General features: G+C 64.0%; 52 protein-coding genes (2 of these 52 running past the window's edge). 23 read left to right on the forward strand and 29 right to left on the reverse strand.

Translation table 11 applies throughout. The features are described from left to right. From gspD to pilM, 14 genes are all read right to left on the reverse strand, one after another. A protein-coding gene (gspD, locus tag QME24_RS07495) for a type II secretion system secretin GspD (protein WP_280091492.1) crosses the window boundary here: on the reverse strand, positions 1-306 show its 5' portion. 1,536 nt of this gene lie to the left of the window's left edge; the window shows 306 of its 1,842 coding nt (coding positions 1-306); its start codon is at positions 304-306; its stop codon lies off the left edge, out of view. Next, positions 303-797 carry a type II secretion system protein N gene (locus QME24_RS07500; RefSeq protein ID WP_235768187.1) on the reverse strand — a complete coding sequence of 165 codons (495 nt, stop codon included), beginning with the start codon at positions 795-797 and terminating at the stop codon, positions 303-305. Before QME24_RS07500 ends, gspD begins: the two co-directional genes overlap by 4 nt. A gap of 5 nt (positions 798-802) precedes the next feature. Further along, complete coding sequence (locus tag QME24_RS07505) at positions 803-1,315, reverse strand: cytochrome b/b6 domain-containing protein (protein ID WP_280091491.1); 513 nt, start codon at positions 1,313-1,315, stop codon at positions 803-805. 51 nt (positions 1,316-1,366) lie between these two features. Further along, positions 1,367-2,830, reverse strand: a complete 1,464-nt coding sequence (gene gbpA, locus QME24_RS07510) for an N-acetylglucosamine-binding protein GbpA (protein WP_225624728.1) — start codon at positions 2,828-2,830, stop codon at positions 1,367-1,369. A 197-nt stretch (positions 2,831-3,027) separates the two neighbouring features. Beyond that, positions 3,028-4,092 (reverse strand): uroporphyrinogen decarboxylase, encoded by a 1,065-nt coding sequence (hemE, locus tag QME24_RS07515; protein WP_054904621.1) that lies wholly within the window; start codon positions 4,090-4,092, stop codon positions 3,028-3,030. Positions 4,093-4,286: 194 nt separating this feature from the next. Continuing rightward, positions 4,287-5,705, reverse strand: a complete 1,419-nt coding sequence (locus tag QME24_RS07520; protein WP_009684959.1) for an FAD-dependent oxidoreductase — start codon at positions 5,703-5,705, stop codon at positions 4,287-4,289. A 123-nt stretch (positions 5,706-5,828) separates the two neighbouring features. Then, positions 5,829-10,274 carry a glutamate synthase large subunit gene (gene gltB / locus QME24_RS07525; RefSeq protein ID WP_280091303.1) on the reverse strand — a complete coding sequence of 1,482 codons (4,446 nt, stop codon included), beginning with the start codon at positions 10,272-10,274 and terminating at the stop codon, positions 5,829-5,831. Positions 10,275-10,647: 373 nt separating this feature from the next. Next, positions 10,648-12,237, reverse strand: a complete 1,590-nt coding sequence (locus QME24_RS07530) for an AAA family ATPase (protein ID WP_054904623.1) — start codon at positions 12,235-12,237, stop codon at positions 10,648-10,650. Between the two features lie 15 nt (positions 12,238-12,252). Continuing rightward, a complete protein-coding gene (aroB, locus tag QME24_RS07535; protein WP_054904624.1) occupies positions 12,253-13,350 on the reverse strand; it encodes a 3-dehydroquinate synthase in 1,098 nt (365 codons plus the stop codon). Positions 13,351-13,447: 97 nt separating this feature from the next. After that, positions 13,448-13,966, reverse strand: a complete 519-nt coding sequence (gene aroK / locus QME24_RS07540) for a shikimate kinase AroK (protein WP_009684951.1) — start codon at positions 13,964-13,966, stop codon at positions 13,448-13,450. 4 nt (positions 13,967-13,970) lie between these two features. Next, entirely contained in the window at positions 13,971-15,239 is a 1,269-nt protein-coding gene (locus QME24_RS07545) for a type IV pilus secretin PilQ family protein (protein WP_235768192.1), read from the reverse strand. Next, positions 15,163-16,161 (reverse strand): pilus assembly protein PilP, encoded by a 999-nt coding sequence (locus QME24_RS07550; protein ID WP_054904648.1) that lies wholly within the window; start codon positions 16,159-16,161, stop codon positions 15,163-15,165. The genes QME24_RS07545 and QME24_RS07550 overlap by 77 nt, the downstream gene beginning before the upstream one ends. Before the next feature lie 11 nt (positions 16,162-16,172). Next, entirely contained in the window at positions 16,173-16,709 is a 537-nt protein-coding gene (locus QME24_RS07555; RefSeq protein WP_232892345.1) for a PilN domain-containing protein, read from the reverse strand. After that, the gene (gene pilM / locus QME24_RS07560; protein WP_232892346.1) at positions 16,706-17,587 is read right to left on the reverse strand and encodes a pilus assembly protein PilM; all 882 of its coding nucleotides are present in this window, start codon (positions 17,585-17,587) and stop codon (positions 16,706-16,708) included. Before pilM ends, QME24_RS07555 begins: the two co-directional genes overlap by 4 nt. 178 nt (positions 17,588-17,765) lie before the next feature. On the opposite strand from pilM, the gene QME24_RS07565 reads away from it, so the two are divergent. Next, positions 17,766-20,219, forward strand: a complete 2,454-nt coding sequence (locus tag QME24_RS07565) for a penicillin-binding protein 1A (protein ID WP_054904628.1) — start codon at positions 17,766-17,768, stop codon at positions 20,217-20,219. Between the two features lie 164 nt (positions 20,220-20,383). Here QME24_RS07565 and QME24_RS07570 read toward each other — a convergent pair whose 3' ends face one another. From QME24_RS07570 to rpmE, 3 genes are all read right to left on the reverse strand, one after another. Further along, positions 20,384-21,652, reverse strand: coding sequence for a malic enzyme-like NAD(P)-binding protein (locus QME24_RS07570; RefSeq protein ID WP_009684943.1), 1,269 nt, complete (start codon positions 21,650-21,652; stop codon positions 20,384-20,386). A 178-nt stretch (positions 21,653-21,830) separates the two neighbouring features. After that, complete coding sequence (locus QME24_RS07575) at positions 21,831-22,652, reverse strand: thermonuclease family protein (RefSeq protein ID WP_054904629.1); 822 nt, start codon at positions 22,650-22,652, stop codon at positions 21,831-21,833. Positions 22,653-22,654: 2 nt separating this feature from the next. Beyond that, positions 22,655-22,870: a 50S ribosomal protein L31 gene (rpmE, locus tag QME24_RS07580; RefSeq protein WP_009684941.1), complete on the reverse strand. Its 216-nt coding sequence runs from the start codon at positions 22,868-22,870 to the stop codon at positions 22,655-22,657. A 167-nt stretch (positions 22,871-23,037) separates the two neighbouring features. On the opposite strand from rpmE, the gene QME24_RS07585 reads away from it, so the two are divergent. From QME24_RS07585 to QME24_RS07595, 3 genes are all read left to right on the forward strand, one after another. Beyond that, positions 23,038-25,257 (forward strand): primosomal protein N', encoded by a 2,220-nt coding sequence (locus QME24_RS07585; protein WP_009684940.1) that lies wholly within the window; start codon positions 23,038-23,040, stop codon positions 25,255-25,257. A 274-nt stretch (positions 25,258-25,531) separates the two neighbouring features. Further along, positions 25,532-27,268 (forward strand): arginine--tRNA ligase, encoded by a 1,737-nt coding sequence (gene argS, locus QME24_RS07590; RefSeq protein ID WP_280091304.1) that lies wholly within the window; start codon positions 25,532-25,534, stop codon positions 27,266-27,268. A 1-nt stretch (position 27,269) separates the two neighbouring features. Beyond that, complete coding sequence (locus QME24_RS07595) at positions 27,270-27,968, forward strand: SPOR domain-containing protein (protein ID WP_192441223.1); 699 nt, start codon at positions 27,270-27,272, stop codon at positions 27,966-27,968. A gap of 96 nt (positions 27,969-28,064) precedes the next feature. Here the strand turns inward: QME24_RS07595 and QME24_RS07600 are convergent, their stop codons facing one another. Next, a complete protein-coding gene (locus QME24_RS07600; RefSeq protein WP_009684937.1) occupies positions 28,065-28,484 on the reverse strand; it encodes an NINE protein in 420 nt (139 codons plus the stop codon). A 166-nt stretch (positions 28,485-28,650) separates the two neighbouring features. Here QME24_RS07600 and QME24_RS07605 point away from each other — a divergent pair, with 166 nt between their 5' ends. Next, on the forward strand, positions 28,651-29,274 hold the full coding sequence (locus QME24_RS07605; RefSeq protein ID WP_054904631.1) for a C40 family peptidase: 624 nt from the start codon (positions 28,651-28,653) through the stop codon (positions 29,272-29,274). 309 nt (positions 29,275-29,583) lie between these two features. On the opposite strand, the gene QME24_RS07610 is transcribed toward QME24_RS07605, so the two are convergent. Continuing rightward, positions 29,584-30,579 (reverse strand): PilT/PilU family type 4a pilus ATPase, encoded by a 996-nt coding sequence (locus tag QME24_RS07610; protein WP_192441224.1) that lies wholly within the window; start codon positions 30,577-30,579, stop codon positions 29,584-29,586. Positions 30,580-30,644: 65 nt separating this feature from the next. Here QME24_RS07610 and QME24_RS07615 point away from each other — a divergent pair, with 65 nt between their 5' ends. The 8 genes from QME24_RS07615 (at position 30,645) to QME24_RS07650 (ending at position 36,885) form a co-directional block, all read left to right on the forward strand. After that, on the forward strand, positions 30,645-31,340 hold the full coding sequence (locus tag QME24_RS07615; protein ID WP_232892348.1) for a YggS family pyridoxal phosphate-dependent enzyme: 696 nt from the start codon (positions 30,645-30,647) through the stop codon (positions 31,338-31,340). A 38-nt stretch (positions 31,341-31,378) separates the two neighbouring features. After that, positions 31,379-32,197 carry a pyrroline-5-carboxylate reductase gene (gene proC, locus QME24_RS07620; RefSeq protein ID WP_029886159.1) on the forward strand — a complete coding sequence of 273 codons (819 nt, stop codon included), beginning with the start codon at positions 31,379-31,381 and terminating at the stop codon, positions 32,195-32,197. A 10-nt stretch (positions 32,198-32,207) separates the two neighbouring features. Then, positions 32,208-32,798: a YggT family protein gene (locus QME24_RS07625; RefSeq protein ID WP_009684930.1), complete on the forward strand. Its 591-nt coding sequence runs from the start codon at positions 32,208-32,210 to the stop codon at positions 32,796-32,798. A gap of 88 nt (positions 32,799-32,886) precedes the next feature. Further along, positions 32,887-34,026 (forward strand): homoserine O-acetyltransferase, encoded by a 1,140-nt coding sequence (locus QME24_RS07630; RefSeq protein ID WP_232892349.1) that lies wholly within the window; start codon positions 32,887-32,889, stop codon positions 34,024-34,026. Between the two features lie 7 nt (positions 34,027-34,033). Beyond that, positions 34,034-34,654, forward strand: coding sequence for a methionine biosynthesis protein MetW (gene metW / locus QME24_RS07635; protein WP_054904635.1), 621 nt, complete (start codon positions 34,034-34,036; stop codon positions 34,652-34,654). Positions 34,655-34,780: 126 nt separating this feature from the next. Next, positions 34,781-35,377 (forward strand): RdgB/HAM1 family non-canonical purine NTP pyrophosphatase, encoded by a 597-nt coding sequence (gene rdgB, locus QME24_RS07640; protein WP_280091305.1) that lies wholly within the window; start codon positions 34,781-34,783, stop codon positions 35,375-35,377. Further along, positions 35,374-36,549 (forward strand): radical SAM family heme chaperone HemW, encoded by a 1,176-nt coding sequence (gene hemW, locus QME24_RS07645; RefSeq protein ID WP_054904636.1) that lies wholly within the window; start codon positions 35,374-35,376, stop codon positions 36,547-36,549. The genes rdgB and hemW overlap by 4 nt, the downstream gene beginning before the upstream one ends. Positions 36,550-36,558: 9 nt before the next feature. After that, positions 36,559-36,885, forward strand: a complete 327-nt coding sequence (locus QME24_RS07650) for a DUF3392 family protein (RefSeq protein ID WP_009684924.1) — start codon at positions 36,559-36,561, stop codon at positions 36,883-36,885. 347 nt (positions 36,886-37,232) lie between these two features. Here the strand turns inward: QME24_RS07650 and trmB are convergent, their stop codons facing one another. From trmB to QME24_RS07670, 4 genes are all read right to left on the reverse strand, one after another. After that, positions 37,233-37,955, reverse strand: coding sequence for a tRNA (guanosine(46)-N7)-methyltransferase TrmB (gene trmB / locus QME24_RS07655; RefSeq protein WP_154211595.1), 723 nt, complete (start codon positions 37,953-37,955; stop codon positions 37,233-37,235). A 9-nt stretch (positions 37,956-37,964) separates the two neighbouring features. Further along, a complete protein-coding gene (locus tag QME24_RS07660) occupies positions 37,965-38,777 on the reverse strand; it encodes a thiazole synthase (protein ID WP_009684921.1) in 813 nt (270 codons plus the stop codon). A gap of 54 nt (positions 38,778-38,831) precedes the next feature. After that, on the reverse strand, positions 38,832-39,032 hold the full coding sequence (gene thiS / locus QME24_RS07665; protein WP_054904650.1) for a sulfur carrier protein ThiS: 201 nt from the start codon (positions 39,030-39,032) through the stop codon (positions 38,832-38,834). Between the two features lie 102 nt (positions 39,033-39,134). Beyond that, positions 39,135-39,506: a DUF423 domain-containing protein gene (locus tag QME24_RS07670; RefSeq protein ID WP_009684919.1), complete on the reverse strand. Its 372-nt coding sequence runs from the start codon at positions 39,504-39,506 to the stop codon at positions 39,135-39,137. Positions 39,507-39,570: 64 nt separating this feature from the next. Between QME24_RS07670 and mtgA the strand changes: the two genes are divergently transcribed. Further along, entirely contained in the window at positions 39,571-40,281 is a 711-nt protein-coding gene (gene mtgA, locus QME24_RS07675) for a monofunctional biosynthetic peptidoglycan transglycosylase (RefSeq protein WP_054904638.1), read from the forward strand. 75 nt (positions 40,282-40,356) lie between these two features. Here mtgA and rpoH read toward each other — a convergent pair whose 3' ends face one another. From rpoH to ftsY, 4 genes are all read right to left on the reverse strand, one after another. Next, positions 40,357-41,211, reverse strand: a complete 855-nt coding sequence (rpoH, locus tag QME24_RS07680) for an RNA polymerase sigma factor RpoH (RefSeq protein ID WP_009684917.1) — start codon at positions 41,209-41,211, stop codon at positions 40,357-40,359. A 111-nt stretch (positions 41,212-41,322) separates the two neighbouring features. After that, positions 41,323-42,348, reverse strand: coding sequence for a permease-like cell division protein FtsX (gene ftsX, locus QME24_RS07685; RefSeq protein ID WP_029886166.1), 1,026 nt, complete (start codon positions 42,346-42,348; stop codon positions 41,323-41,325). After that, the gene (gene ftsE / locus QME24_RS07690) at positions 42,345-43,016 is read right to left on the reverse strand and encodes a cell division ATP-binding protein FtsE (RefSeq protein ID WP_009684915.1); all 672 of its coding nucleotides are present in this window, start codon (positions 43,014-43,016) and stop codon (positions 42,345-42,347) included. The genes ftsX and ftsE overlap by 4 nt, the downstream gene beginning before the upstream one ends. A gap of 2 nt (positions 43,017-43,018) precedes the next feature. Beyond that, positions 43,019-44,491 carry a signal recognition particle-docking protein FtsY gene (gene ftsY, locus QME24_RS07695; protein WP_280091306.1) on the reverse strand — a complete coding sequence of 491 codons (1,473 nt, stop codon included), beginning with the start codon at positions 44,489-44,491 and terminating at the stop codon, positions 43,019-43,021. Positions 44,492-44,722: 231 nt separating this feature from the next. On the opposite strand from ftsY, the gene QME24_RS07700 reads away from it, so the two are divergent. From QME24_RS07700 to QME24_RS07725, 6 genes are all read left to right on the forward strand, one after another. After that, on the forward strand, positions 44,723-46,078 hold the full coding sequence (locus tag QME24_RS07700) for a pitrilysin family protein (protein ID WP_029886168.1): 1,356 nt from the start codon (positions 44,723-44,725) through the stop codon (positions 46,076-46,078). Continuing rightward, positions 46,071-47,561, forward strand: a complete 1,491-nt coding sequence (locus tag QME24_RS07705; protein WP_280091307.1) for a pitrilysin family protein — start codon at positions 46,071-46,073, stop codon at positions 47,559-47,561. The genes QME24_RS07700 and QME24_RS07705 overlap by 8 nt, the downstream gene beginning before the upstream one ends. After that, positions 47,561-48,163 (forward strand): 16S rRNA (guanine(966)-N(2))-methyltransferase RsmD, encoded by a 603-nt coding sequence (gene rsmD, locus QME24_RS07710; RefSeq protein WP_232892354.1) that lies wholly within the window; start codon positions 47,561-47,563, stop codon positions 48,161-48,163. The genes QME24_RS07705 and rsmD overlap by 1 nt, the downstream gene beginning before the upstream one ends. A gap of 70 nt (positions 48,164-48,233) precedes the next feature. After that, the gene (locus tag QME24_RS07715; RefSeq protein ID WP_280091308.1) at positions 48,234-49,568 is read left to right on the forward strand and encodes a pitrilysin family protein; all 1,335 of its coding nucleotides are present in this window, start codon (positions 48,234-48,236) and stop codon (positions 49,566-49,568) included. Then, positions 49,565-50,962: a pitrilysin family protein gene (locus QME24_RS07720; RefSeq protein ID WP_280091309.1), complete on the forward strand. Its 1,398-nt coding sequence runs from the start codon at positions 49,565-49,567 to the stop codon at positions 50,960-50,962. The genes QME24_RS07715 and QME24_RS07720 overlap by 4 nt, the downstream gene beginning before the upstream one ends. Before the next feature lie 60 nt (positions 50,963-51,022). Further along, positions 51,023-52,015 carry a hydrolase gene (locus QME24_RS07725; RefSeq protein ID WP_192441239.1) on the forward strand — a complete coding sequence of 331 codons (993 nt, stop codon included), beginning with the start codon at positions 51,023-51,025 and terminating at the stop codon, positions 52,013-52,015. Between the two features lie 33 nt (positions 52,016-52,048). Here QME24_RS07725 and QME24_RS07730 read toward each other — a convergent pair whose 3' ends face one another. Together QME24_RS07730 and QME24_RS07735 are read right to left on the reverse strand one after the other, a co-directional pair. Beyond that, on the reverse strand, positions 52,049-52,903 hold the full coding sequence (locus QME24_RS07730; RefSeq protein WP_110679533.1) for a sulfurtransferase: 855 nt from the start codon (positions 52,901-52,903) through the stop codon (positions 52,049-52,051). Between the two features lie 48 nt (positions 52,904-52,951). Further along, positions 52,952-53,617 (reverse strand): TetR/AcrR family transcriptional regulator, encoded by a 666-nt coding sequence (locus QME24_RS07735; RefSeq protein ID WP_029887460.1) that lies wholly within the window; start codon positions 53,615-53,617, stop codon positions 52,952-52,954. A gap of 151 nt (positions 53,618-53,768) precedes the next feature. Here QME24_RS07735 and QME24_RS07740 point away from each other — a divergent pair, with 151 nt between their 5' ends. The 3 genes in view from QME24_RS07740 to QME24_RS07750 are tightly spaced (at most 20 nt apart) and all read left to right on the forward strand, a layout consistent with a single transcriptional unit that may run on beyond the window. Continuing rightward, the gene (locus QME24_RS07740) at positions 53,769-55,199 is read left to right on the forward strand and encodes a coniferyl aldehyde dehydrogenase (protein WP_192441241.1); all 1,431 of its coding nucleotides are present in this window, start codon (positions 53,769-53,771) and stop codon (positions 55,197-55,199) included. Positions 55,200-55,209: 10 nt separating this feature from the next. Further along, positions 55,210-55,695, forward strand: coding sequence for a hypothetical protein (locus QME24_RS07745; protein ID WP_054904647.1), 486 nt, complete (start codon positions 55,210-55,212; stop codon positions 55,693-55,695). Positions 55,696-55,715: 20 nt separating this feature from the next. Beyond that, positions 55,716-56,808 carry the 5' portion of a GMC family oxidoreductase gene (locus QME24_RS07750; protein WP_280091310.1) on the forward strand. 506 nt of this gene lie beyond the right edge of the window, so only the first 1,093 of its 1,599 coding nucleotides appear in the window; its start codon is at positions 55,716-55,718; its stop codon lies off the right edge, out of view.

The raw sequence follows: 56,808 nt of genomic DNA on the forward strand, positions 1-56,808 counted from the left end.
CAGCACCAGCAAACGGTCGCCATCATTCACGGCGGCAAAGCCCTGGGCATTGAGCACGGAGTAGAACAGCCGGCGTATGCCTTCGCGGTCCAGGGCTTCGTTGGAAAGCACGGTGATGCGCCCCTGCACGCGGGGGTCGAGGATGATGGTCTGGTCGAGGATTTCCCCTACCTCACGCACCACCTCGCGTACGTCGGCATCGCTCATCGCCAGTTGCCAGGTGGGCATTTCAGCCAGCGCCAGGGAACAGCACAGGGTCAAACAGGCGCCGAACGAGGCGCCTTGCAAATATCGCTTGAAAGTCATTGCACCTCCCGCAACAGGCGGGATGAAGGATCAGAAACCGGGCGCGGGCGAGGGGCCGCCCCCATGGGCAGAAAAACGCTGGGGCCAGGGGTAGCCAACGCCACGACTTCCTCGCGGCCGTCGACCCACAGCACGATGGAGCGCACATCGATACGGCGCAGCACACCGTGGCCCGCAATCCGCTCACCCACCCGGTAGACAGTCTCGCCCCCAGCGCTTTTCACCAACGCCCGCGCCCCGCCCTGGCTGGATACGAAGCAGGCCTTGAGCGTGATGTCCGCCCGGCTAGACCGCTGGCGCTCAGGCTGAAAGCCGAATGCCAAGGCCAGGGCGGTCGTCGAGAACGGTTGCTCCGGGGCGGCTGCCGTGGCCAGCGCCGAGGCCGGCAGCAGCGGGGGCGCAGTTAACGGATACAGCCGTTCCCGCGCTATCAGCCCGGCAAGCGTTACCAGTACCAGCGCCAGCCAGATCACATGCGATGAGCGCTTCATCCGAATCAGGGCAGCATGCGCCGCAGTACACGGCGGCCGGCCAGTTCATGCAGCACCACGGCAGCAATGTGCACCGACACGCCCAGGGCCAGCAGCAGGCACGCGCAGATGTGGACCTTGAACCACAGGCCGTGCCAGAACGGTTCGCCCAACAGCGGCGCGAGGGTGAACCAGCCGAACACGTCGATGGGCCGGTCCATCATCAATACGCCGGACAGCAGCACGATCGCGGTGGTCCAGTACAAACCTTCATGGACAAGATGGGCGATCCGCTCGCCCCTGGCTGCACCCTCCAGGCTGCCGGGTTTGAACAGGGTCCGCCGCAGCAGCCAGCGCAGCAGGAATATCGGGATGAACAGGGTGGTCAAGGCCACGTTGACGAACGCAACCAAGTGAAACGTGGTCGGGGTGACGTTCAGGTGCGCCACGTAGAAGCCGCTGAGCAGTACCCAAATGATGACCAAGGCAGAGACCCAGTGCAGGAGGATCTGCTGCCAGGCATATTTTCGTGCTTGCATAAACAGTACTCGAAGGGCCTGGCCCCCCGTCGAGGGGCCAGGTGTGCTGCATTACTTCTCGGTCCAGGCCATGTTCCAGTGAGAGCCGGTACCTGGCTCGAACTGGGCGGCATTGGCGGAGTACTGCACGCAGTAACCCGAGTTCGGGAAGGGCTGGCACTCGTAGACCTTGCCATTCTTGGGCTGCAGTACCTTGGTGCCGGCCTGGTAGCTGGACAGCGACTCCGGGAAGACAAAGTCGTACGAGCCGTCACCCGACGCCTTTAGCTGGACCGTGCGCTCATCCTGCAGCAGCTCGCGCTCGCGCTTGTCCACGCCGACGACCTTGAGGGTGTGCTCACCTGGCACGCTGGCGACGTTCAAGGCGAACGGCGCGCTGCCGTTGACCAGTTGCCGTGCGTAGGCGACCTGCTTGTTGCTGGCGTCGAACAGCCGCGCCGATACGGTCAAGGCCTTGTTGGTCATGACGGTAAAGTCCACGCTACTCTGGCCATCAGCGATGGTGTACTCAGGTTTGACATCATGCAGGTGCAGGGTGGCGGGCTCACCGGCAGCGGCCTTGAAGTCGAGGATGTAGTTGGTCAGGCCACTTTCGGCTTTGGCGAAGATGCTGTTGGAGCCCTGGACAGGCTCGATGTTGCCGTCGGCATCCATTTGCCCGGCACGGACCAGCGTCTGGGTTTCGTTGATCTGCCTGGCGAGCTTGTAAGCCCAGTTGGCAGCGATACCTTCTTCGGCGTTGTCAATGGTGACGCTCACATGGTGCGACGGACGCTCGCCATTGGCATCGAATGCGCGGGCCGTCACCTGGTCGCCCACTTCAAGGTCTCGGCTGGCGCTGATCTCGGCCAGGCGCGGCCATTCGGGCGCAGGCCCGCCGTCCAGTTGAATATCGACGTCAGCCACGCTATGGAAGGCCTTGTCGGTATCCCCCACTTTCCAGACACCCAGGATCACGTGCTGTCCTGCACGGTCGGCTGGCAAGGTGCAGCTATGCTTGGGGTTGGTGCCAGTGCCGCTGGCAGGCACCTGGTTGTTGCCATCGACTACACAGAACGGCGCGTCGTCGAACGAGGCGCGGCTCAGTGCGGTATTGGGGTTCCAGTCGGCTTTGGTGATGAAGTATTCCCACGTGGTTACCGGGTGCGGCGCCTGGTAATGCCAGTCGAACTGAATGTTCCGGTCAACGATGGGGGTCAGATGCCAGCGGTTGGCCGACTGCTCGTCGAGGGCACCGAAATCGCCACGGACACCACCGCTGGCAATTTTCCCATCAACAGGGCCGGCCGCCGGGAAACGCCCAATGGCCTCACCGACCGACCACGGTTCGTACTGAGCGCCGCCACAGTTGCTGTTCAGGTTCTTGTGGTTGGCATGGCACAGCGCTGCACGTGAAGGCGGGTCAGCCAGATGGCCGTGTGCCTGGGCAACCTGAACCTGCAAACCTGCACCTGCGATAGCCATCCACACACCGGTGGCAACAACGCTTCTGCGCAGGGTTTTTGTTGTATTCATCACGAACTCCGAAGGTTGAATGCAAAAGGGCACATTCACGCGCGGCGAATGTGCCCTCTGCTCAAGGGAGGTCGGACATTAGAAGAAACATCTGTGCCTATATGTAGGAATACGGCTGAACGTTCGGCACATTTTCGGAAATGCACGGCAGCGGCAGGCACAGGCTCCCCAAACCCTGGTTCGGGGAGCCTGGAAACTCAAACGTGGTATTGCGCCGACAGCTCGTGCACCGCGTTGATGAACACGCCTGCATGCTCCGGGTCGACTTCCGGGGTGATGCCGTGGCCCAGGTTGAACACGTGGCCGTTGCCGTGGCCGTAGCTGGCCAGGATGCGCGCCACTTCCTGGCGGATGGCCTCTGGCTTGGCGTACAGCACGGTCGGGTCCATGTTGCCCTGCAAGGCCACCTTGTCGCCCACACGGCGACGGGCGTCGCCAATGTCACAGGTCCAGTCCAGGCCCAGGGCATCGGCACCGGCCTCGGCGATGCTTTCAAGCCACAGGCCACCGTTCTTGGTGAACAGGATGACCGGCACCTTGCGCCCTTCGTGCTCGCGGATCAGGCCGCTGACGATCTTGCGCATGTAGGCGAGGGAGAACTCCTGGTAGGCCGCCGCTGACAGGTTGCCGCCCCAGGTGTCGAAGATCTGCACGGCCTGGGCACCGGCAAGGATCTGCCCGTTGAGGTAGCTGGTCACCGACTGGGCCAGCTTGTCCAGCAGCAGGTGCAGCGCTTGCGGGTTGTCATAGGCCATGGCCTTGGTCTTGCGGAAGTCCTTCGACGAACCGCCTTCGACCATGTAGGTGGCCAGGGTCCAGGGGCTACCGGAAAAACCGATGAGCGGAACGCGGCCGTTGAGTTCGCGGCGGATGGTGCTGACCGCATCCATCACGTAGCCCAGGTCTTTTTGCGGGTCGGGAACCGGCAGGGCTTCGATATCGGCCGGGGTACTGACGACCTTCCTGAAACGCGGGCCTTCGCCGGTTTCGAAGTACAGGCCCAGGCCCATGGCATCGGGGATGGTGAGGATGTCGGAGAACAGGATCGCCGCGTCCAGCGGGTAGCGGTCCAGCGGCTGCAAGGTAACCTCGCAGGCGAACTGCGGGTTCATGCACAGGCTCATGAAATCGCCTGCCTTGGCACGGCTGGCGCGATACTCCGGCAGGTAGCGCCCGGCCTGGCGCATCATCCACACCGGGGTGACGTCTACGGGTTGCTTGAGCAGTGCACGCAGGAAACGATCGTTCTTCAGGGCAGTCATGTCGGCATCCGGAAAAATAGTGCGGGCATTTTCTCAGACGCCAGCGCAAAAGGCACGGCCATGGCCATGCGTTTTGTCTATTGGATGCCACAGATCAAGCGTTTTTGTATACAAAAGCTTCGCGGGCACGCCCGCTCCCACAGGTTCTGCGCCGAACCCCGTGGCAGCGGGCGTGCCCGCGAACAGGTCGAGAATCAGACTTCCAGGTAGTCCAGGATACCCTCAGCAGCAGTGCGCCCTTCGAAGATCGCCGTCACCACCAGGTCCGAACCGCGCACCATGTCGCCACCGGCAAACACTTTCGGGTTGCTGGTCTGGTGCTTGAACTTGCCCTTCTCCGGCGCCACCACACGGCCCTGGCTGTCCAGCTGGATGTCATGCTGCTCGAACCACGGCGCCGGGCTTGGGCGGAAGCCAAAGGCGATCACCACGGCATCGGCCGGCAGGATTTCCTCGGAACCCGGAATCGGCTCGGGGCTGCGACGGCCACGGGCATCCGGCTCGCCCAGGCGGGTTTCGACCACCTTCACACCCTCGACCTTGTCCTCGCCGACAATGGCGATGGGTTGGCGGTTGTAGAGGAACTTCACGCCTTCTTCCTTGGCGTTCTTCACCTCTTTGCGCGAACCCGGCATGTTGGCTTCGTCACGGCGATAGGCGCAGGTCACCGCCTTGGCACCCTGGCGGATCGAGGTACGGTTGCAGTCCATGGCAGTGTCGCCACCGCCCAGCACCACAACCTTCTTGCCCTGCATGTCGATGAAGTCTTCAGGCGACTTCTCGAAGCCCAGGTTGCGGTTGACGTTGGCAATCAGGAAGTCCAGCGCGTCATGCACGCCCGGCAGGTCCTCACCCGGGAAGCCACCCTTCATGTAGGTGTAGGTACCCATGCCCATGAACACTGCGTCGTACTCGGCGAGCAGTTGTTCCATGGTCACGTCCTTGCCCACCTCGGTATTGAGGCGGAACTCGATACCCATGCCGGTGAACACTTCGCGGCGGTTGCTGAGCACGCTCTTTTCCAGCTTGAACTCGGGAATACCGAAGGTCAGCAGGCCACCGATTTCCGGGTTCTTGTCGAATACCACCGGGGTCACCCCGGCGCGCACCAGCACGTCGGCGCAGCCCAGGCCAGCAGGGCCTGCGCCAATGATGGCGACGCGCTTGCCGGTGGGCTTGACCTTGGACATGTCCGGGCGCCAGCCCATGGCAAAGGCGGTATCGGTGATGTACTTCTCCACCGAGCCGATGGTCACCGCACCAAAGCCGTCGTTCAGGGTGCAGGCACCCTCGCACAGGCGGTCTTGCGGGCACACCCGGCCGCACACTTCGGGCAGGGTGTTGGTCTGGTGCGACAGCTCCGCCGCCGCCAGGATGTTGCCTTCGGAAACCAGCTTCAACCAGTTGGGGATGAAGTTGTGCACCGGGCACTTCCACTCGCAGTACGGGTTACCGCAGCCCAGGCAACGGTGCGCCTGCTCCACGGACTGCTGCGGCTTGAACGGCTCGTAGATTTCCACGAACTCTTTCTTGCGCTGGCGCAGCAGCTTTTTCTTCGGGTCCTTGCGGCCCACTTCGATGAACTGGAAGTCGTTGTTCAGACGTTCAGCCATTTTTCAAAACCTCTTTACAGCAGCTGCAAGCTACACGCTGCAAACTGCAAGACGATCACTTAAGCCGGGCAAACCTCGTGCTGCTTCTGCGTGCAGCTTGAGGCTTGCCACTTGCAGCTGTTGTTACTGCGGGTTGGCGCGAGTGCTGGACAGCAGTTGCTTCAGGTTGGCTGCCTTGGGCTTGACCAGCCAGAAGCGCCGCACGTAGTCGTCCAGGTTCTCCGAGAGCTCACGCCCCCACTCGCTGCCGGTCTCCTCCACATACTCGGCAAGGACCCGCGCCAGATGGCTGCGGTAAGCTTCCATGGCTTCCCCACTGATACGCTGGATTTCCACCAGCTCGTGGTTGAGCTTGTCGACGAAGCTGTTGTCCATGTCGAGCACGTAGGCGAAGCCGCCAGTCATGCCAGAACCGAAGTTGTAACCGGTGTTGCCCAGCACGCAGACAAAGCCGCCGGTCATGTATTCACAGCAGTGATCGCCGGTACCCTCGACAACAGCGTGGGCGCCGGAGTTACGGACAGCGAAGCGCTCGCCGGCAGTACCGGCGGCAAACAGTTTGCCGCCAGTGGCACCGTACAGGCACGTGTTGCCGAGGATGGCGCTGTCCTGGGTGGCGAACGGGCTGCCAGCAGGCGGCACGATGGTGAGCTTGCCACCGGTCATGCCCTTGCCGACGTAGTCGTTGGCGTCGCCTTCCAGGTGCAGGTTCAGGCCACCGGCGTTCCACACACCGAAGCTCTGGCCTGCGGTCCCTTTGAAACGGAACGTGATCGGCGCCGTGGCCATGCCCTGGTTGCCGTGCAGGCGGGCGATCTCGCCCGATACACGCGCGCCGATGGAACGGTCGCAGTTGCAGATGTCGAGGCTGAACTCGCCACCGGCCTGGTCACGAATGGCCGGCATGGCCATTTCCACCATCTTCTCGGCCAGGTGGCCTTCGTCGAACGGCGGGTTCCTGTCGACTTCGCAGAACTGTGGCTTGTCTGCCGGAATGTGCGAGCTGCCCAGCAGCGGCGACAGGTCCAGGTACCGCTGACGCTCGGTGTCGCCTGGCAGCACGTCGAGCAGGTCGGTACGGCCGATCAGTTCGCCGAGGCTGCGCACGCCCAGCTTGGCCAGCCACTCACGGGTTTCTTCGGCGACGAAGGTGAAGAAATTGATCACCATGTCGACGGTGCCGATGTAGTGGTCCTTGCGCAGCTTGTCATTCTGCGTGGCTACGCCGGTCGCGCAGTTGTTCAGGTGGCAGATGCGCAGGTACTTGCAGCCCAGGGCGATCATGGGCGCGGTGCCAAAGCCGAAGCTTTCGGCGCCGAGGATGGCAGCCTTGATCACGTCCAGGCCGGTTTTCAGGCCACCGTCGGTCTGTACCCGCACCTTGCCGCGCAGGTCGTTGCCGCGCAGGGTCTGGTGGGTTTCGGCCAGGCCCAGTTCCCACGGGGCGCCGGCGTACTTGATCGAGGTCAGCGGCGACGCACCGGTACCACCGTCATAGCCGGAAATGGTGATCAGGTCGGCATAAGCCTTGGCCACACCGGCGGCAATGGTGCCCACGCCGGCCTCTGCCACCAGCTTGACCGACACCAGGGCCTGCGGGTTGACCTGCTTGAGGTCGTAGATCAGCTGGGCCAGGTCTTCGATCGAGTAAATGTCGTGGTGCGGTGGCGGCGAGATCAGGGTCACGCCCGGTACCGCATAGCGCAGCTTGGCGATCAGGCCATTGACCTTGCCACCTGGCAGCTGGCCGCCCTCGCCGGGCTTGGCGCCCTGGGCCACCTTGATCTGCAGCACTTCGGCGTTCACCAGGTATTCCGGGGTCACACCAAAGCGGCCGGTGGCCACCTGCTTGATCTTCGAGCTGCGGATGGTGCCGTAGCGCGACGGGTCTTCGCCACCCTCACCGGAGTTGGACCGCGCGCCCAGGCGGTTCATCGCCTCGGCCAAGGCTTCGTGCGCTTCCGGCGACAGGGCGCCAAGGGAAATACCGGCGGAGTCGAAGCGCTTGAGGATGGCCTCCAGCGGCTCGACCTGTTCCAGCGCCAACGGCTGGTCGGCCACCTTGACCTTCAGCAGGTCGCGGATCATCGACACCGGGCGCTGGTCGACCAGCGTGGTGTATTCCTTGAACTTGGCGTAGTCACCCTGCTGCACTGCAGCCTGCAGCGTGTTGACCACGTCCGGGTTGTAGGCGTGGTACTCGCCACCGTGCACGAACTTCAGCAGGCCGCCTTGCTGGATCGGCTTGCGCGCGCTCCAGGCTTCGGCTGCCAGCAGCTTCTGGTCGCTTTCCAGGTCTTCGAAGCGTGCACCCTTGATGCGGCTGGACACCCCCTTGAAGCTCAGGCCGACCACTTCTTCGGACAGGCCGATGGCTTCGAACAGCTGCGCACCCCGGTACGAGGCGATGGTGGAGATACCCATCTTCGACAGGATCTTCAGCAAGCCCTTGGAAATGCCTTTGCGGTAGTACTTGAACACCTCGTCCAGGTCGCCCAGCACTTCACCGGTACGAATCAGGTCGGCGAGCACTTCGTAGGACAGGTACGGGTAGACGGCCGAGGCGCCGAAGCCCAGCAGCACGGCGAAGTGATGCGGGTCGCGGGCTGTGGCGGTTTCCACCAGGATGTTGCTGTCGCAACGCAGGCCCTGCTCGGTCAGGCGGTGGTGTACGGCACCCACGGCCAGCGAAGCATGCACAGGCAGCTTGCCCGGGGCAATGTAGCGGTCGCTCAGCACCAGCTGGGTCTTGCCCGCGCGCACGGCTTCTTCAGCCTGGTCGGCAATGTTGCGGATCGCCGCTTCCAGGCCGACGCTCTGCTCATAGTTGAGGTCGATCAGCTGACGCTCGAAGCCTTCACGCTCCAGGTTCATCAGCGAACGCCACTTGGCCGGGGAAATGACTGGCGAGCTGAGGATCACCCGCGAGGCGTGCTCCGGGGACTCCTGGAAGATGTTGCGCTCAGCGCCGAGGCAGATTTCCAGCGACATCACGATCGCTTCGCGCAGCGGGTCGATCGGTGGGTTGGTCACCTGGGCGAACTGTTGGCGGAAGAAGTCGTAGGGCGAACGCACACGTTGCGACAGCACAGCCATCGGCGTGTCGTCACCCATCGAGCCAACGGCCTCCTGGCCCTGCTCACCCAACGGGCGCAGCACCTGGTCACGCTCTTCGAAGGTGACCTGGAACATTTTCATGTATTGCTTGAGCTGGTCAGCGTCGTAGCTGGCCACGCCCTGGTCGTCGGTCAGCGTCGCCTGGATACGCGTGGCGTGCTGACGCAGCCAACGCTTGTACGGGTGGCGCGACTTCAGGCGGTCGTCGATGGCATCGGTATCGAGGATCTGCCCGGTTTCGGTGTCCACGGCAAGGATCTGGCCCGGGCCCACGCGGCCCTTGGCCAATACTTCCTCAGGCTGGTAGCCCCACACGCCGATTTCAGAGGCGATGGTGATGTAGCCATTGGTGGTGGTCACCCAGCGCGCCGGGCGTAGGCCGTTACGGTCGAGCAGGCACACCGCGTGGCGGCCTTCGGTCATGACGATACCGGCCGGACCGTCCCACGGCTCCATGTGCATGGAGTTGTATTCGTAGAACGCGCGCAGGTCGGCGTCCATGGTCTCGACGTTCTGCCAGGCTGGCGGTACCAGCATGCGCACGCCGCGGAACAGGTCGATACCGCCGGTGACCATCAGCTCCAGCATGTTGTCCATGCTCGAGGAGTCCGAACCGACGCGGTTGACCAGCGGGCCAAGCTCTGCGAGGTCGGGGATCAGGTCGTTGGCGAACTTGGTGCGACGGGCCATGGCCCAGTTGCGGTTACCGGTAATGGTGTTGATCTCGCCGTTGTGGGCGAGGAAGCGGAACGGCTGCGCCAGCGGCCACTTCGGCAGGGTGTTGGTCGAGAAGCGCTGGTGGAACACGCAAATCGCCGTTTGCAGGCGCTCGTCACCCAGGTCCGGGTAGAACGCCGCGAGATCGCGCGGCATCATCAGGCCTTTGTAGATGATGGTCTTGTGCGAGAAGCTGCAGATGTAGTGGTCGGCGTCATCGGCGTTGGCAACCGACGAACGGCGCCGGGCGCTGAACAGCTTGATGGCGAATTCCTGGTCGCTCAGGTCCTCACCGCCGATGAACACCTGCTCGATCTGCGGCAGGCGCTCCATGGCCAGGCGGCCGAGAACGCTGGTGTCGATCGGCACCTTGCGCCAGCCAACCAGCTTCAGCCCGGCAGCGATGATCTCGCGATCCATGTTGGCACGTGCAGCTTCGGCTTTGACCGGGTCCTGGTTGAAGAACACCATGCCAACGGCGTACTGCTTGGGCAACTCGACGGCAAAATGCTCCTGGGCCATGGCGCGCAGGAACTGATCGGGCTTCTGAATCAGCAGACCGCAACCGTCACCGGTCTTGCCGTCGGCGTTGATGCCACCGCGGTGGGTCATGCAAGTCAGTGCCTGCATGGCGGTTTGCAGAAGGTGGTGGCTCGCCTCGCCCGTCATATGGGCGATCAGGCCAAAACCACAGTTGTCCTTGAATTCTTCGGGATGGTACAGACCTGTTTTCATAGACACATTCTCACCAGGTTCACCTCTCAACGGAGGCAAATCTCTTTTTTAACAACCACTTACCATCCACGCCGATCAAACGCCAGCTTTTTTGCGGTGGCCATGGAAAACCATTGTTGCACAGCGACAGCGATGCTCACAAATTTTCATGTCTCACCATTGAAAATTTATGTCGCCATTTTGAATGTTTTTGCGTCATGCGCCGTGATAGGCGCTTGACTTGAGTCTGAAGCGTTTCAGCCATGACTGCAACTCGGGGCTTGTGGCCGGCAGTCTGGGACAGAAAAGCCTGCCGCGCTCGGGCGCAGCAGGCTAGTCGAAAGCTAGAATTCGCTTAGCAACAGGGCAGCGGGGTGGTGCCGCCCGGCAGGTATCAGCGGGCCGAGGCCAGCTCTTGTTGGACGCTGGCGACGGTACGTGGCCAAGGTTTACCAGCCTGGACCTTCGCTGGCAAGTTCTTGATTGCCGCAACCGCGGCATCGCGGCTGGCGAAACTGCCGTAAGTGACCACATACAGCGGCTTGCCTTGCAGGTCTTTCTTGAAGTAGCGATAGTCGCCACCCTGGGCTTTCACGTACGCCTGCGCCGAGGCCTCGGAGCTGGTGCCAAGGATTTGCACCACGTAATTGCCCGGTTTCTGGCCGGCGTACCAGCTGCTGTTGCCAGTGCCGCCAGCGGCTGGTTTTTCAGCAGGCTTGGCGGCCGGCTTGGCCACGGCGACCTGGGTCGGTGCCGGGGCCGGCTTGGCCGTCGCAACCGGCTTGGCAGGCTGGGTTGCGACCGGTTTTTGCGCAGGCGCAACCTGCTGCACGGGTTGCGCAGGCGTCGGCGCGGGGCCCGCCGCTACGCCTTGCGGCGGGGCGATGGTGGTCACGGTCGGCGGCGGGTTGCCAGGCTGCAGGGCGGTATCGCCAGCCGGGCTGCCTTCTTCCCCCTCACCCATGCCTGCGGCCTGGGCCAGCGGCTCGCGCATCACCGGCTGCGACTGGCCTCCCAGTGGCAGCGGCACCGGCTGGGACGAGCCAGAGAACTCGATGTTGGCGCCCTGCTTGCCGTCGCCAAGCGGTAACTGAGCCTGGGCAGCCGGTGCGTCGGCCGGCGCTTTTTCGCCCTTCTTGGGCATCAACACGGCAGCTGCAACGGCAACCACGACCACGGCAGACAACGCGAGCACATGTTTTTTTGGCATCTTGAACCCCATGGATGGTCGCTTGGCCGTCGTCCGGCTGGCGATCATGGCTTCGATCAAAGTGTCACGGGCGACCTGGTTGATGTTGCCAGGCCAGCCGTCGGAGTTTTCATGGATATCGACGATCTGTTCACGGCTGAACACCTCGATGCCCCGGCCTGCGCCTGCCAGGCGCTGCTCCAGGTATTCGCGGGTTTCCTCTTCACTGTAGGGGGCCAGCTCGATGATGTGGAAGCGTTCTTCCTCGACATTGAGCTCGTCCAGCCCTGCAATCAGCGAGGGCTCACCAAACAGGAACACGTGCGGACGCCCTTCCGGCACCCCCGCCGCCAATTCCAGCAACGCTTGGAGTGCCGACTCGTCGAGTTGTTCCGCATCGTCCACCAGCAAGTACACTTCCTGCCCGGTGAGTGCCAGTTGCACCACCTTGGACAGGATCGCCTGCATCTCCGGCTGGGCCACGTCCAGGTTCTGCGCGACCTGGCCCAATACACTGGCAGCATCGCTGGCACCACGGGCGGACACCACGACGCTCTGCACCGCCTGCTTGTTGGTGCTGGCCACCAGCGCCTGGCGCAGCAGGGTCTTGCCGCTACCCTGCGGGCCGGTGACGACCAGCATCAGTTGGCTGTAGCGAGCCAGGTGGTGCAGCTGGCCGAGCACAGGCTTGCGCTGGGCAGGGAAAAACTTGAAGCCGGGCACCCGCGGTGCGAACGGATCGTGGCTCAACTGGTAATGGTCGAGAAAGGCCTCATCGGCATGCAAACTGGTCATTGCGCTGTCACAACCTCAAAGCTGGGCCACGATCGCGCGGTAATCCGCCGACAGCGTGGCCTGTAGAATCTCTTTCGGATAGTCGTCGGTGACCACGGCCTCGCCCATCTGGCGCAGCAGCACCAGACGCAGACGCCCGTCGAGCACCTTCTTGTCGACCGCCATGTGCTCCATGAAATGCGCCGGGGTCATTTCCTGTGGTGGCACCACCGGCAAACCTGCGTCCTGCAACAGGCGGATTCCGCGATCGCGCTCGGCCTGGTCGAGCCAGCCAAGGCGCATGGACATTTCCAGGGCCATGACCGTGCCCGCCGCCACGGCTTCGCCGTGCAGCCACACGCCATAGCCCATGTGGGTTTCGATGGCATGCCCGAAGGTATGCCCCAGGTTCAGCGTGGCCCGCACGCCAGACTCGCGTTCGTCGGCGCCCACCACTGCGGCCTTGGCCGCACACGAGCGGCGAATGGCTTCGGTCAGGGCTGCCGAGTCGAGGGTACGCAGGGCCTGCATATTGTCTTCGAGCCAGGCGAGGAAGGGCTTGTCACAGATCAGCCCATACTTGATCACTTCGGCCAGGCCTGCCGAAAGCTCGCGCGCCGGCAGGGTCTTCAGGCTGGTGGTATCGATCAGCACCGCGTTGGGCTGGTAGAAGGCGCCGACCATGTTCTTGCCCAGCGGGTGGTTGATGCCGGTCTTGCCGCCTACCGAGGAATCGACCTGGGACAACAGGGTGGTCGGCACCTGGATGAAGTCCACACCCCGCTGATAGCAGGCAGCGGCAAAGCCGGCCATGTCACCGACCACCCCGCCGCCCAGGGCGACAACGGTGGTACGGCGGTCATGCCGCGCCGTCAGCAGGCCATCGAAGATCAGTTGCAGGGTTTCCCAGTTCTTGTGGGCTTCGCCATCGGGCAGTACCACTGGCAGCACCGAGTAGGCCCCCAGGGTCTTGGCCAGGCGGTCGAGATACAGCGGCGCGACGGTCTCGTTGGAGACGATGGCAACCTGCCGGCCGGCAATGTGCGGCGCGAGCAGCTCGGGCTGGTCCAACAGGCCTTCGCCAATGTAGATCGGGTAGCTACGCTCGCCCAGGTCGACCTTCAGTGTCTGCATGTATCCCCACAATGTTCTTGGGCGCGGTGCCGTTCTGGCGACCTGCGCGGTAACGTTGAACCTCGCCTCGGCGCTGGTGGCCGAGAATAGTCCCGGGTTAACGGGGCGGCAACTGCTGCAAGCGCTCGAGGATGTCGATCACCACCATGCGTGGTGGCCGCTCGTCGGTTTCTACGACCAGGTCGGCGATCTCGCGGTAGAGCGGGTCGCGGGTTTCCAGCAGGTTCCGCAAGGTGGCCTCGGGGTTGGCGGTGCGCAGCAGCGGGCGATTGCGGTCGCGCGCCGTGCGGCCGACCTGCTGTTCGACCGAGGCGTGCAGGTAGATTACCCGGCCGCCTTGGTGCAGCGCCTGGCGGTTGGCTTCGCGCATGACGGCACCGCCACCGGTAGCCAGGACCACGCCGTCGAGGCCACACAGCTCGGCAATCATCGCTTGCTCGCGATCACGGAAACCCGGCTCGCCTTCCTTGTCGAAAATCCACGGGATGTTGGCGCCGCAACGCAGTTCGATTTCCTTGTCGGAATCCTTGAACAGCAGGCGCAGCTCTTTGGCCAATAGGCGGCCGATGGTGCTTTTACCAGCACCCATGGGCCCCACAAGTATCAAATTTCGCACAGAATCAACGACTCACAGCAATCGCCTGGTCACTCATGATACGCGGAGTCAGGAAGACCAGCAGCTCGGATTTTTTCTCTTGTAATGCATCGCGTCGAAACAGCCGCCCAACATACGGCAGATCACCCAAAAATGGCACCTTGTCGACCACATTGTTTTGCGAAGTCGAGTACACGCCGCCAATCACGATCGTTTCGCCGTCGGCCACGCGAACCTTGGCATTCACCTCGTTCTTGCGGATCGGCGGCACGTCGTTCAAGGCATTGACGTAATCCGGTTCGTCCTTGGTCACCCTGACAGCCATGATTACCTTGTTGTCCGGGGTAATTTGCGGGGTCACCTCCAACGACAGCGAGGCCTCGCGGAACGACACCGAGGTAGCGCCGCTCTTGGTGGTTTCCTGGTAGGGCACCTCGGTACCCTTGAGGATCCTGGCCGTTTCCTTGTCGGCCGTGACCACCTTGGGTTGCGAAATGATCTCGCCATTGCCGCTTTTTTCCATGGCGCTGAGCTCGAGGTCCAGCAGCACATCCCCGCGCAGCAGGCCAAGGCCGATGCTGCTGCCAGCCCGCTCGACACCCAGGTCGACGAACAGCGACTTGCCCGGCAGCGGGTTGTCGCCATACAAAGGGCCGCCCCAGCGCACCCCAAGGGCTTTCTCGTAATCGACGTTGGCCTCGACGATGCGCGCCTCGATCGCCACCTGGCGCACCGGCACATCCAGCTGCGCCACCAGTTGCCGCAGCTCATCGAGGCGTTCGGCCGGCAGGTAGGCCACCAGGGTATTGGTGCGCTCATCGACACTCAGGCTGCCCCACCCGGCGAGCAGGCTTTCGTCGGCCAGGCTGGTCTTGAGCAGTTCCGCAAGTTCGGCAGCCTTGGCATGGTGAACAGGCAACAGCTCCCGGCGCATGGGCTGCAACTGCGCCTCCAGCACCTGCCCCGCACGCGCTTCGGCAGTTTGCGCAGCCAGCGTGGCCGCCGGTGCCACCAGCAGCACATTACCCTCCTGGCGCCGGGCGAGGCTTTTGCTGCGCAAGACCAGGTCCAGCGCCTGATCCCACGGCACATCCTGCAAGCGCAGGGTGACATTGCCCTGCACGTCGTCGCTGGCGACCAGGTTGACGCCGGCATAGTCAGCGAGCACCTGCAAAACCGAGCGAATCTCGACATCCTGAAAGTGCAGCGACAGCGGCTCACCCTGGTAAGGCGTCGCGGTCGCCAGAGGCATGGGCAGCAGGGCCGCCAGCAGGTAGATCATCCTCGTTCTCATTCTGATCCGGGGCCTCCTTGCCCAGGCGTTTTGCGAGGGTGATGAACGCCGTGCGTTCATGCCACACCCCCGCCATGAACAACCGTTCGCGCACTTCGACCTGGCGCGGGCCGATGTGCATCACTATCCCTTGATCACGCCCTACCCGGTCCCCAAGGCGGACGCGGTAGAGCCTGCCGGCCGCCCGCAGCAGCGCTTGATGTTCCTGCCCACGCGTCAGGCTGCCGACCATTTCCAACTGGGCCAGGGGCGCGCGGGTCAAACCACCCGACAGGTGCGTTGCCAACGCGGCGAACGGATCCATGGCCGGTGCTCGCGTTGCCGGCCTGGCAGGCAGCCGCGCAAGCATGGCGACTGCCGCCCCGGCAACCGGCGCGTGATAGGCATCGACCCGCAGTTGCAAACGCAGCAGGCCTGGTTCGCCACCGCCGGCTGCCAAGCGCATGCTGCGACCGTGCATGACACGCGCCTGCCCCAACCACTCTTCCAGCCAGCCCCGCAAGGCTGGGTAGCTGCCCACCACCTGCAACTCCAGTGGCACTACGCTGAAGCCCTGCCGCTGCTGCTGCTCGTGCACATCGAGGCGCTCGACGAGCAGGCCGTGCTCGCGCCCCGAACCCGACAGACGGTCTAGCAGGTCGCTCATGCTTTCGCCGGCAGCCAGCTGCCATAGTGCCTTTTGCAAGCGCTGCCCATCGCTCGCCAGCTGTGCCCGCACCCCCTGCAACTCGGCAATCTGCGCCTGCGTGGCAGCCTGCTGCCGGCTCAGCTCGGCGTGCTTGCCCTCTTCTTCACCCTGCTGCTGCAACATGCCCGGCAGGCGAATCGCGCAGCCCAGGCCGAACAGCAGCACCGCCAGTGCCACAGGTGCCAGCCGCCGGAAGCGGCTGGAGCGCTCGGCTGCGCCAAGCCATGCGAGCAGTTGCACCTTGGTCACGACCAGAACGCCGCCACGCGCGCAGCCAGCAAGAATTCATCGCCGCCTGGCTGGCTCTTGATGTGTTTGAGCTCCAGGTCCAGCAGCACGCCGGAACGCTCCAGGTCGCGCATGAACTGGGCCAGTACGGCGCCGGAGGTGGCGAGCCCGCTCAACTCCAGGCGGCCGTTTTCCAGGCTGAGGCCCAGCAGCTGCATGCCCAATGGCAGTGCCCTTTCGAGGTCGGCGAATACGCCAGGCAGAACCCCCTGCTGAGCCTGCAGGCCCTCCAGCACCGCCAGGCGGCCGAGCAGTGCGGCATGCTGGGCACGCACATCAGCCAGTGGCTGAGCCTCCAGGCCCAGGGTTTCCAGGGCTGCCTGGCGCTGGGTGTTGGCCAACGCTTGTTGCTGGCCGCGCTGGCGTGCCTGTTGGTCGACCAGCGTCACGGCGCACAATGCCAGCAATGCGCCAGCCACCAGATGGCTGCGAAACCGGCGCATGGCCGCCTGGCGCTGGCGTTCGCGCCACGGCAGAAGGTTCAGCCGCATCATGGTCGCGCCCCTGCAAGGGCCAGGGCACTCGCCAGCAGCATCGGCCCATCGACCTGGGCAAGCCCGGCCAGCGCAGGCAGTTCTTGGCACGGCAGCGCCAGGCTTTGGCCCAGGGCCTGCAGCCAGCCTGGCTGCAGCGGTGAGCAGTTGCTGACCCACAACCTGGCAGGTAAAAGCCCTTCGGCGAGCAGCGCAGGCAGCCGCTCGGGCAGTTGCGCGGCCATATCCCCGTCAGCTGCCCGCAGCTCCCGACGCTGCAGCGCCCCGCCAGGCGCCCAGGCATGAACAGTCGCCCGGTGAGGTTCGATACGCAGCAACGCCGCCCCAGCCTGCTCACCCGCAGGCAGCATGCGGCGCAGGGCAATGCTGTCGACCTCGACCGCCTCCAGTTGCAGCCCCGCCTGCTGCACCAGCGCCTCGAGGGGTGCCAGTGCACTCCGCCGACACGCTGCAACCAGCACCTCGCTGCAGGCTGGCTGAACACCTGAAGCCCCCAGAACCTGGAAGTCCAGGGCCAGGTCTTCCAGCGGGAACGGAAACAACCGTTCGGCATCCGCCAGCAACTGCGCCTCCAGTTGCTCCTCACTGGGCCCCACTGGCAGGTGACACAACTTGCAGATGACCTGGCTGGCGGGCAGCGCCAGAGCCAGCCGCCGCTCGCCGAGGCCGCTGCGCCGATGAGCGCGCTGCAATGCCGCCGAGACCTGCTCGGGCGCTGCTGCCCAGTCATTGCCTGCCCCGAGCTGCAGCGGCTCATGGGCCCAACCCAGCACCCGCCAGCCGCGTTTGCGCTGTTGCAGTTGCACCAGATGAATGGCGTGAGCGGTAATTTCCACCCCTACCAGTGAACCGGCATCCTTGCCGAAGCGTCCAAGCATTGCGAATTCCTTGCTGTATGTCGCGCCCCCGCGGCAACACTGGGCCGGGGCCACCCGTCAGGGCGACGGGCTGCCTGGCCGGTGGCCCGGAAAGGCGAAAAAATGCGTATAATGCCCAGCGTTTTTTGGTCCGCCGGACCTGCGTGCAATCCACTTTCAACCTGGACACCGAAAAGCCTTGATACGTCTGCTGAAGTTCTTCTGGTGGTCTTCCGTCGCAGTCATTTGCGCGCTCGTACTCGGTGTGAGCGGTGCGTTTCTGTATCTTAGTCCCAACCTGCCCTCGGTCGATTCGCTCAGAAGCATCCAGTTGCAGATCCCCCTCAAGGTGTACAGCAGCGATGGCAAGCTGATTGCCGAATTTGGCGAAATGCGCCGTTCGCCGATCCGTTTCGCAGACATTCCCCCACAGTTCATTCAGGCATTGCTGTCAGCCGAGGACGACAATTTCCTCAACCACTACGGCGTGGACCCCAGCAGCCTGATGCGCGCGGCCACCCAGCTGGTGAAAACCGGGCACATTCAGACCGGCGGCAGCACCATCACCATGCAGGTGGCCAAGAACTTCTTCCTGACCAGCGAGCGCAGCTTCTCGCGCAAGACCAACGAAATTCTGTTGGCCCTGCAGATCGAGCGGGAGCTGACCAAGGACGAGATTCTTGAGCTGTACGTGAACAAGATCTACCTCGGCAACCGCGCCTACGGTATCGACGCCGCGGCCCAGGTCTACTACGGCAAGTCGATCCGTGACGTGAGCCTGGCACAGATGGCGATGATCGCCGGCCTGCCCAAGGCGCCCTCGCGCTTCAACCCCCTGGCCAACCCGGTGCGCGCCAAAGAGCGCCGCGACTGGATCCTGGGCCGCATGTACAAGCTGGGCAAGATTGACCAGGCCAGCTACCAGGCCGCCCTGGACGAGCCACTCAACGCCAGCTATCACGTGCCGACGCCCGAGGTGAATGCACCGTACGTCGCGGAAATGGCTCGCGCGGAAATGGTTGGCCGCTACGGCAGCGACGCTTACACCGAAGGCTTCCGCGTTACCACCACCGTGCCCAGCGACATGCAGGAAATGGCCAACAAGGCCATCCTCAATGGCCTGTCCGATTATGACGAGCGCCACGGCTACCGCGGCCCTGAAGCCCGCTTCCCGGGGCGCACCGAGGCTGCCTGGCGCCAGGAACTGGGCAAGCAACGCACCTTGGGCGGGCTGGAGCCCGGCATCGTCACCCGGGTCGAAAAAACCGGCCTTGCGGTGCTGACCCGTGACGGCCAGCAGGTGCATGTGCCCTGGGACACCATGAAATGGGCGCGCCCGTTCATCAACAGCAACGCCCAGGGCCGCACCCCGCAGTCGCCCGCCGATGTCGCCCAGGTCGGTGACCTGGTGCGCCTGCAACGCCTGGACGATGGCACCTTCAAGTTCAGCCAGGTGCCGGGGGCACAGAGTGCACTGGTCACCCTCGACCCCAACAGCGGCGCCATCCGCGCCTTGGTCGGCGGTTTCTCGTTCGAGCAGAGCAACTACAACCGGGCGATGCAGGCCAAACGCCAACCGGGCTCAAGCTTCAAGCCGTTCATCTACAGTGCTGCACTGGACAGTGGCTATACCGCCGCCAGCCTGGTCAACGACGCGCCGATCGTATTCGTCGACGAATCGGTCGATAAGGTGTGGCGACCGAAGAACGATACCAACACGTTCCTCGGCCCGATCCGCATGCGCGAAGCGCTGTACAAGTCGCGCAACCTGGTTTCGATCCGCTTGCTGCAGGCCATGGGCGTGGACCGCACCATCGACTACATCGCCAAGTTCGGCTTCAACAAGCAGGACCTGCCGCGCAACCTGTCGCTGGCCCTGGGTACCGCCACCCTGACGCCGATGGAAATCGCTACAGGCTGGAGCACCTTTGCCAACGGTGGCTACAAGATTGCCCCCTACCTGATCGACCGTATCGAGAGCCGCAGTGGCGAAACGCTGTTCACCGCCAACCCGGCTCGCGTACCCCAAGGTACTGAAGACCAGGCCGGCCTGGCCGCCCCCGAGCAGCCGATCAGCACCGCCAGCATGCCCGGCGAGGCACCGGCGGCCCCCGGCCAAACCCCTGCGGCAGCGCAGCCACCAGCGGTTGCCGAGCGCATCATCGACGGGCGTACCACCTATATTCTCACCAGCATGCTGCAGGACGTGATCAAGCGCGGCACCGGCCGCCGGGCGCTGGCTTTGGGCCGCACCGACCTGGCAGGCAAGACCGGTACCACCAACGAGTCCAAGGACGCCTGGTTCTCTGGCTACAACGCCGACTACGTGACCACCGTGTGGGTTGGCTTCGACCAGCCGGAAACCCTGGGCCACCGGGAGTACGGCGGCACGGCGGCGCTGCCGATCTGGATGAGCTTCATGGGTGCGGCACTCAAGAACAAGCCTGCACATGCGCCGGCCGAGCCAGAAGGCATTCTCAGCCTGCGCGTAGACCCCGTCAGCGGCCGGGCAGCTTCGCCGGGCACACCCAATGCCTACTTCGAGCTGTTCAAGGCCGAGGATTCGCCGCCATCGGTGGACGAACTGGGCAATGGGGCCGTGCCGGGCAGCCCATTGCCAGCGGATGAAGCGACGCCGATGGACCTGTTCTGAGGCAGGGCGCCCGATCCGGGGCAGGTGCACGGCGGCGTTCGACCCTACGGGCGCCGACACTGTCGGCCCCTGCCCCTCACCTGCCGGCCCCGACGCATTCCCACCGCGCATAAAAAAGCCCCGGCTCGAAAGAGCCGGGGCTTTTTACACCGCTACAACAGCAATCAGCCGTTGAACACGTCATCCACGCTCTTGAGCGGGTAGTGCTTTGGATACGGCAGGGTAGCAACGCCGGACTCGATGGCAGCCTTGGCCACGGCGTCGGAAACGACGGTGATCAGGCGGGCATCCAGGGGCTTCGGAATGATGTACTCACGGCCGAACTCCAGCGCTTGCACGCCGTAGGCATCGCACACTTCCTTAGGTACCGGCAGCTTGGCCAGGTCTTTCAGGGCGATGGCCGCAGCGATTTTCATTTCTTCGTTGATGCGCTTGGCGCGTACGTCCAGGGCACCACGGAAGATGAACGGGAAGCCCAGTACGTTGTTGACCTGGTTCGGGTAGTCCGAACGGCCGGTGGCCATGATCACGTCGCTGCGGGTGGCGTGAGCCAGCGCTGGCGAAATTTCCGGATCAGGGTTGGAGCAGGCGAACACGATCGGGTTGGCCGCCATCGACTTCAGGCCTTCTGCGCTCAGCAGGTTCGGGCCGGACAGGCCAACGAACACGTCGGCACCCTCCAGGGCGTCGGCCAGGGTGCGCTTGTCGGTCGCGTGGGCGAACTGGGCCTTGTACTGGTTCAGGTCGTCACGGCCAGCGTGGATTACGCCGCTGCGGTCGATCATGTAGATGTTCTCGACCTTGGCACCCATGCTCACCAGCAACTTCATGCAGGAGATGGCAGCTGCACCGGCACCCAGGCACACGATCTTGGCTTCTTCGAGCTTCTTGCCGGCGATTTCCAGGGCGTTGATCATGCCGGCCGCAGTAACGATGGCGGTACCGTGCTGGTCATCGTGGAACACCGGAATGTCGCACTGTTCGATCAGCGTGCGTTCGATCTCGAAGCACTCTGGCGCCTTGATATCTTCGAGGTTGATGCCACCGAAGGTGATCGAGATGCGGCGAACGGTGTCGATGAATGCTTGCGGGCTTTCCGATTCGACTTCGATGTCGAATACGTCGATACCTGCGAAACGCTTGAACAGAACGCCCTTGCCTTCCATGACCGGCTTGGAAGCCAGTGGGCCGAGGTCACCCAGACCGAGGATGGCAGTGCCATCGGAAATCACCGCAACCAGGTTGCCTTTGCCGGTGTATTTGTATGCCAGCTCTGGATCCCGGCCAATTTCACGCACCGGCTCGGCAACACCTGGGCTGTAGGCCAGGGCGAGGTCACGGGCAGTGGCAGTTGGCTTGGAAAGTTCGACGCTCAGTTTCCCCGGGCGAGGTTGAGCGTGATATTCGAGAGCGGCAGTTTTCAGGTCTGACATGGTGGGCATTCCGCTATTTACTGTTCTGACGGACCGCCGAGGATACGCAAAGAGCCGGGTAGTCACAAGACTGGTCGGTCACTTGTGTCAAGGCCTTTAGCCTACGACTTTCCGCTAAAACCCACGGGGGCATACGGCTAACAGTGTGTACAATCCAATAGCGAACTGTCTACATTTTTTAGCCAGAAGTACGCGCCAGCATGCTCGGGTCGGTCAGTGGCAATACCCAGCGCCGCTGCCCTGGCTTGAGGCCGCCCTTGCGGGAACGGTCCACCACCCAGCCACGCACCTCGACCTGGCGCCCTTTGAGGTTAGCGAAGAAACTGGCCGGGAAGTTGCGCTGCAGACGAGCGGAGACCTGCACCACCACGGCACGGTCAAGGTTCAACCAGACACCACCTCGGTTGCGTTCGATGCTCATGATTCGGCCACTGAGCACAGCAAAACCAGGCTGCCTGATGGCGTCTGCCGGCACCACGGGCGACTGCCGCCAAAGGCCGGCGCCGGCCTGGCGTGCGGCCTGCTCGGCGCGTTGCTGGCAGCCACTGAGGCGCACATTGGGGGCGACGGCCACCCGGTAGCCCAAGCCTTCACTGAGCAATTGTGCTTCGAGATTGTCGCCATTACGGCCATAAATGTGCGCCAGTGTGCGCCCATACTTGTCTTTGGCTTGCACACCGGGAACCAGCCCTACACGCCCGTCACTGGCCTTGACCAACGCCTGCAGGCGCCGCTTGGCAGCTTCGGCATAGGGCTCGCTGCTACGCCCCTTGCGACCGATCTCCGGGGTGTTGATGCCGATCAGCCGCACACTGCGGCCATCCACCAGACGCACGGTGTCGCCGTCGACCACCTGTCGCACCCGAACCTGCTCGGGTTTGACCGGCAGCGGGCAGAAGGCCAGGGCGGGCAAATGCCAGATCGCACCCACAAAAAAGGCGCCCACGAGGGGCGCCTTTTTCAGCAACAATGCGAAGCCCGAAGGACTCGCCATGCGCATGATTACTTCTTGGTACCGAACATACCGAAGCGGTCGGCGAACTTCTGTACGCGGCCACCGGTGTCCAGGACTTTCTGCTTACCGGTGTAGAACGGGTGGCACAGGTTGCAAACGTCGATCGACAGGGTGCTGCCCAGGGTCGAACGGGTTTCGAACTTGTTACCGCAGCTGCAGGTGACTGCAACAGCTTCGTAGTTCGGGTGGATACCTTCTTTCATGGTCACTTCCTCGAGCTGCGTGCCGCCACCCAACACCAATTGTTGAATACCGCACGTAATTAGGCGGCGAATAATACCAGAGCACACCGTCAGTGCAAGATGTCGCTTGCACCGACCGTCGTCTGCTAGGCTCGCCAGTTCTTGTAATGCCCTCCGAGACTTTCTGCGTGTCCGACGTCATCCTGCGCCTTGCCCTGCCCTCGCCGTTGCGGCGCCTGTTCGACTACAAGGCGCCAGCGAGCATGGCGCGCCAGGCCCTGGCCCCGGGCATGCGCATTCGCGTGCCATTTGGCCGCCGCGAAATGATCGGCGTACTGGTCGAAGTGTGCGCGCAGAGCGAGGTGCCCGCCGACAAGCTGAAGCCGGCCAGCGCCTTGCTCGACCCGGTCTCCCCGATTCCGCCTTCGCTGTTCAAGCTGTGCCTGTGGACCGCGCAGTACTACCAGCACAGCCTGGGTGACACCTTGAGCTGGGCCTTGCCCACGCTACTGCGCCAGGGCGAGCCCGCAGAAATGCGCCAGGAGCGCTTCTGGCACATTGCCCCCGACGCCCGCCTGGACGACCCGCGCATCGCCCGGGCACCGCGCCAGCGCGATGCCCTCAAGACCCTGGCGCAGCACCCGCACGGGGTGGCGCACAGCCTGCTGGCCAAGCTCAACCTGAACAAGGACAGCCTCGACCTGCTGCTGGCCAAGGAACTGGTGCAGATCGAAGTCCGCCGCCAGAAGCCGGGCTTGCGCCACGAACACTGGCTGGCACAGCCGGAGCTGCCGCTCAATGACGAGCAACGCGATGCCTTCGAGGCGGTGTGCGAGGGCTTCGGCGGTTTTGCGGCCTTCCTGCTGGCCGGCGTGACCGGCAGCGGCAAGACCGAGGTCTACCTGCAGCTGATCCGCGAAACCCTCGAGGCCGGCAAGCAGGCGCTGGTACTGATCCCGGAGATCAACCTCGGCCCGCAAACCCTGGCGCGCTTCGAGCAACGCTTCAACGCCCGGATTGCCTTGCTGCATTCGGCGGTGAACGACCGGGACCGCCTGGACGCCTGGCTGGCGGCACGCGATGGCGAAGCCGACATTATCATAGGCACCCGTTCAGCGCTGTTCACGCCCATGAAAAACCCTGGCCTGATCATCATCGACGAAGAACACGACGGTTCTTATAAACAGCAGGAGGGCCTGCGCTACCATGCCCGCGACCTGGCGCTGGTGCGGGCGCACCAGGAGAACATTCCGATCCTGCTCGGCTCCGCCACGCCCTCGCTGGAAACCTTGCACAACGCCCTCACCGGCCGCTACCGCCTGTTGCGCATGAATCAGCGCGCGGGCGGCGCACGCCCACCGCGCATGCTGCGCCTGGATGTCAAAAGCCTGCCGCTGGACAGTGGCATCAGCGGCCCGCTGCAGCAGGCCATCCGCCTGACACTGGAAGCCGGCCAGCAAGTGCTGGTGTTCCTCAACCGCCGCGGCTTCGCCCCTACGCTGCTGTGCCACGATTGCGGCTGGCTGTCGGAATGCCCGCGCTGCGACGCGCGCATGACCGTGCACCAGCGCTCCGGGGTGTTGCGCTGCCACCACTGCGGCTATGACGAACGCCTGCCACACCAGTGCCCGCAGTGCGACCACGTCGACCTGCGCCCGGTCGGTGCGGGCACCGAACGCGCCGAAGAACGCCTGAAAGTGCTGTTCCCGGACTACCCGATTCTGCGTGTGGACCGCGACAGCACGGCGCGCAAGGACGCCATGCACCAGCTGTTCAGTACCATCCAGAAAGGCCAGCCGAGCATTCTTGTCGGTACCCAGATGCTTGCCAAAGGGCACCATTTCCCGCGGGTAACCCTGGTGGCCATCCTCGACGCCGACGGGGGGCTTTTCTCGGGCGACTTCCGCGCCAGCGAGCGCATGGCGCAACTGATCGTGCAGGTCGCCGGGCGTGCTGGGCGTGCCGAAGAACCGGGCAAGGTCATCATCCAGACCCACCTGGCCGATCACCCGCTGCTGGTGCAACTGACCGAACAAGGCTACTTCGCCTTTGCCGAACAGGCCCTGGACGAACGCCGTGCCGCCGGGCTGCCGCCCTACTCGCACCTGGCCTTGCTGCGCGCAGAAGCGCACAAGCCGGGGCAGGCTGAAGGTTTTCTGGACGAGGCCTGCGCCGCCGCCGAGCGCCTGGTCGCCGAACAGCGGCTGCCAGGCATCGAGCTGCTGGGCCCGGTTCCGGCCCCCATGGAGCGGCGCGCCGGGCGTTTCCGCGCGCAGTTGTTGATACAGGCCAACACCCGGGCGCCTTTGCATCGACTGATCAGTGCCTGGTTGCTAGTGTTGGAGCAGATGCCGAGCGGGCGCCAGGTCCGCTGGTCGCTGGATGTCGACCCGGTCGACCTTTATTGAGCTGCAAGCTGCAAGCTGCAAGCTGCAAGCTGCAAGCTGCAAGCTGCAAGCTGCAAGCTGCAAGCTGCAAGCAAGAGCGGAACAGGGCCAGGCGGCGCAACCAAGCTTTTTCTTGCGACTTGCTACTTGCTACTTGCGACTTGCAACTTGCTACTCGCGCCTTCCAACGTGAAGCCCAAAGGTTGGCAACCCGCTCCCAGGCACGGATAATGCCCAGTTTTTCCACCTGCGCATCCAAGCGCTGCACCGCGCTTGCGGTCGAAAAGAGACCCCCATGAAAGACACCATTCGCCAGCTGATCCAGCAAGCCCTCACCCAACTCGTCACCGACGGTGTGCTGCCTGAAGGGCTGTCGCCGGCGATCCAGGTGGAAAACGCCCGGGACAAGACCCACGGCGACTTCGCCAGCAATATCGCGATGATGCTGGCCAAGCCGGCCGGCATGAAGCCGCGCGACCTGGCGGAAAAACTGATCAACGCCCTGCCGGCCAGCGCCGATATCAGCAAGGTCGAGATCGCAGGCCCTGGCTTCCTCAATTTCTTCCAGAATACCGACGCCCTGGCCAACCGCCTGGACGCTGCCCTGGCCGACGCCCACCTCGGCGCGCGCAAGGCCGGCCCGGCGCAAAAAGTGGTGGTCGACCTGTCGGCCCCCAACCTGGCCAAAGAGATGCACGTCGGCCACCTTCGCTCGACCATCATCGGTGACAGCGTGGCGCGGGTGCTGGAGTTCCTGGGCGACACCGTCATTCGCCAGAACCACGTAGGCGACTGGGGCACCCAGTTCGGCATGTTGATGGCCTACCTGCAGGAAAACCCGATCACCAGCGATGAGCTGTCGGACCTGGAAAACTTCTACCGCGCGGCCAAGCAGCGTTTCGACGAGTCCGAGGCATTCGCCACCCGTGCCCGCGGCCTGGTGGTCAAGCTGCAGGCCGGTGACCCGGAATGCCTGGCCCTGTGGACACGCTTCAAGGATATTTCGCTGTCGCACTGCCAAAAGACGTATGAACTGCTCAACGTCAAGCTGACCATGGCGGACGTGATGGGTGAAAGCGCCTACAACGACGACCTGGCCAATGTCGTGGCCGACCTCAAGGCCAAGGGCCTGCTGGTCGAAGACCAGGGCGCCCAGTGCGTGTTCCTCGACGAGTTCAAGAACAGCGACGGCGACCCGCTGCCAGTGATCGTGCAGAAGGCCGACGGCGGTTACCTGTACGCCACCACCGACCTGGCCGCCGTGCGCTACCGCAGTAACGTGCTCAAGGCTGACCGTGCCCTGTACTTCGTCGACCAGCGCCAGGCCCTGCACTTCAACCAGGTGTTCGAAGTGGCCCGCCGCGCAGGCTTCGTCGGCCACCCGATGCAAATGGAGCACATGGGCTTCGGCACCATGAACGGCGCCGATGGCCGCCCGTTCAAAACCCGCGACGGCGGCACCGTGAAGCTGATCGACCTGCTGACCGAGGCCAAGGAGAGGGCCTACGCGCTGGTCAAGGAAAAGAACCCGAGCCTGGCCGACGACGAACTGCGCCGCATCGGCGAAGTGGTGGGTATTGGCGCAGTGAAATACGCCGACCTGTCCAAACACCGCACCAGCGACTACAGCTTCAACTTCGAGCTGATGCTCAACTTCGAAGGCAATACCGCGCCTTACCTGCTGTACGCCTATACCCGTGTAGCTGGCGTGTTCCGCAAGCTGGGCAAGCGCTTTGACCAAGCCGATGGCAAGATCGTGCTGCAGGCCGCCCACGAGCAGGACCTGGCCGCACGCCTGGTGCAGTTTGGCGAAACCCTGAACAGCGTTGCCGAGAAAGGCACACCGCACGTACTGTGCAGCTACCTGTACGACCTCGCCGGCCTGTTCTCCAGCTTCTACGAGAACTGCCCGATCCTCGCCGCTGAAACCCCCGAGCAGCAACAGAGCCGCCTGCGCCTGGCCGCCCTGACTGGCCGCACCCTCAAACAAGGTCTGGAACTGCTCGGCCTGGAAACCCTGGAGCGCATGTAAGTTGGCTGCCAAGAAAAAACCCGCACCCAAACGCGGCGCCAGCCGCCAGACAGCGCCAGCCAAGCAGCCGATCCCCGGCTGGGTATGGCTGGCGGTCGGCCTGACCGTTGGCGCGTTCATCGTGTTCCTGATGAAGCTCGAACCCGGCGGCGATGACATCAAGCGGGCCAAACCCGAGCAGCAGAAGGCCGACAAAGTGGCCGAAACCAGCAAGCCTGCCCAGGCCACACCGCAACAGCCGGTGAAACCGAAGTACGACTTCTACACCTTGCTGCCAGAGTCGGAAGTCATCGTGCCGCCAGAGGCCGTACCGGAGAAAACACCCCCGGTCCCGGCCCAGCCGGTCACACCGGTTACCCCCGCTGAAGCGGCGAAAATCGACACGGCGCGGGCCCAGGCAGCACTGCTTGGCCAAACCCCGCCTCCGGCCCCGCCAGTGATCAAGCCGGCAGCGACCACCCAGTACTTCCTGCAGGCGGGCTCGTTCCGCAAACAGGCCGACGCCGACAAGGTGCGGGCCCAGATCATTCTGCTGGGGCAGTCAGTGAAGGTGGAGTCGGGTACGGTCAAGGAAGAAACCTGGTACCGCGTGATGGTCGGCCCGTTCAGCAACCGCGAACAGCTGACCGGTGCGCAGAAACAGCTCGCCGGCGCTGGTTTTGCCAACCTGTTGCTGCAACAGCGCCAGACCCGCCAGTAACCTTTGAACGGGGCGCTGTGCGCCCCCGTCAGACTTGAGCCGCCCCGGTGCAGCGGCCTTGCCTAGCGACAGGGCTGCAAAGCAGCCCTTGCCCTCTCAGCCCCGCCCCGCGTTGCGCTCGGACACCTGGCTATTGAGTGTCCAGAAGTCGTACAACACCCCTACCAGGAACAGGCCACCGGTCAGGAAGTAGATGATCGCGGTCACCCACTTGCCCTGATACAGCCGGTGCAGGCCGAACACGCCGAGGAACGTCAGCAGGACCCAGGCGATGTTGTAGTCGATGCGCCCAGACTGGAACCTCAGGTCCGCCTCGCGGTCCATGGCCGGGATCAGAAACAGGTCGATCAGCCAGCCGATACCCAGCAGGCCGAAGGTGAAGAACCAGAGGGTGCCAGTTATCGGCTTGCCGTAGTAGAAACGATGCGACCCGGTGAAGCCGAAAATCCACAGCAGGTAGCCGATGGTCTTGCTGTGCGTGTCGTGGTAGGGCGTTCCCTGTTGATAACTGTTCATGCCTAGCCCTCGTGGGTTATGGAAAAATTTTCTAAGAAAAAATGTGACTTTTTTGTCACAGGCCGACGTATGGCACCCTGCCAATCGACCAACGGATCATAAATTGATCAAAAAGCTGTTATAAAGTTGCGCGCCCAACACATAACTATTCATAAGAGCTTCATCTATGCCGCCTTTACTCAAGACATGGCTGACCCTCTGCCTATTATTGCCCCTGGCCGCCCACGCCACCAATCGTGAGCAACGTCTTCCCAATGGCTTCACCGGCTACACCAGCAATGCCTCCGTGAGGCATGCAGCGGTCAAGCAGACTGCGCCCCATGCTCGCACTGTCAGCGCCGCCAGCACGCGCGGTGGCAAGGTGGCCGCGATGTCGCCCAAGCAGAGCAGCGATGTGCTCAGCCGCGCGGTCAATGTACTCGGTACCCCCTACGTTTGGGGTGGCAGCAGCCCGAAAAAGGGCTTTGACTGCAGTGGCCTGGTCAAGTACGCCTTCAACGACGTGGCCAACGTAGACTTGCCACGCACCTCCAATGCCATGGCCCAGGGCCATGGGGTGAAAGTGGCCAAGGGCGAGTTGAAGCCAGGGGACCTGATCTTCTTCAACATCAAAAGCCGGCGGGTGAACCACGTGGCCATCTATCTGGGCAACGACCGTTTCATCCACGCGCCACGCCGCGGCAAGCGGGTGAGCATCGACAACCTGAGCAAGCCTTACTGGCAGAAGCATTACGTGGTCGCCAAACGGGTGCTGCCGAAAGAGCAGCAGCTGAGCCTGGCCAAGCGCTAAGCTTTTTCCACCTGCAATGGCCCGATCGCCGGCAAGCCAGCTCCCCCACAAATCTGTAGAACTGTGGTGAACCTGTGGGAGATCACACAGCCCTACGGGCTGGGCTGTCGCACAGAGAACTCGATTCGTAACCGCGACGCGGCCTGTGTGGGAGCGGGCGTGCCCGCGAAGCAGGCGACGCGGTGGCAGGCACCGGCTATGCCGGTGTTCGCGGGCACGCCCGCTCCCACAAAGATCCGGCTAAATCAATAAGTTATGTACTGTTCTATGAGAGCTGGCTTGCTGGCGAGAGAGCCTGTAGAGGCACTATCAATCGTCAACCAGGCCCCTCTCTCGCAACCCACGCAATGCCCCTTCCATCGTCCGCATCCCTTGCGCACCACCCGCCTGCATCACCGAACACAACTGCGCCATCCGCCCCTCGCGCACCAGGTTGCGCACCGCCGGCGTCGCCACCAACACTTCCCGCGCTGCAACCCGCCCACCGCCCACGCGGCGTACCAGCACCTGCGCCACCACCATTTGCAACGACTCCGCCAGCATCGCCCGCACCAACGGCTTTTCATCGGCTGCAAATACCTCCACCAGCCGCTCGATGCTGCTGGCCGCCGAGCGCGCATGTACCGTCGCCAGCACCAGGTGCCCGGTCTCGGCCGCTTGCAAGGCCAGGCGAATGGTCTGCAGGTCGCGCAACTCGCCGATCATGATCACGTCCGGGTCCTGGCGCAGCGCGCTGCGTAGCCCCTGGGCAAAGCCGCTGCTGTGGCGGCCGACCTCGCGCTGGTTGACCAGGCTACGCTGGCTGCTGTGGATAACTTCAACAGGGTCTTCCAGGGTAATGATGTGCAGCGCCTTTTCGCGGTTCAGCTGGTCCAGCAACGCTGCCAGTGTGCTGGACTTGCCACTGCCGGTCGGCCCACCCACCAGCACCAGACCATCGCGGTACTGGACCACCGCCTGAAACACATCGGTCAGCGCTAGCTCATCCAGCGTGGCAATACGCCCTGGGATCAGGCGGAAGGTCGCCGCAGGCCCATTTAGCTGGCGAAACAGGTTCACGCGAAAGCGCCCTAGGGCAGGCAGCGCCAGCGCCAGGTCCAGTTCAGCCCCTTGCGCCCACTGCTCGCGTTGCGTGTCATCGAGCAGGGTTGCCATGCCCTCGACCAAGGCGCCCGCGGCGAGCGGCGGCATGGCCATGCGCTGCAGCTCGCCGTCCAGGCGCAGCATGGGTGTCTGGCCGGCCGCCAGGTGCAGGTCCGAAGCCTGCACCGCCACGGCCCGTGCCAACAGGTCGGTCACATCCATGAGACTCCCCAAAGGCTTTCAAGTAGGTAGAATGCCGCAAACCCAACACTAGCCGGCCACCCTCCATGTCCACCCTAGCAGACAACCTTTCCGCGATTTCCGCCCGTATCGCCAGTGCTGCACAGGCAGCCGGGCGTGAGCCGGCCAGCGTCCAACTGCTGGCCGTGAGCAAGACCAAGCCAGCCGCTGCGATCCGCGAGCTGTACGCCGCTGGCGTGTGCGATTTCGGGGAAAATTACCTACAGGAAGCCCTGACAAAGCAGCAGGCACTCGTCGACTTGCCCTTGATCTGGCACTTCATTGGCCCCATTCAATCGAACAAGACCAAAGCCATTGCCGAGCATTTCGACTGGGTGCATTCCGTGGACCGCCTGAAAATCGCCCAACGCCTTTCAGAACAGCGCCCTGCCGGGCTGGCACCGCTGAACATCTGCCTGCAGGTGAACGTCAGTGGCGAAGACAGCAAGTCCGGCTGCGCCGCCGCCGAACTGCCGGCCTTGGCCAAGGCCGTGGCGGCCCTGCCCAACCTGCGCCTGCGCGGGCTGATGGCGATCCCCGAACCCACCGACGACCGCGCCGCTCAGGAGGCCGCCTTCGCCAGCCTGCGTAACCTGCTGGAACAGCAGCACCTGGGGCTGGACACCTTGTCCATGGGCATGAGCCACGACCTGGAAGCGGCCATTGCACAAGGTGCGACCTGGGTACGCATCGGTACCGCCCTGTTCGGCGCCCGCGCCCCACTTAACCCCGGCCAGGGCTGATTGCATGCTTTACTCACTCTTTTCCACAAGGACCTGACATGAGCAAGACTCGTATTGCCTTTATCGGCGCCGGCAACATGGCCGCCAGCCTGATCGGAGGTCTGCGTGCCCAGGGCCTGGACGCCTCGCAGATTCGCGCCAGCGATCCGGGCGCCGAGACCCGCAGCCGCATCCAGGCCGAACACGGCATCGAAACCTTCGAGGACAATGCCCAGGCCATCGACGGCGCCGACGTGATCGTGCTGGCGGTCAAGCCACAGGTCATGAAAGCGGTTTGCCAGGCCCTGCAACCCAGCCTGCGTGATGGCCAACTCATCGTTTCCATCGCTGCCGGCATCACCTGCGCCAGCCTGCAAAGCTGGGTGGGCGCGCGCCCCGTGGTGCGCTGCATGCCCAATACCCCCGCGCTCCTGCGCCAGGGCGTGAGCGGCCTGTACGCCACCGCCGAGGTGTCCGCCGCACAGCGCCAGCAGGCCGAGCAACTGCTGTCGGCGGTCGGCACGGCCCTGTGGCTTGAGCAGGAACAGCAACTGGACGCCGTGACCGCGGTTTCCGGCAGTGGCCCGGCCTACTTCTTCCTGCTGATCGAGGCCATGACTGCCGCAGGCGAAAAGCTTGGGCTGCCGCGTGAAACCGCCTCGCAACTGACCTTGCACACGGCCTTGGGCGCTGCCCGCATGGCGGTCGCCAGCGATGTAGACGCCGCCGAACTGCGCCGCCGTGTCACCTCGCCCGCCGGCACCACTGAAGCGGCGATCAAGTCGTTCCAGGCCAGCGGCTTCGAGGCGATCGTCGAGCAGGCCCTGCAGGCTGCCGCGACACGCTCCGCCGAACTGGCCGAACAACTGGGCAAATAAGGAGTTATCGATGAATGCACTCTCCGGCGCCGCGATTTTCGTGGTGCAAACCTTGGTCAGCCTGTACTTGGTGATCGTGTTGCTGCGCTTCGTACTGCAGCTGGTCAAGGCCGATTTCTACAACCCGCTGTGCCAGTTCGCGGTGCGCGCCACCCAGCCGCTGCTCAAGCCGATCCGCCGCATCATCCCCAGCATTGGCGGCCTGGACACCTCGTCGCTGCTGCTGTCGGTGCTGATCCAGGCGCTGCTGATGGCCTTTGTGCTGATGGTCACCTATGGCACCTTCGGTGACGTCTTGCACTTGCTGATGTGGGCGATCATCGGCATTACCTCGCTGTTCCTGAAGATCTTCTGGGTGGCGATGATCGTGATGGTGATCGTTTCCTGGGTTGCGCCCAACAGCCACAACCCCGCCGCCGAACTGGCCTACCAGATCAGCGAGCCGGTGCTGGCCCCCTTCCGCCGCATCGTGCCCAACCTGGGCGGCATGGACATTTCGCCGATCTTCGCCTTCCTGGCGATTCAGGTGATCCAGTCGTTCGTCATGCCGCCGCTGGCTGCCTATGCCGGCATGCCCCAGGAGCTGTGGCGCATGATCTGACCCCGCATGCACCCAGCGGCAAGCCTTCGCTTGCCGCTGGGGGTAGCGCTCTTTAGACTTACGCCTCCGTCAAGCGTGAGCAGGGTCGATGTCCACTGTCTTTCCCGAAGATTCCGTCGGTCTGGTAGTACCGCAAACCGCCCGGTTCGATGAACCGCTGGCGCTGGCCTGCGGCCGCTCCCTGGCCAGTTACGAGCTGGTCTACGAGACCTACGGCACCCTCAATGCCAGCGCGAGCAATGCCGTGCTGATCTGCCATGCGCTGTCTGGCCACCACCATGCCGCCGGCTATCATGCTGCCAACGACCGTAAACCGGGTTGGTGGGACAGCTGCATCGGCCCTGGCAAGCCCATCGATACCAACCGTTTCTTCGTGGTCAGCCTGAACAACCTCGGCGGTTGCAACGGCAGCACCGGCCCCAGCAGCGTCAACCCGGCCACTGGCAAACCCTACGGCGCCGAGTTTCCGGTACTGACGGTGGAAGACTGGGTGCACAGCCAGGCGCGCCTGGCCGATCGCCTGGGCATCCAGCAGTGGGCAGCCATCGTTGGCGGCAGCCTGGGTGGCATGCAGGCGCTACAGTGGACCATGAGCTACCCGGAGCGCGTGCGCCACTGCGTCGACATCGCCTCGGCACCGAAACTGTCGGCGCAGAATATCGCCTTCAACGAAGTGGCACGCCAGGCCATCCTCACCGACCCCGAGTTCCACGGCGGTTCGTTCCAGGACCAGGGCGTGATCCCCAAGCGGGGCTTGATGCTGGCGCGCATGGTCGGCCACATCACCTACCTGTCCGATGACTCGATGGGTGAAAAATTCGGCCGCGAGCTCAAGAGCGACAAGCTCAACTATGACTTTCACAGCGTCGAGTTCCAGGTCGAGAGCTACCTGCGCTACCAGGGCGAGGAGTTTTCCGGGCGGTTCGATGCCAACACCTACCTGCTGATGACCAAGGCCCTGGACTACTTCGACCCGGCTGCCGCCCACGGCGGCGACCTGGCAGCCACCCTGGCCAACGTCAAGGCGGACTACTGCATCATGTCGTTCACCACCGACTGGCGCTTCTCCCCGGCCCGTTCACGGGAGATCGTCGACGCCCTGATGGCAGCGCGCAAGAACGTCTGCTACCTGGAGATCGACTCACCTTATGGGCACGATGCCTTCTTGATCCCCACACCTCGCTACATGCAGGGTTTCTCGAACTACATGAACCGCATTGCCATCTGAGGACAGCATGAGAGCCGATCTGGAAATCATCCACGACTGGATCCCCGCCGGCAGCCGGGTACTCGACCTGGGCTGCGGCAGCGGCGAACTGCTGGCCTCGCTACGTGACCGCAAGCAGGTCACCGGCTATGGCCTGGAGATCGACCCCGACAACATCGCCGCCTGCGTGGCCAAGGGCGTGAACGTCATCGAGCAAGACCTGGACAAAGGCTTGGGCAACTTCGCCAGCAACAGTTTTGACGTGGTGATCATGACGCAGGCCCTGCAGGCCGTGGAGTACCCCGATCGCATCCTCGACGAGATGCTGCGCGTGGGCCGCCAGTGCATCATCACCTTCCCCAACTTCGGGCACTGGCGTTGCCGCTGGTACCTGGCGACCAAAGGCCGCATGCCGGTATCGGACTTCATGCCCTATACCTGGTACAACACACCGAACATTCACTTCTGCACGTTCGCCGACTTTGAAGAGCTGGTGCATGAGCGCCGGGCCAAGGTGCTCGACCGCCTGGCGGTCGACCACCAGCACCGCAATGGGTGGGGTGGCCGGCTTTGGCCTAATCTTCTGGGTGAGATCGGCATCTACCGCGTCAGCAGCCCTAACCTGCAAGAGCGCCAGCTGGCGGTCTGACGCACACCGGGGAAAGCGCCCCATGCGTCGCCCCGTGCGCAGCAGCCCGCTAGGATTCAAGCAGAGTATCGAAACCGGCGGCATCAGCAACTCCCTCAGTTTCAACCAGGAAGTGTTCCCAGGCGAATGATGAATTTCCAGCAACTCGTATTGGCCAGCCACAACGCCGGCAAACTCAAGGAACTCCAGGCCATGCTCGGCCACTCGGTGCAACTGCGCTCGATTGGCGAATTCAGCCAGGTAGAGCCGGAAGAAACCGGCTTGTCGTTCGTCGAGAACGCCATCCTCAAGGCGCGCAACACTGCACGTATTTCCGGCCTGCCGGCCTTGGCCGACGATTCCGGCCTGGCCGTGGACTTCCTCGGCGGTGCGCCGGGTATCTACTCGGCGCGCTATGCCGATGGCAAGGGTGACGCGGCAAACAATGCCAAGCTGCTCGACGCGCTGAAAGACGTGCCAGAAGCCGAGCGCGGTGCACAGTTCGTCTGTGTGCTGGCACTGGTACGCCACGCGGATGACCCGCTCCCGATCCTCTGCGAGGGCCTGTGGCAAGGGCGCATTCTGTTCCAAGCCAGCGGCGAGCATGGCTTTGGCTACGACCCGCTGTTCTGGGTGCCCGAACGCAACTGCTCCAGCGCCGACCTGGCACCTGTGGACAAGAACCAGCTCAGCCACCGCGCCCGCGCCATGGCCCTGCTGCGCCAACGCCTGGGCCTGGCATGATCGCAACGCTGGCTACCCCTGGCGCGGCGGGCTTTACCAGCCTGCCGCCGCTGGCGCTGTACATCCACATTCCGTGGTGCGTGCGTAAATGCCCTTACTGCGACTTCAACTCCCACGCGGCCGGCCCTGAGCTGCCGGAAGACGCCTACGTCGCGGCACTGTTGACCGACCTGGACCAGGAGCTGGCGGCGGTGCAAGGCAGGCCGATCAGCTCGATCTTCTTCGGTGGCGGTACGCCCAGCCTGTTCAGTGCAGGCGCCCTGGGCCGCCTGCTGCGCGGCGTGGAGCAGCGCATACCGTTCGCAGCGGACATCGAGATCACCCTGGAGGCCAACCCGGGCACCTTCGAGCAGGACAAGTTCAAGGCCTACCGGCAAACCGGCATCAATCGCCTGTCCATTGGCGTGCAGAGCTTTCAGCCGGCCAAGCTGCAGGCCCTGGGGCGCATCCACAATGGTGACGAAGCCGTCCGCGCAGCCGGCATGGCGCGCGCCGCCGGGTTCGACAACTTCAACATGGACCTCATGCACGGCCTGCCCGACCAGTCGCTGGAAGACGCCCTGGGCGACCTGCGCCAAGCCATGGACCTGGGACCCACGCACCTGTCGTGGTACCAACTGACCGTCGAACCCAACACGGTATTCTGGAACCAGCCGCCGGAGCTGCCCGAGGACGACATTCTCTGGGACATCCAGGAAGCCGGCCAGGCGCTGATGGCCGGGCATGGTTTTCGCCAGTACGAGGTCTCGGCCTATGCTCAGGCCGGCCGCGCTGCGCGGCATAACCTCAACTACTGGCGTTTTGGCGACTTCATCGGCATCGGCGCCGGCGCCCACGGCAAACTGACCTTCGCTGACGGCCGTATCCTGCGCACCTGGAAGACTCGCTTGCCCAAGGACTACCTGAACCTGGCCAAACCGTACAAAGCCGGTGAGAAGCTGCTGCCAGTCGACGAGTTGCCGTTCGAGTTCCTGATGAACGCCCTGCGCCTGACCGATGGCGTGGAAGCCCAGCTGTTCACCCAGCGCACCGGCTTGCCGCTGGAGCAGTTGCGCGAAGCCCGTCGGGCAGCCGAACAAAAGGGCCTTTTGCAGGTCGAACCGGATCGACTGGTGGCCACGCCAAGGGGCCAGCTATTCCTCAATGACCTGCTGCAGTATTTCTTGACCTAAGGATGACCCATGGATCTGGTACTTGATCTGCTCGCGACGGTTTCCCGCTGGAGCCGCGGCAACCTGTCAGAAATTTCGCTGGCCTTGGTAGGCTGCCTGCTGGTGCTGTTCGGCAGCGACGTCAAAGGCTGGGCCGAACAACGACTGGGCAGCCTGGGTGGCGCTCTGCGCGTACCGTTCATGGCGGTGATGGTGATGGTCGGCAGCGGCGCGGCACTGATCTATGCCACACCCTGGGTGGTGAAGGGGCTGAGCCAGTTCAACAACTACGCACTGGCGCCGGTGCTGCTGGTGGTCGTGGTGCTGATTGGCGTGGTGGCCGACCGGCGCGGCTGAGACACAGCCTCTGGCTGAACGCTTGTGGGACATTCTGTCTTGCCCAGTTTCTGGAAGCATGCGCGATCACTGTAGGAGCGGGTTTACCCGCGAAGAGGTCGGCACTGCCAGCAGAAGGCTTGAGATAGCCGGGGCTGCTTTGCAGCCCATCGCGACACAAGGCCGCTCCTACACCGATCGCGCTAGTCGATCAGCGCAGGAAACAAGCGGGGCGCAGATTCTAAAAGCTGCCCCGGCAAACCAGGGCAGCCCTACCACTTGACTAGCCTTTAACGGGCGTCATCGAAGTGGTCGCGCATGCCTGCATTTCTACAGGCCACAGCGTACCGAAAGGCCAATTCAGCCGATCAGTCCACCTTCTCGAACTTCAAATCCCACACCCCATGCCCCAGCCGCTCGCCGCGGCGTTCGAACTTGGTGATCGGGCGCTCTTCGGGGCGCGGCACGTAGGTACCGTCTGCTGCGCGGTTGCGATAGCCCGGCGCAGCGCTCATCACTTCCAGCATGTACTCGGCATACGGCTCCCAGTCGGTGGCCATGTGGAACACGCCACCGGGCTTGAGCTTGCGCCGCACCAGCTCGGCGAACTCCAGCTGCACGATACGGCGCTTGTGGTGGCGCGCCTTGTGCCAAGGGTCGGGGAAGAACAGCATCAGGCGGTCGAGGCTGTTGTCGGCCACGCAGCGGTTCAACACTTCGATGGCATCGCAGTCATACACCCGCAGGTTCTTCAAACCCTGGGTCAGCACACCGTTGAGCAACGCACCAACACCGGGACGGTGTACTTCTACACCAATGAAGTCCTGCTCCGGCGCGGCGGTGGCCATTTCCAGCAGGGAATGCCCCATACCGAAGCCGATCTCCAGGGTACGCGGCGCGCAACGGCCGAATACCTGGTCGTAGTCCACCGGGCTGTCGGCCAACGGCAGGATGTACAGCGGGCCGCCTTGGTCCAGGCCGCGTTGCTGGCCTTCGGTCATGCGCCCTGCACGCATCACGAAACTCTTGATGCGGCGGTGTGGGCGCTGGTCGCCGTCGGCGGCGATCGGCGTATCTTGCGAATCAGTCATCTGGGGCTCTTACTTGATCAGACCATCCAGCGGCGAAGAGGCGCTGGCATAGAGTTTTTTCGGCATCCGGCCGGCCAGGTAGGCCATGCGACCGGCGACGATGGCGTGCTTCATGGCTTCGGCCATCAACACCGGCTGCTGGGCGTGGGCAATGGCCGAGTTCATCAGCACCGCCTCGCAGCCCATTTCCATGGCGATGGTGGCGTCGGAAGCGGTGCCCACGCCGGCATCGACCAGCACCGGGACTTTCGATTCTTCCAGGATGATCTGCAGGTTGTACGGGTTGCAGATACCCAGGCCGGTGCCGATCAGGCCGGCCAACGGCATCACCGCGATGCAGCCCGCCTCAGCCAGCTGGCGGGCAATGATCGGGTCATCGCTGGTGTAGACCATCACGTCGAAACCATCCTTGACCAGCACTTCGGCGGCCTTGAGGGTTTCGATCACATTGGGGAACAGGGTCTTCTGGTCCGCCAGCACTTCGAGCTTGACCAAGGTCCGCGACTCGTGGGACTTGTAGCCTTGCAGCAGCTCGCGGGCCAGGCGGCAGGTACGCACGGCCTCGGTGGCGTCGAAGCAGCCTGCGGTATTGGGCAGGATGGTGTACTTGTCGGGCGACAACACGTCGAGCAGGTTCGGCTCACCCGCATTCTGGCCAAGGTTGGTCCGGCGCACGGCCACGGTGACGATCTCGGCACCCGAGGCCTCTGTAGCCAGGCGGGTCTCTTCCATGTCACGGTATTTGCCGGTGCCGACCAGCAGGCGCGACTGGAACGTGCGCCCGGCCAGAATGAAGGGCTTGTCGCTGCGAACGTTGCTCATCGTTGTTCCTCGGGAAAAGGTTGCAGGGCTTGCTTGTGAACCACCAGGCTGCTGTCAGCCGCCACCGATCGCGTGGACCACTTCGACCTGGTCGCCTTCGTTCAGCAGGGTGCTCTCGTGCTGGCTACGCGGCACGATATCCAGGTTCAGTTCCACGGCGATACGGCGCCCACTGAGCTCCAGGCGCGTCAGCAGGGCTGCAACGCTCTCGCCGGCAGGCAGTTCGTAAGGTTCACCGTTCAGTTGAATGCGCATGCGCACGGCCACCATTATTCTTTGGGGCCCGCATTCTAGCGCCGAACCGCCCCGCAACCCAAGGGCGGTGCGCGCCATTAGTCGCGATTGTGGACCAACTGGTCAGCCCAGCCGCCAGGCCGCCAACCCCAGGCATAGCCAGCCGGCCAGGAAGCACAGGCCGCCGATCGGGGTGATGATGCCCAGCTTGGTCAGGCCGCTGAGGGCCAGCAGGTACAGGCTGCCGGAGAACAGCACGATACCCACCGCAAACAGCCCACCTGCCCAGCCCACCAGGCGCCCGGGCAGGTGCGCCGAGAGCACGGCAACCGCAAGAATCGCCAGCGCATGCACCAGTTGGTAGGTCACGCCGGTGTGGAACACCGCCAGGTAGTCGGCCGTCAGCCGGTTTTTCAGGCCGTGGGCGGCGAAGGCACCCAGTGCGACTCCGGTAAAGCCGAAAAAGGCGGCAAGCATCAGGAAGCTGCGAAGCATGGGACGACTCCTTGGATCGGGTCTGTATAATGGCCTCTTCCACCCGTACGGCCAAGCCATCGTCATGCTGCCATCCCTTGTTCGCCGCCTCTTCCGTGCCCTGCTCTGGTTCGCTGCCTGCAGCATCGTGCTGGTGCTGGTGTTCCGCTGGGTGCCGCCGCCCGGCACGGCGCTGATGGTCGAGCGCAAGGTGCAATCCTGGGTCAATGGCGATCCCATCGACCTGCAGCGCGAATGGGAGCCGTGGCAGAACATCTCCGATGAACTCAAGGTCGCGGTCATTGCCGGCGAAGACCAGAAGTTCGCCAGCCACTGGGGCTTCGACATCCCGGCTATCCAGGCTGCGCTGGCCTACAACGAGCGCGGCGGCAGCATTCGTGGCGCCAGCACCCTGACCCAGCAGGTGGCCAAGAACCTGTTCCTGTGGTCGGGGCGCAGCTGGTTCCGCAAAGGGCTGGAAGCCTGGTTCACGGCACTGATCGAACTGTTCTGGTCCAAGGAACGCATTCTCGAGGTTTACCTGAACAGCGCCGAGTGGGGCAAAGGCGTATTCGGCGCCCAGGCAGCGGCGCGCTATCACTTTGGTGTCGATGCCAGCCAGCTCACCCGCCAGCAGGCAGCGCAACTGGCCGCAGTATTGCCCAGCCCGATCAAGTGGAGTGCCAGCCGGCCGAGCGCCTACGTGGCAAGCCGTGCCGGGTGGATTCGCCGGCAAATGAGCCAGCTGGGTGGCCCCAGCTACCTGATGCAGCTCGACTCATCCAGAAAGCTTTGAATGCAGTGCCGGCACAAATGAAAAAGCCGCTCGCTCCGTCGGAGCCAGCGGCTTTTCTGTGCAACAAAGGCCCGATCAGGCTGCGATCAGTGCCTTGACCTTGTTCATCGCATTCTTCTCCAGCTGGCGAATCCGCTCAGCCGAAACGCTGTACTTGTCTGCCAGCTCATGCAGGGTGGCCTTCTCTTCAGCCAACCAGCGCTGGTAGAGAATGTCGCGGCTGCGCTCGTCCAGCCCTTGCAGCGCTTCGTGCAGGTTGCTGGTGGAGTTGTCGCTCCAGTCGGCATCCTCCAGTTGCACCGCCGGGTCGTACCGGTGGTCTTCCAGGTAATGCGCAGGGGACTGGAACGCGCTGTCGTCGTCAGCTTCCGCTGCCGGGTCGAACGCCATGTCCTGCCCGCTGAGGCGGCTCTCCATCTCGCGCACTTCACGCGGCTCGACACCAAGGCTCTCCGCCACACGATGCACTTCGTCGTTGTTCAACCAGGCCAGGCGCTTCTTCTGGCTGCGCAGGTTGAAGAACAGCTTGCGCTGGGCCTTGGTGGTAGCCACCTTGACGATGCGCCAGTTGCGCAGGATGAACTCGTGGATCTCGGCCTTGATCCAGTGCACGGCGAACGACACCAGGCGCACGCCCATTTCAGGGTTGAAGCGTTTGACGGCCTTCATCAGGCCAACGTTGCCTTCCTGAATCAGGTCAGCCTGGGCCAGCCCATAACCAGCATAGCTACGGGCGATATGTACGACGAAACGCAGGTGGGCCATCACCATTTGACGAGCGGCCTCGACATCCTGCTGATAATAGAGACGCTCGCCCAGATCACGCTCCTGCTCGACCGTCAGCAGCGGGATGCTGTTGACCGTGTGCACATAGGCTTCCAGGTTTGCACCGGGTACCAAGGCATAGGCAGGTTGCAACGATGTGGTCATTCAAGAACCTCCGACTTACTAGACTCGCGCTTTTTGGGCGCTGCCAACATTGACCTGGGACGACGGTACAAGTTCCATCGTGAACAAAATGTCAATGCTGGCCTGTAAAAACTATCGCGGTGCCAGCTCGTTCAAGTGGCGGGCGACTGCAATCCATGCACCGATATACCCCAACAACACCGCTCCGATCAAGAGCGACAGACCATCGGACCCCGGCACTCCGCCCAGGGCGAAGTCACTGCCGTATAGCCCGGAAAGCCCTACCACCGCCTCGTTCAGCCAGTTCAGGCCAAACGCCAGGATCCCCCACGCCAGCAGCCCTGCACCCAGGCCATACAATGCGCCCATGTACAGGAAAGGCCGGCGTACGTAGGCGTCGGTGCCGCCGACCAGCTTGATTACTTCGATCTCGATGCGGCGGTTTTCGATATGTAGACGAATTGTGTTACCGATTACTAACAGCAGTGCAGAAATAAGCATCACCGCCAGACCGAAGACGAACCGGTCACCCAGCTTGAGGATCGCCGCCAGCCGCTCGACCCAGACCAGGTCCAGTTGCGCCACATCCACCCGCGGCAGCTCCGCAAGGCGCTGACGCAAGGCTTCAAGGGCGGGCTTGTCGACCTCGGTCGGGGTGACTACCACCACACCTGGCAGCGGGTTTTCCGGCAGTTCGCGCAAGGCCTCGCCCAGACCGGACTGCTGCTGGAATTCCTCCAGCGCCTGCTCGCGGCTGACATACTGCGCGTCTGCCACGCCGGGCATGCCCTTGATCTCGTCACGCAGCGCCTCGCCATCACGGCTGCCGGCATCCAGCTTGAGGTACAGCGAAATCTGCGCCGCGCGCTGCCACGAACCGCCCAGTTGCTCGACGTTCTTCAACAGCAACGACAGGCCCATCGGCATGCTCAGCGCGACGGCCATCACCAGGCAGGTGAAGAAGCTGCCGATAGGCTGTTTGCCCAGCCGGCGAAGGCTGTCAGCCAGGCTGGCACGGTGGCTTTCCAGCCAGGCGTGCAACAACGTGCGGAAGTCCGGGCCGTCATCGTCTTCGCCGCGTTTTTTCTTCGCCGGCTGCGGGTCGGCTGGCTTCGGCGCAACGCGCTCGGAAACCTTTGGCGTACGTGTAGTGCTCATTGCCCGGCCTCCCCATCGCCGATCAAGCGGCCGCGCTGCAAGGTCAGCATGCGGTGACGCATGCGCGCAATCAGTGCCAGGTCGTGGCTGGCGATCAAAACCGTAGTACCCAGGCGGTTGATGTCCTCGAATACCCCCATGATTTCTGCGGCCAGCCGCGGGTCGAGGTTACCGGTGGGTTCATCGGCCAGCAGCAGCGCGGGCTGGTGGACGATTGCCCGGGCAATGCCGACCCGCTGCTGCTGCCCGGTGGACAGGTCAGCCGGGAACAGCTCGCCCTTGTCAGCCAGCGACACGCGCTCCAGGGCGGAATCGACGCGCTTGGCGATCTCGGCCTTGGACAAGCCCAGAATCTGCAGCGGCAGGGCGATGTTGTTGAACACCGTGCGGTCGAACAACAGTTGGTGGTTCTGGAACACCACGCCGATCTGCCGGCGCAGGAACGGGATCTGGGCGTTGCTGATCTGGCCCAGGTCCTGCCCGGCCAGCATCAGCTTGCCGCTGGTCGGGCGCTCCATGGCCAGCAGCAGGCGCAGCAAGGTGCTCTTGCCGGCGCCCGAGTGGCCGGTCACGAACAGGAACTCGCCCCGGCGCGCCCGGAAACTCAGCTCATGCAAACCGACATGACCATTGGGATAGCGCTTGGCAACCTGTTCGAATCGGATCATGGTCAGTCTCGCTCGGCGAACAGAGCCTTGACGAAAGGCTCCGCTTCGAAGGTCCGCAGGTCGTCGATGCCTTCGCCGACACCGATGAAGCGGATCGGCAACTTGAACTGCTTGGCCAGGGCGAAGATCACCCCGCCCTTGGCGGTGCCATCGAGCTTGGTCAGGGCCAGGCCGGTCAATTCGACACTCTGGTTGAAGTACTTGGCCTGGCTGATGGCGTTCTGCCCGGTACCGGCGTCGAGCACCAGCAGCACCTCGTGCGGCGCCTCGGCGTCGAGCTTGCCGATGACCCGGCGCACCTTCTTCAGCTCCTCCATCAGGTTGTCCTTGGTGTGCAGGCGGCCGGCGGTGTCGGCGATCAGCACATCCACACCGCGGGCCTTGGCGGCCTGCACGGCGTCGAAAATGACCGATGCGGAGTCGGCACCGGTGTGCTGGGCGATGACCGGAATCTGGTTACGCTCACCCCACACCTGCAACTGCTCGACCGCTGCGGCGCGGAAGGTATCGCCGGCGGCCAGCATCACCTTCTTGCCTTCCTGTTGCAGTTTTTTCGCCAGTTTGCCGATGGTGGTGGTCTTGCCGGCGCCGTTCACGCCTACCACCAGGATCACGTAGGGCTTGTTCTGCGCCTGCACTTTCAGGGGCTGCTCGACCGGACGCAGCAATGCCGCCAGCTCTTCCTGCAGCGACTTGTACAGGGCGTCGGCATCGGCCAGTTGCTTGCGGGCGACTTTCTGGGTCAGGTTCTGGACGATGGTCGACGTGGCTTCCACGCCCACGTCGGCGGTCAGCAAGCGCGTTTCGATCTCGTCGAGCAAGTCGTCGTCGATGACTTTCTTGCCCAGGAACAGGCTGGCCATCCCCTCGCCAATGGAGGCACTGGTCTTCGACAGGCCCTGCTTGAGGCGGGCAAAGAAGCCAGGCCTGGCCTGTTCGGCCGGCGCTGCCGCTGGCTCTGGCGCGACCTCGACGGCTGTGGCAGCCACGGCCGGCGGGGCAACCACCTCAGGTGCAGGGCGCTCGGGGATCGCCGGTGGCGCCTTGGGTTCCAGGTCCGGCACCAGCGCTACCGGCTCTTCGGCCACCGGCAGTACCAGGTTGCTGACCGGCGCAGGCTCGGTACGGGCGACGTCCACCACAGCCGCTGGCACCGGCGCAGGGGCAACGGGTTGCGGCGCGGGCGCTACCGGCGGCGGGGAAACCAGCGGCTCGGGTTCAGCGGCCGGCAACGGCGGCACAGCGACCGGCGCCGGCGCTTCGGCTGCCGGGGCAGGCGCGGGCGCCTCAGGCTGCGGCGCTTCAGCAGCGGGGGCCTCGACCGGAGCGGCTACAGGTTGCTCGACAGCGGGGGCTTCACTGGCGGGAACGCCAGCGTCCACAGGTTGTTGCGGCTTCTTGCGAAACCAGCTGAACAGGCCTTTCTTTTCACCAGCCTCGGCCGGCGCTTTCTTGTCGTCGTTGGAACCAAACATGGAAGACGGCTATCTCAGGGTAGCGATGCGCCAGCTACGGCGGATCGGGAATTCTCTCTACGCAGAACAGACTATCTTGAAGCCGGCTGGTTCATGCGCAATGTTTTGTCTTAGTGTCCTGTGGGCCAGAACGGCGACAGGCATGGTCGCCAGGCAACCGGATCAGTATCCTAGCACCTCCTGGCCCGTCGACGCTAAACCCAGCGGGCCGCCGAACAGGTTAAACACCGTATGAATGCTCTAGCCCGCCGCGCCGCTGGCCTGTTGCTCGGCACGCTCTGCCTGCCGCTCGCGGCCTTCGCCGCCGATGTGCAACCCACCCACGAATTCATCCTCGACAACGGCCTCAAGGTCGTGGTGCGCGAAGACCACCGCGCCCCGGTGGTGGTCTCGCAGATCTGGTACAAGGTCGGTTCCAGCTACGAAACCCCGGGCCAGACCGGCCTGTCGCACGCCCTGGAGCACATGATGTTCAAGGGGAGCGCCAAGCTCGGCCCCGGCGAAGCTTCACGCGTGCTGCGCGACCTGGGCGCCGAAGAGAACGCCTTCACCAGCGACGACTACACCGCCTACTACCAGGTGCTGGCGCGTGACCGCCTGCCCGTAGCCCTGGAACTGGAGGCCGACCGCCTGGCCAGCCTGCGCCTGCCAGCCGACGAATTCAGCAAGGAAATCGAGGTCATCAAGGAAGAGCGCCGCCTGCGTACCGACGATCAGCCCACTGCAAAGGCCTTCGAGCTGTTCCGCGCCATGGCCTACCCTGCCAGCGGCTACCATACCCCGACCATCGGCTGGATGGCCGACCTGGAGCGCATGAAGGTCGAGGAACTGCGCCACTGGTACGAGTCCTGGTATGCCCCCAACAATGCCACGCTGGTAGTGGTCGGCGATGTCACCCCCGACGAGGTCAAAGGCCTGGCCCAGAAGTACTTCGGCAGCATCCCGAAGCGCACCGTGCCACCGGCCAAGCTGCCACTGGAACTCGCAGAACCCGGCCAGCGCCAGCTGACCCTGCACGTGCGCACCCAACTGCCAAGCCTGATCTACGGGTTCAACGTGCCCGGCCTGGCCACGGCCAAGGACCCCCGCACCGTACACGCCCTGCGCCTGATCTCGGCGCTGCTCGACGGCGGCTACAGCGCCCGCATGCCGGCGCGCCTGGAGCGTGGCCAGGAGCTGGTGGCCGGTGCTTCGTCCAGCTACAACGCCTTTACCCGTGGCGACAGCCTGTTCCTGATTTCGGCCACGCCGAACGTTCAGAAGCAGAAAACCCTGGCCGACGTCGAGAAGGGCGTGTGGCAACTGCTCGACGAACTCAAAACCACCCCCCCCAGCGCCGAAGAACTGGAGCGCGTACGCGCCCAGGTTATCGCCGGCCTGGTCTATGACCGCGACTCCATCAGCAGCCAGGCCACCACCATCGGCCAACTGGAAACCGTCGGCCTGTCCTGGAAGCTGATCGACAGCGAACTGGACGAGCTCAAGCGCGTTACCCCGCAGGACATCCAGAACGCCGCGCGCACCTATTTCACCCGCGAACGCCTGAGCGTTGCCCATGTACTGCCCGAGGAGTCCGCTCATGAGTGATCGTCGCGCACCACGCCCAACCCTGTTGGCCACCGGTATCCGCGCCCTGGCGCTGGCAGCGGTGCTGGCTGCCCCGGCCCTGGCCGACAACGCCGCCCAGGCCGACAACACCGCGGCCCGGCCGGCCAACACCCTGCAATCCCTGGCCGAGCTGGACGGCAAGGCGCCGAGCCGGCGCCAGCTGAACATCCAGCACTGGAACACCGCCGAAGGGGCCCGGGTGCTGTTCGTCGAGGCGCGCGAGCTGCCGATGTTCGACCTGCGCGTGACCTTTGCCGCCGGCAGCAGCCAGGACGGCGGCACGCCAGGCCTGGCTGCCTTGACTAACGCCATGCTCAACGAAGGCGTGGCCGGCAAGGACGTGACCGCCATCGCCGAAGGCTTCGAGAGCCTGGGCGCAGACTTTGGCAACGGCTCCTACCGTGACATGGCCGTGGCCTCGCTGCGCAGCCTCAGCGCCAAGGACAAGCGCGAGCCGGCACTCAAGCTGTTCACCGAAGTCGCCGGCAAGCCGAGCTTCCCTGAAGACGCGCTCAAGCGCATCAAGAACCAGATGCTGGCCGGCTTCGAGTACGAGAAGCAGAACCCTGGCAAAATCGCTGGCAAAGCGCTGTTCGCCAACCTCTATGGCCACCACCCCTACGCCCACCCCAGCGACGGCACTGCCGAAAGCATCAACGGCATCGGCCTGGCCCAACTGCGCGCCTTCCATGCCAAGGCCTACACCGGTGGCAACGCCGTGATCGCCCTGGTCGGCGACCTCAGCCGCGCCGAAGCCGAAGCCATCGCCGCCCAGGTGTCCGCCGGGCTCCCCAAAGGCCCGGCGCTGCCCGTGCCGGCGCAGCCGGCCGAGGCCAAGCCCGGCCTGACCCACATCGATTTCCCGTCCAAGCAGACCCACCTGATGCTGGCCGAGCTTGGTATCGACCGCCAGGACCCGGACTGGCCTGCACTGTCGCTGGGTAACCAGATCCTCGGCGGCGGTGCCTTCGGTACCCGGCTGATGAGCGAAGTGCGGGAAAAACGCGGCCTGACGTACGGCGTTTACTCGGTCTTCAGCCCGATGCAGGTGCGCGGCCCGTTCATGATCAACCTGCAAACCCGTGCCGAACTCAGCGAGGGCACGCTCAAGCTGGTGCAGGGCATTCTCGCCGACTACCTCAAGACCGGCCCTACCCAGCAAGAGCTGGACGATGCCAAGCGCGAACTGGCCGGCAGCTTCCCGTTGTCCAATGCCAGCAATGCCAGCATCGTCGGCCAGCTGGGCGCCATCGGCTTCTACAACTTGCCGCTGACCTGGCTGGAGGACTTCATGCAGCAGTCCCAGGCCCTCACTGTCGAGCAGGTCAAGGCCGCCATGAACAAACACCTGTCAGCCGATAAACTGGTGATCGTCACCGTTGGCCCGAAAGTGCCACAGAAACCGCTGCCAGCACCCACTGACAAGCCCTCCGAGCAGCCGCTCGGGGTACCGGAGCACTAATGCCAAGATCCACCCCCCCCGCCCGCCCGCAAACCGGGCAAAGCAAGGGCCAGGGCCACCTGCGCATCATCGCCGGCGAGTGGCGCAGCCGTCGCCTGGCGGTGCCGGATGGTGAAGGCCTGCGGCCAACGCCCGACCGTGTGCGCGAAACCGTCTTCAACTGGCTGGCGCCCTACATCGAGGGCGCTCGGGTACTGGACGCCTTCACCGGCAGTGGCGCCCTCGTGCTCGAAGCCCTGTCCCGCGGCGCTGAAGACGCGGTGGCACTGGACAGCAACCCGGCGGCCATCGCCAACCTGAAAAACAACCTGGAGATCCTCCGCTGCCCGCGCGGGCAAATCCTGCAAGCCGATGCCCTGCGCTACCTGCAGAACCCGGCCAAGCAGCAGTTCGACGTGGTGTTCCTCGACCCGCCATTCCACCAGGACCTACTGGCCAACACCTGCAACCTGCTGGAGCAGCACCAGTGGCTCAGCGAGCAAGCCTGGGTCTACACCGAGAGCGAAGCAGCACCGTCGGCCCTGCAACTGCCCGGCAACTGGCGCCTGCATCGCGAGAAAAAAACCGGCCAGGTGTATTACGCGCTGTGGCAGCGGGGCTAACTATGTAGCGCTGCCTACGGTGCCATTTCGCTGAAGCTGTTGCGGTTCACCCAACCGGAGCACTTCAGCGATGACTTCACCTGCGCCCGTCACCCTCGACCAGGTCTCGGCAGGACTGGCATCTGTGGCTTCAGCCGCCCCCTTGCCACTGCAGCACTTCACCCTGAGCAACGGTTTGTCCGTCTACCTGCGGCCAGACCACACCAGCCAGCTGGCCGCCGTGCAACTTTGGTATCACGTGGGTTCCAGCCATGAGCCCGCGGGCCACAGCAACCTGTCCCACCTCCTGGAACACCTGATTTTCGAAGGCAGCAGCAAACTTGCCGCCGGCCAATACTCGCGAGTGATCGCCCGCCTGGGCGGCAACGCCAATGCCAGCACCCATGAAGAGGCGACGGCGTATGAGATAACGCTGCCGGTCGCTCGCCTGCCAATCGCATTGGAGATCATGGCCGATGCCATGAACAGCGCGACCTTCGGCCAGGCAGAACTGGACCGGGAAAAGAAAGCCGTCGAGGACGAAAGGCGCCTCAAGTTGGACAACCACCCAGACCAACAGGCGTACGACCTTCACCTGGCGCTGGCCCATGGCGGCAATGCCTACGGGCAACCGAGCTTCGGTTCCCAGGCCGACCTTGCCGATATAGGACTGGAAACGCTGCGAACCTGGTATGCAACCTGGTACCGGCCCAACAACGCCACGCTGGTGGTGGTTGGCGGCATCGACCTGGCAACCCTGCGCACCCAGGTAGAGCAGTACTTCGCCAGCCTGCCGAGCGCGCAAGTGCCGCAGCGCCCCGCACCACGGCAAGACCCGCCGTTGCAGGCGCGCACGCAAACCGTGAGCCTGCCCGGGTTACGCGAAGGGCTGTTCATGTCGTTCAACGTTCCGAGCAGGGCCACCGCAGCGGATGCAGCCACCGCTCCTGCCCTCGAGTTGATCCGCGAGGTGCTGGCCGAGGGGTTCAGCGCCAGGCTCTACAGTGACCTGGTACGGGACAAACGCCTGCTCACCGGCATCAGCATCACCTACCAGCCCTGGTTGCAGGGTGACACGCTGCTGACCCTGTCAGCGTACGTGAACAGCATGAACAGCACGCCAGAACAGGCTGCACACGCTGTTTGCCAGCACCTCGAAGCACTGCGCAACACTGCGGTGCCCACTGCTGAGCTTGAACGCGCGAAATTGCGCATGCTTGCCCGCCGCCTGTTCACTGACAGCCAGGTGGCCCAAGCAGAGCGAATCGGCGAGGCCGCCGCTGCCGGCATCGCCGTCGCGGCCGTGGACCAAGACATCCAGATCATCCGCGACCTCGACAGCCAACAGGTGCAGCAAGTGGCACTTGCCTACCTGGGGCGCGAACGGTTGACCACCAGCTACCTTCAGCCAGGAGCAACAGCATGATCCAGGTACCCTCCCCGGCCCCCTTGCCGCTGACGTGCAACGGCCCGGCTGACGACACCGCCTTGGCGGCCATGGCCAACCTACACTCGGCACAGGGTATCGACCTTGGCCACATTCCAGACTTGCAGGCTCACCCTGAGCACTGGCGAACGGCAGAAGGCACCCGCGTCAGCTTCCTCGCACGCCATGACCGGCCCATGTTCGACCTGGCATTACGCTTTCGCGCAGGCAGCGTACTCGACGGCGCCCACCCTGGGCTTGCGGCACTTGTGCTGTACAGCCTCGACCAAGGCACCGGGCAACTCGACGCCACGCGGTTCGCCGAGGATATGGCCGGTTTCGGCGCCATCCTGGGCAGGAGGATCAGCGACGACAGCGCCCTTGTCACCCTGCGCGCCCTGAGCCTGCCGGCACTGCGCGACAGCGCGATGCAACTGCTGACCGAGATGCTGGCCCGCCCGGCATTGCGCGCGGACGATGTGGCCAAAATCGGCGAACGGCTCGTATTCAGCCAGGCCAGGTATGGCAACCATCCGCTGCTGCGGATTACCAAGGCGGCCACCGCGCATATCTTCAGCGGCCACCCCTACGCGGCCACCCTGACGGCGCAGACTATCGCCAGCATTGGCGATGACCAGATCCGGGCGTTCCACCAACAGGCATATTCGGCCAACAACCTCGACATCGGCCTGGTGGGCAACCTGACCCGCGAGGAAGCACGGCAGCTTGTCGACGACCTGGTCCGGGCCCTGCCGCAAGGCTGGGCGGCGCAACGCACGCCATCGGTTCCCGACTACCAGGCATTGGACCTGAATCTCGCTGCGGCCAGCAGTACCACCCAGGCAACGCTCACCCTTGCAACGAACGTATCGGCCCAGGATCCGGTGTTCCCGGCCCTGTATCTGCTCAACGCAATCCTGGGCAGTAGCTACGAGTCGCGCCTTACCCAGGAATTGCGCACCCTGCGCAACCTCACCTACGCCATCTCCTGCGACCTGAGGCCGCTGGATGCCGCCAGCCAGTTGCAGATCCACTGGGACATCGCCCCCCAGTACCGGGACGCCTCTGGCGCGCTGGTGTCGGCGATTCTGGCATGCCTGCGTGAACACGGCCCCAGCCAGGCCGAATGCGACATGGCGGTGAACCAGATCGCCGGTAGATTGCACGACAGCTTGGCAGACCGCGCGAGAATGGCCCAGGCCTTGGCCACCTACAGCCACCAAGGCTTGGCGCCAGACCACCTGGGCACCTTCCTCGGTAAACTGTCGGCGCTTACGCCTGCCAATCTGCGTGAAGCGGCGCAAGTCTGGCTGCAGGCCCCACAGGTATTCGTCACCAGCGGCCCGGTTACCGAGCAATTGCCATTATCCAAACCGACCGCGCTCGACCAATAGCGCAGGTACAAAGGCGCTGTTTCGTGGCACTCTAGGCCGGCACATCACGAGTCGCCCAGCATGCCTAGCCTCAGCGCCCCTTTCCGTCCGGCCATCGGCCTGTCCAACCCGCATCTGCAAACATTGTGGGGCCCCCTGTGGCGCAAGCTGCCGGCGCTTGCGCGCAACCGGGAGCGCCTGTGGCTGGCTGATGGCGACTTCATCGACCTGGACTGGCATGGCCCACACCAGCCGCAGGCGCCGCTGGTACTGGTGTTGCACGGGCTGACCGGTTCCTCTCACTCACCCTATGTGAAGGGCTTGCAGCAAGCCCTGCAAGCCCGGGGCTGGGCCAGCGTGGCGGTGAACTGGCGCGGCTGTTCGGGCGAACCCAACCTGTTGCCCCGAAGCTATCACTCCGGCGCCAGCGAAGACCTGGCGGAGATCATCGCCCACCTGCGCGCCCAGCGCCCACTGGCACCGCTGTATGTGGTGGGCTATTCGCTGGGCGGCAATGTGTTGTTGAAATACCTGGGTGAAAGCGGCGTCGCCAGCCAGCTGGAGGCTGCGGTAGCGGTCTCGGTACCGTTTCGTCTGGACCACTGCGCAGACCGCATCGGCCAGGGATTTTCCAAGGTGTACCAGGCGCACTTCATGCGCGAAATGCTGGCGTATGTACAACTCAAGCAGCGGCACTTCCATGCCCAGGGCCAGCATGACCGGTTGGCCGAACTCGACCGCCTGGGCCAGCTGAGTAACTTGCGCACGTTCTGGGAGTTCGACGGCAAGGTCACGGCACCCTTGAACGGTTTTCGCGATGTACACGACTACTATCGCCGCTCGTCGAGCCACTTCTTTCTTGGCCAGAACCGCACGCCAACGCTGATCATTCAGTCCAGTGACGACCCGTTCGTGTCCAGCCATAGCTTGCCGACCGCGCGGGAACTGGCCCCCCAGACCCGTTTCGAGCTGCACCGCCGCGGCGGCCATGTGGGCTTTGTCGATGGCAGCCTGCGCAGGCCCGGGTACTACCTGGAACGGCGGATTCCGCAGTGGCTGGTGGAGGGCCAGTAACGTCCCTCCATGCCCTGCTCGCGGCTGAGGTACCTATTCGCCGGTGGCCACCCCATGCTTCGGATCAGTGATCCACTCACTCCACGACCCGGCATACAGCTTGCCCAGCGGGTAACCTGCCAGCGCCAGTGCAAACAGGTTGTGGCATGCCGTCACCCCCGACCCGCAGTAAGACACCACGTGCTCCGGTGCCCGCCCGGCCAGCTTTTCGGCAAAGCGCTGCCTGAGCTGATCGGCCGGCAAAAAGCGCCCGTCAGGCCCCAGGTTGTCAGTAAACGCCGCGCACTGCGCGCCGGGGATATGCCCTGCCACCGGGTCGATGGGCTCCACCTCGCCGCGAAAACGCGGCAATGCCCGCGCATCGATCAGGGTCAGGTCTGCATTGCCCAGGCGCTTGGCCAGGTGGTCGGCATCGATCAGCAGCGCGGGGTCTGGCTCGCCGCTGAACGTGCCTTGGCGCTTGGGTGCAGGGTCCAGGCTCAGGGGCAGGTGCGCTGCATGCCAGGCCTTCAGGCCACCGTCGAGGATCGCCACGCCGCTGCGCTTGCCCAACCAGACCAGCAGCCACCAGGCACGGGCAGCAAAGGCGCCGGGGCCGTCGTCGTACAGCACCACTTCGCTGTCGTTGTCCACACCCCACTCACGCAAGCGCTCGACCAGCCGCTGCGCATCGGGCAACGGGTGGCGCCCGGTACGCCCCTTGCTCACCGGCCCGCTGAGATCGCGGTCGAGGTCGGCAAAATGCGCACCGGCTATGTGCCCTTGCGCATAGCTGCGTTGGCCATAGTCGACATCTTCAAGGGCAAAGCGGCAGTCGAGGATCACCGATTTGGGCGAGCCCAGACGCTCGGCCAATTGTTGCGGGGTGATCAATTGCGCAAGGGGCATGACAATCTCCTGATCAATGGCACAAAGCAATGACACTGGCGCCCCGGGTTACAGCTCCAGGGCCTGGTTGAACGGTACCTGAAATTCCTGGCACAGCGCGTCCACCGCGTGGCGGGCACTGTCGGTGACGAAACCCAGCTCCAGCACCAGTACCTGGTAGACGCCGCGCATGAAGGCTTCTTCACCCAGGTGCGCGGAGTGCTCGCGGGTGGTACTGAGAAAACGTACCCACGAGGTCAGCACGATCCACGCGTTGATGGTCAGCGATTCGATCTGCGCCGGCGCCATGGCCAGGATGCCTGCCTCGACGAAGCCGCGATAGATCGCCTGGCCCTGGCGCAGGCAGCGCTCGGAGAAGCGCCGGTAGCGGGCGGCCAGTTCGGCATCGCTGTCCAGCAGATGCTCCAGGTCGCGGTGCAGGAAGCGGTAGTTCCACATCGCCGCCAATAGCGCCTTGAGGTAGAACCGCTTGTCTTCCACGGTCGCCGCACGCCCCTGCGGCGGGCGCAGGAAACTGTCCACCAGTTCTTCGTACTGGCTGAACAACACCGCGATGATCGCCTGCTTGTTAGGGAAGTGGTAATACAGGTTGCCGGGCGAAATTTCCATGTGTGCGGCAATGTGGTTGGTACTGACGCATCTCTCGCCCTGCTGGTTGAACAGCTCCAGGCTGTTCTGCACGATGCGCTCTCGGGTCTTCATGCGCGGGGCCATGCTCAAGCTCCCAGTCTGCAGGCGTTGATAAAGGTTCATCTTACGGCGATTCACCCGGCTGATACACCGGTCTCTGCAAGGGTAATACTCGCGCCAACGCAGAAATTAGAGTATAGACTCTAGAAACTTCAAGCTCAGCCAGGAGACCGCCGTGACCTCGCCCATCGCCTTGCCTGCCGTGCATGCCGACCACGCCCTGGAGGCGACATTCAGCGCCCAGCGCCAGGCGTTCGCCGGCAACCCTCTGCCGCCGGCAACACAACGGCGGCAGTGGCTGAAAAGCTTGCGCGAGGCCCTCCTGGCCAACCAGCAGCAGCTGATCGCAGCAATCGATGCCGACTTCAGCGGGCGCAGCGCCGATGAAACGTTGCTGGCCGAGCTTCTGCCCTCGGTGCAGGGCATACGCCATGCCGAGCGCCACCTGCAACGCTGGATGCGCCCTTCCAGGCGGGCCGTGGGGCTGGCATTCCAGCCGGCCAGCGCGCGGGTGCTTTACCAGCCGCTAGGCGTTGTCGGCATCATCGTGCCGTGGAATTACCCGCTGTTTCTCGCCATCGGCCCGCTCACCTGTGCCCTGGCCGCTGGCAACCGGGTCATGCTCAAGCTCAGCGAGGCCACCCCGGCTACTGGCCAGGCCTTGCAGGCCCTGCTGCAACGGGTGTTTCCCGAGGACCTGGTCAGTGTGGTGCTTGGCGAGGTCGAGGTCGGCCAGGCGTTCGCTCGCCTGCCGTTCGATCACCTGCTGTTCACCGGGGCCACCAGCATAGGCCGCCAGGTCATGCTGGCGGCCGCGCAAAACCTGACGCCGGTGACCCTGGAGTTGGGCGGCAAATCCCCGGCCATCGTGTCGGCCAGCGTACCGCTGGAAACAGCCGCCGAGCGCATCGCCTTCGGCAAGACGCTCAACGCCGGCCAGACCTGCGTCGCCCCCGACTACGTGCTGGTGCCGCGCGAGCGCCTGAATGCTTTCGCCGATGCCTACGGCACCGCCGTGCGGCGCATGTACCCTCGCATTGCCGACAACCCTGACTACAGCGCCATCATCAACCCCCGGCAACTGGCACGCCTTGAGCACCTGCTGCAGGACGCGCGCGGCAAAGGTGCGCAGGTGACCGACCTGTACGCCCACGAGACACGCCAAGGGCGGCGCCTGCCGCCACACGTGCTGACCAAAGTGAACGACACCATGCAGGTCATGCAGGACGAAATATTCGGCCCGCTGCTGCCGCTGGTGCCCTACGACACGCTCGATGACGCGCTGGCCTACATCAACCAGCGCCCGCGGCCCTTGGCGCTGTACTACTTCGGCTACGACCGCGGCGAACATCAACAGGTGTTGCAGCACAGCCATTCCGGCGGGGTATGCCTGAACGACACCTTGCTGCATGTGGCTCAGGACGACCTGCCGTTCGGTGGCATAGGCCCCTCAGGCATGGGGCACTACCACGGCCACGAAGGCTTCCTGACCTTCAGCAAGGCCAAGGCGGTACTGGCCAAGCAACGCTTCAACGCCGCACGGCTGATTTACCCGCCTTACGGCAAAGCCCTGCAGCGCCTGGTCTACAAGTTGTTCATCCGCTGAGGCCCGGGCCATGCACCGTCGTGACCTGCTGCGTTTCAGCGTTGCCGCGAGCACTTTCCTGGCCGGTGCCAGCCTGGTGGGCTGCAGCGCACAAACGGCCGCGCCGGGGTTTCAGGCGCTGCGCCACGATGACCTGCCACTGCTGCGTGCGCTGATACCGGTGGTGCTCGGCGGCACGCTGGCCACCGATACGCTGGTGCTGCGCAGCCTCGATTACAAGCTGGCAGCGCTGTCGCCGGAGATGCTCAAACTTACCCGGCAATTGTTCGACGTGCTCAGCCTGCCGCTGACCCGCGGCCCACTGACCGGCATCTGGGGGGCCTGGGCCCAGGCCGCGCCCGCCCAGGTCGAGGCTTTCCTGCAGCGCTGGCAGGGCAGCTCGCTGAACCTGCTGCGCATGGGCCATGCCTCACTGCTGCAACTGCTGCAAATGGCCTGGTACGAGCGCCCCGAGTCCTGGGCCGCCTGCGGCTACCCTGGCCCACCGAAAATCTGAACACGACAAGAGCATCGCCAATGCCTGTGCCTGACCCGTTTCGCCAAGGCCTCGACCGCGGCTGGATCACCCACGACGCCTCACGCCTGGAACACGACCTGCAACTGCACGCCGATATCGCCGTGATCGGCAGCGGTGCCGGCGGCGCCACCAGCGCACAGCGGCTCAGCGCCGCGGGCTTCAAGGTCTTGCTGATCGAAGAAGGCCCGTTGAAGACCAGCAGCGACTTCAAGCTGCTGGAGCACGAAGCCTATGCCAGCCTCTATCAGGAGGGCCTGGGGCGCATGAGCAAGGATGGCGCCATTACCATCCTGCAAGGCCGTGCCGTAGGCGGCACCACGCTGGTGAACTGGACGTCGAGTTTTCGCACCCCGCCGCAGACCCTGGCGCACTGGGCCTCGGCCCATGGCGTACAAGGGCTCGGCGAAGATGAGCTGCGCCCTTGGTTCGAGCGCATGGAACTGGAGCTGGGTATCACACCCTGGGCCATGCCACCGAATGCCAACAACGACGTGCTGCGCCGTGGCTGCGAACAACTGGGTTATCGCTGGGCAGTCATCCCGCGCAACGTGCGCGGCTGCTGGAACCTGGGTTACTGCGGCATGGGTTGCCCGGTGAATGCCAAGCAATCGATGCTGGTGACGCGCATTCCCGCCACCCTCGAACAGGGCGGCGAGCTGCTCTACCTGGCCCGGGCCGAGCGCTTCAGCCACAACGGCGAGCGCATCCAACACCTGACCTGCCAGGCCCTGGATACGCAAGGCATCCACCCGACAGGTCGGCAAGTGACGGTACACGCGCGCCATTACATCCTGGCAGGCGGCGGCATCAACAGCCCGGCCCTGCTGCTGCGCTCCAATGCCCCCGACCCGCATGGCCGCCTGGGCAAACGCACCTTCCTGCACCTGGTCAACTTCAGCGCCGCACGCTTCAACGAACGCATCGACCCCTACTACGGCGCGCCGCAGTCGATCTACAGCGACCATTTCCAGTGGCAGCAAGGCACGGAGGGGCCGGTGGGCTACAAGCTCGAAGTACCGCCGCTGCACCCGGCCCTGGCCAGCACCCTGCTGGGTGGCCATGGCCAGGACAATGCCCGGCGCATGGCCGCAC

It is taken from the genome of Pseudomonas sp. PARCl1, assembly GCF_947311875.1.
GTDB lineage: Bacteria > Pseudomonadota > Gammaproteobacteria > Pseudomonadales > Pseudomonadaceae > Aquipseudomonas > Aquipseudomonas juntendi.

Coding starts and splice junctions, on each gene's coding strand:
- QME24_RS07625 (WP_009684930.1), top strand. CDS start 32,208: ATGAATGCACTCTCCGGCGCCGCGATTTTCGTGGTGCAAACCTTGGTC.
- gbpA (WP_225624728.1), bottom strand. CDS start 2,830: ATGAATACAACAAAAACCCTGCGCAGAAGCGTTGTTGCCACCGGTGTG.
- proC (WP_029886159.1), top strand. CDS start 31,379: ATGAGCAAGACTCGTATTGCCTTTATCGGCGCCGGCAACATGGCCGCC.
- argS (WP_280091304.1), top strand. CDS start 25,532: ATGAAAGACACCATTCGCCAGCTGATCCAGCAAGCCCTCACCCAACTC.
- QME24_RS07500 (WP_235768187.1), bottom strand. CDS start 797: ATGAAGCGCTCATCGCATGTGATCTGGCTGGCGCTGGTACTGGTAACG.
- QME24_RS07720 (WP_280091309.1), top strand. CDS start 49,565: ATGATCCAGGTACCCTCCCCGGCCCCCTTGCCGCTGACGTGCAACGGC.
- QME24_RS07700 (WP_029886168.1), top strand. CDS start 44,723: ATGAATGCTCTAGCCCGCCGCGCCGCTGGCCTGTTGCTCGGCACGCTC.
- QME24_RS07600 (WP_009684937.1), bottom strand. CDS start 28,484: ATGAACAGTTATCAACAGGGAACGCCCTACCACGACACGCACAGCAAG.
- QME24_RS07610 (WP_192441224.1), bottom strand. CDS start 30,579: ATGGATGTGACCGACCTGTTGGCACGGGCCGTGGCGGTGCAGGCTTCG.
- hemW (WP_054904636.1), top strand. CDS start 35,374: ATGATCGCAACGCTGGCTACCCCTGGCGCGGCGGGCTTTACCAGCCTG.
- rsmD (WP_232892354.1), top strand. CDS start 47,561: ATGCCAAGATCCACCCCCCCCGCCCGCCCGCAAACCGGGCAAAGCAAG.
- QME24_RS07730 (WP_110679533.1), bottom strand. CDS start 52,903: ATGCCCCTTGCGCAATTGATCACCCCGCAACAATTGGCCGAGCGTCTG.
- QME24_RS07570 (WP_009684943.1), bottom strand. CDS start 21,652: ATGTCAGACCTGAAAACTGCCGCTCTCGAATATCACGCTCAACCTCGC.
- rpoH (WP_009684917.1), bottom strand. CDS start 41,211: ATGACCACATCGTTGCAACCTGCCTATGCCTTGGTACCCGGTGCAAAC.
- QME24_RS07630 (WP_232892349.1), top strand. CDS start 32,887: ATGTCCACTGTCTTTCCCGAAGATTCCGTCGGTCTGGTAGTACCGCAA.
- QME24_RS07705 (WP_280091307.1), top strand. CDS start 46,071: ATGAGTGATCGTCGCGCACCACGCCCAACCCTGTTGGCCACCGGTATC.
- QME24_RS07530 (WP_054904623.1), bottom strand. CDS start 12,237: ATGACCAGTTTGCATGCCGATGAGGCCTTTCTCGACCATTACCAGTTG.
- QME24_RS07670 (WP_009684919.1), bottom strand. CDS start 39,506: ATGCTTCGCAGCTTCCTGATGCTTGCCGCCTTTTTCGGCTTTACCGGA.
- mtgA (WP_054904638.1), top strand. CDS start 39,571: ATGCTGCCATCCCTTGTTCGCCGCCTCTTCCGTGCCCTGCTCTGGTTC.
- QME24_RS07745 (WP_054904647.1), top strand. CDS start 55,210: ATGCACCGTCGTGACCTGCTGCGTTTCAGCGTTGCCGCGAGCACTTTC.
- ftsE (WP_009684915.1), bottom strand. CDS start 43,016: ATGATCCGATTCGAACAGGTTGCCAAGCGCTATCCCAATGGTCATGTC.
- rdgB (WP_280091305.1), top strand. CDS start 34,781: ATGATGAATTTCCAGCAACTCGTATTGGCCAGCCACAACGCCGGCAAA.
- QME24_RS07555 (WP_232892345.1), bottom strand. CDS start 16,709: ATGATGCGGCTGAACCTTCTGCCGTGGCGCGAACGCCAGCGCCAGGCG.
- QME24_RS07520 (WP_009684959.1), bottom strand. CDS start 5,705: ATGGCTGAACGTCTGAACAACGACTTCCAGTTCATCGAAGTGGGCCGC.
- QME24_RS07505 (WP_280091491.1), bottom strand. CDS start 1,315: ATGCAAGCACGAAAATATGCCTGGCAGCAGATCCTCCTGCACTGGGTC.
- rpmE (WP_009684941.1), bottom strand. CDS start 22,870: ATGAAAGAAGGTATCCACCCGAACTACGAAGCTGTTGCAGTCACCTGC.
- hemE (WP_054904621.1), bottom strand. CDS start 4,092: ATGACTGCCCTGAAGAACGATCGTTTCCTGCGTGCACTGCTCAAGCAA.
- pilM (WP_232892346.1), bottom strand. CDS start 17,587: ATGCTTGGACGCTTCGGCAAGGATGCCGGTTCACTGGTAGGGGTGGAA.
- ftsY (WP_280091306.1), bottom strand. CDS start 44,491: ATGTTTGGTTCCAACGACGACAAGAAAGCGCCGGCCGAGGCTGGTGAA.
- aroB (WP_054904624.1), bottom strand. CDS start 13,350: ATGCAGACACTGAAGGTCGACCTGGGCGAGCGTAGCTACCCGATCTAC.
- QME24_RS07545 (WP_235768192.1), bottom strand. CDS start 15,239: ATGAGAACGAGGATGATCTACCTGCTGGCGGCCCTGCTGCCCATGCCT.
- QME24_RS07725 (WP_192441239.1), top strand. CDS start 51,023: ATGCCTAGCCTCAGCGCCCCTTTCCGTCCGGCCATCGGCCTGTCCAAC.
- QME24_RS07615 (WP_232892348.1), top strand. CDS start 30,645: ATGTCCACCCTAGCAGACAACCTTTCCGCGATTTCCGCCCGTATCGCC.
- QME24_RS07715 (WP_280091308.1), top strand. CDS start 48,234: ATGACTTCACCTGCGCCCGTCACCCTCGACCAGGTCTCGGCAGGACTG.
- QME24_RS07605 (WP_054904631.1), top strand. CDS start 28,651: ATGCCGCCTTTACTCAAGACATGGCTGACCCTCTGCCTATTATTGCCC.
- ftsX (WP_029886166.1), bottom strand. CDS start 42,348: ATGAGCACTACACGTACGCCAAAGGTTTCCGAGCGCGTTGCGCCGAAG.
- QME24_RS07660 (WP_009684921.1), bottom strand. CDS start 38,777: ATGAGCAACGTTCGCAGCGACAAGCCCTTCATTCTGGCCGGGCGCACG.
- QME24_RS07575 (WP_054904629.1), bottom strand. CDS start 22,652: ATGCGCATGGCGAGTCCTTCGGGCTTCGCATTGTTGCTGAAAAAGGCG.
- trmB (WP_154211595.1), bottom strand. CDS start 37,955: ATGACTGATTCGCAAGATACGCCGATCGCCGCCGACGGCGACCAGCGC.
- gltB (WP_280091303.1), bottom strand. CDS start 10,274: ATGAAAACAGGTCTGTACCATCCCGAAGAATTCAAGGACAACTGTGGT.
- metW (WP_054904635.1), top strand. CDS start 34,034: ATGAGAGCCGATCTGGAAATCATCCACGACTGGATCCCCGCCGGCAGC.
- QME24_RS07650 (WP_009684924.1), top strand. CDS start 36,559: ATGGATCTGGTACTTGATCTGCTCGCGACGGTTTCCCGCTGGAGCCGC.
- QME24_RS07735 (WP_029887460.1), bottom strand. CDS start 53,617: ATGGCCCCGCGCATGAAGACCCGAGAGCGCATCGTGCAGAACAGCCTG.
- thiS (WP_054904650.1), bottom strand. CDS start 39,032: ATGCGCATTCAACTGAACGGTGAACCTTACGAACTGCCTGCCGGCGAG.